This window comes from Streptomyces sp. GESEQ-35, from assembly GCF_017948485.1.
GTDB lineage: Bacteria > Actinomycetota > Actinomycetes > Streptomycetales > Streptomycetaceae > Streptomyces.
Genome location: NZ_JAFFSX010000005.1, coordinates 56196 through 110723, shown reverse-complemented (window position 1 = coordinate 110723; position 54528 = coordinate 56196). Strand labels below are relative to the sequence as shown.

Sequence of the window (54528 nt, the reverse complement as noted above, 5' to 3'; positions counted from 1 at the left end):
CCCAGGCGGTACGGAGTCGTCCGCGCGCCTCGTCGGGGATGGGCCGCGACGGCCGGTGGGCCCAGGCGGCGACGGCGCGCCGCCATCGCATGAGCGTCTCGTTCGCCTCGGCGAGGGCGGCCTCGTCGAGCCGCACCGACGCGGCGCGCGGACGGGAGAGCAGCGCCAGCCGCAGCACAGCGGGGTCGCCGGCTTCGGGTGCCGACGGGTGGACGGGAGCGACGGCGACGCGCACCCCGTCGGGTGCACTGCCGCCCTCGGGCACCACATGGATGACCTGTGCCTCGCCCAGCCCCGGGCCGGCGTCCCGGCTGTCCTCGAAGGGCCGGATGCCGAGCGCCGCGGCGCCCGCACGCAGGTCAGCCGTCTCCCGCTCACAGGTCAGCAGCGCCCAGACCGGTGTACCCCCGAGTTCCAGGGCGCGGACGAGCAGATCCGCGACGAGCAGCACCCGCAGGGCGGTCAGATCGAAGCCCGGTGGATGCGCCTCGACACGGGTCAGCCCCCGCCGGACGGGAGCGGCGTCGACAAAGTCGCCGGTACGGGTGTCGGTGATGCGCAGCACGGGCTGAGCGTAGGCGGACGGACGCCCGTACGCAGGGATCCGGCGCGACATCCGGACACAGTGGCGGGAATCAGCCGTGCGCGCACCGGATCCCCTGACACCGGCACATGGGTTCGACCGACCTCGACCCAGAAGGTCGCGCCGCTCAGCGCCTTGGTGCGAAAGCAGTGCTTTGGCTTGCCTGCCTCGGAAAGCACTTGCCGCACAAAGAATAGGCAGGCTGCCTGCTATAGTTTGTCAGGCAACCTGCGCAAAATATCGACGCGCCTCCCGAGCGCGCCCCCCAGGACAGCGGAAACGGGAAGCGAGGAGCAGCGCCTTGGGAAGCACCGCAAGCGCCACCGTGCGGCCGGACAAGGCTCCGTCGGGAAAGCCCTTCGGGCCGACGTTCGTCACCCCGCTGTACATGGGCGCCATGCTCAACCCGATCAACAGCTCGGTGATCGCGCCCGCCCTGGTGACCATCGCGGCCGCGATGCACACCTCCGTCGGCGGTACCGCGATCCTGATCTCGAGCCTGTATCTGACCAGCGCGATCGCACAGCCGGCGGCCGGGCGGCTCGCGGAGGAGTTCGGGCCCAGGCGGGTCTTCTTCGTCGGCATCCTCCTCGTCCTCGCGGGAGGCGTCCTCGGCGCGGTCGCCCGTGACATGCCGTCCCTGGTCACGGCCCGCGTCCTCATCGGAGCGGGCACCTCCGCGGGATATCCGTCCGCGATGCTGCTGATCCGGCGACGGGCCCGGGCAACCGGCCTGCACGGACCGCCCGGCAGTGTCCTGGGCGGCCTGGCGATCGCGGGAGCCGCCACCGTGGCCGTCGGCCCCGCCATCGGTGGCCTGCTCGTCGGATGGCTCGGCTGGCAGGCGGCCTTCTGGATCAACATTCCCTTCGCGGGCGCCGCCTTCGCCATGGCGTCGGCCTGGCTCCCCAAGGACCCCGACCGCGTGCGCGGCCGCTCGGTGCGCGCCCTCGTCTCCCGCGTCGACGTGGCCGGCATCGTGGGCTTCGGCGCGGCGCTCACCGCGTTGCTGGTGTTCCTGTCCTCACTGCCGGACCCCGACTGGACGCCCCTGTGCATATCCACCGCGGCCGCGGCCGCCCTCGTCAGCTGGGAACTGCGCGCCGCCAACCCCTTCCTGAACGTCCGTCTGCTCGTCTCGAACCTCGCACTCACCCGCACCTACGTGCGCAACGGCCTTACGCTCCTTGGCACTTATGTGATCCTTTACGGGCTCACCCAGTGGCTCGAAGCAGCCCGCGGACTGTCCGCCTACCAGGCAGGCCTGGTCCTGATCCCGATGGGTGCCCTGTCGGCGGTCTCCGCCCGTGTCGCATCGCGGCGCACCGGCGTCCGGGCACCGCTGATCGTCTCGGCGCTGCTCCTGCTCGTGGGGGCCGTCGCCACCCTGTTCCTGGACAGCGGCAGCCCCGTGATCGCGGTGATCGCGGTCACGGCGGTGTTCGGCCTCACCTCCGGGGCGAGCAACGTGGCGAACCAGACGGTCCTGTACAAGGAAGCGCCCCCCGAAAGCGTCGGCACCGCCTCAGGACTGCTGCGCACCTTCGGCTACATCGGCTCCATCGCCTCGGCGGCCATCACCGGCACCGCCTTCCGCACCCACGTCGACGACACCGGCCTCCAGCACATCTCCTGGGCTCTGGTCGGTATCGCCGCCCTCGTACTCGTCATGACGGTCTGCGACCGGCACCTGGCGAGAACAGACCGACAGCCCGCTCGCTGACACGCCAACCCGCAACAACCAAGAAAGACCAGGTCATGACCACCACCGCCCCTCACCTCGACCTCTCCCGCAGCGCCCTGCTCCTGATGGACTTCCAGCCGGCCGTCCTCGCCGCGGTCCCCGATGCGGACCAGGTGCTCTCCCGCGCGCACACGGCCCTGTCCTGGGCCCGGTCCAACGACGTCCAGGTCGCCCATGTCCGTGTCGCCTTCACCGCCGAGGACTTCGCCGCCGTTCCCGCCCGGAACAAGACCTTCGCCCCCGTCGCCCAGAACGGCTTCCTCGCCGACGGCAGCCCCGAGGCCGCGTTCCACGCATCGTTCGACGTGGCGGAGCAGGACATCACCGTGCGCAAGATCCGCATCAGCGCCTTCGCCGGCACCCCCGACCTGCGCACCGCCCTTCGCGACCGGGGCATCGACACACTGGTCCTCGCCGGACTGTCCACCGGCGGAGTGGTGCTGACGACCCTCCGGCAGGCCGCCGACGACGACTTCCGGCTCTACGTCCTCAAGGACGCGACCGGCGACCACGACCCCGAGGTCCACCGCGTCCTGACCGAGAAGGTCTTCCCCAGCCAGGCGTACGTCATCGACACCGACGAACTCGGCACGCTGAGCAAGACGGTCTGAGGTCTCCGGTCCGGGCGTGCCCGCGCCGCCCGGACCGGCGCCGGTCCCGCATGCCCGGGAGGACCTTCTCGTCATCCGTCCCTGTCCGCGATCCGGTTCATGATCGCCGCGGCCGCCAGCAGGGTCTCTCGCTCGTCCGCGCGCAGGTGCGCCTCAATCGCTCCGCCGAGCCAGCTCACGCGGGCTGCCGGGATCGTTTCGATCAGTGTCCGCCCCTCGGACGTGGCGTGGATGAGTGTCTTGCGGCCGTCGCCGGGATCTTTGCTGGTGGTGATCAGACCTCCGGTGCGCAGGGCCGTGAGCGTCTCGGCCATCGACTGACGGCGCACATGCTCGGCCTGCGCCAGATCGCTCGCCGTGACCGGGCCCTCTTCGACGATCCGGTGCAGCGTGGTCAGCTGCGACCAGGTCCACCGCAGGTCGCCCAGCGCCGACTCGGTCCGCAGCCGTGCCCGCAGCCGCGTCATCGCCTTCATCAACTCGACAGCGGCCTCGGCTTCGGGCTTCGGGTCACTGGTCATCGCCCAACCCTACCCAGTACGCAGGCTACCTGCCGTTACCTGCCCCGTTGCGACTTTTGACAACGATTTGCGTCTGCTAAAGGATCACCCGTTCTTCTGCTGGACGGCTCCTTCAGCCCACCGGCGGGGCGCATGCTGGAGGGCATGAAGCTCGTACGCCGCCTTGCGAGCACCCCGCCCTTCGCCAAAGCGGTGGCCGCCGAACTCGTTCCGGGTGACGCGGCACGGAGCGATGTGGAGCTGGGCGCGGCGATCACGACTGGAATCGCCACCTACGGGCACCCGCCCTCGACCGTGCCCATGGGAGGGCCTGAAGACGAGTGGCCGTCGTCGACGAGTCGGGGGCCGTGAGACCACCATCATGATCGCGGAGCACATCGCCCGTCGGGTGTACGGGAGTTGACAGGACTCGGCGCCGGCTCCTACGGACGATCGGACGTGTCCGTGGAGTCGGCGTCGACCGCCCACCAGGCGGGAGCGCTCGCCACGGAGGCGTCGACCAGGTCGTCCTTCGTGACCGACGGGTCGTTCAGCCATGCTCTGATGGCACCGGCGAAGCCGTGGGCCATGAACTGCGCGATCACCTCACGATTGGCATCGGGCAGCCCCGGGTGGTGACCACGGGCCATGAAACCCAGGGCGTAGTCGCTGAAGTGGCGTACGAGCGCCGCGTACACCCCGCTGTCCGCCGGATCCTCGATGGCGTGCCGGTACACCGCCATGAACCGCTCGACGTGGTCGGCCACCTCCGTCGTGGCCAGGCGCAGCAGTGCGCGGGCCGAGTAGCCGCCCTGTGCGCGCCGCTCCTCCTCCAGCCGGTGGCCTCGCTCCAGGTCGGCGTAGAGCACCTGGATGAGCAGGTCCAGCGGGGTGCTGTAGCGGTTGTAGAACGTCGCGCGGGTGACCCCGGCGCGGTCGGCCAGTTCGGCGATGGTGATCTGCGAGACGGGCCGCTGCGCGGCGAGGTCCACGATGGCCTGCTCGAAGGCCTGAGTCGTACGGGTGATGCGCGGATCGATCCGATGGTTCAGTGTTCTGCCCTCCCTGCGTTCACGTTGCACTCTGCCATGAGCAGTGATTTTATACATCTGTAAAATAGTGTGCCGAAAGGAACCGTCATGGCTTCGCACGCCTCGATCCCGCCCCAGGAAGCCGCGGACCGGTTGGCCATCCGCGAGCTGGTCGACGCCTACGCGCACTGCGCGGACCGGCGGGACGCCAAGGGCCAGATGGCCCTGTTCACCGAGGACACCCGATTCCTGGTGTTCATGGACGCCACCGCGGCGGAGCCTACGCAGGAACTGCACGGCCGTGACTCCCTCGCCCCGGTGTTCGACAACCTGAACGTCTACCAGGCCACCACGCACTTCAACGGCCAGAGCACGATCACCCTGGACGGGGGCCGCGCTACCGGCGAGAGCTACTGCCTGGCCCACCATGTCTCGGTCGACGAGTCCGGACAGCGCAGTCTCATGATCGCCTCGATTCGCTATCTCGACGAATTCACCAAGCAGGACGGCGACTGGTACTTCGCCGAGCGCCGCCTGATGGTCGACTGGACCGAGACCCGTCCCTCCTCGCCCTGAGGGGTCACAGGTCGGCCGCCGTCTCGTCCCGCGGCAGCCGCAGGGCCACGGCAAGCCCCCACGGGATGCCGAGGAGGACGACGAGCGCGAGTCCGAGAAGCAGGGGCGCGGGACGTGCGGCGCCGAGGGCCACGGCCGCGAGTGCCACGGCGACACAGGTGCGGGCCAGCGGCCGGTACAGGTCCCGGTCCGGGCGCCAGACGCGCAGGGAGGTCGCAAGGACCGTCGTGGTGCAGAGCACGACGGCCACGCCCCCGCAGAGCACCCATGCCGTGGCGGCGGGGGTCCGGCTGTCGTGGGCGTGCTCGACGAGGCCGACCATCGCGGCGCCCATGGCGGCCACCGCGGCCGTGAGCGGCAAGTGCACCAGCATCCACTGGACGGTGCTCGCGCGGGCGGGCTTCGGCTGCCGGTGTCCGACGAAGTCGAAGTACGTCCACCAGGCGCCGAAGCCGACGACGACGGCGACGAGCCCGACGGCAAGGGTGAGCGTGTCGGTCGGCTCGTGGGCCAGTCCGTTGACCACTCCGGTCACGGTCTCGCCGAGCACGATGATGATGAACAGCCCGAACCGTTCGGTCAGGGCGTCGGTCACGCTGAGCGCGACCGTCTGTACCGGGGTGGCCGTACCGATCATGACCGCGAACCCCACCAGGTAGGCGACGGCCAGAAGGCCCCAGGTCAGCACGCGGACGCCGGCGGGCAGGGCGGCGCTCGCGGCGAGCACGGCCGCGCAGAGGGCCGTCCCGGTCACGAACAGCGTGCTGGGACGGCGGAATTCGGGGCTGTCACCCCGCGCGGCAAGCAGCCACAGCACCGCCAGCACCGCGAACACCACCCCCGCGTCCACGGCGAACGCGACTCCGCGTGCGCCGCCGGCCTCGGGGATGAAGGCACCCAGCGGGACGAGCACCAGGATCTGTAGCAGGAACATGCTCCGGCCACGGGCATCCTCGTAGCCGTGCAGTTCGTGGTGCAGGCTGCCGTTGAACCAGGCGATCCACACCAGCGCGAACACCGCGGCGAACTCACCCAGACCCCGCCAGGTGAGGTGCTCGGCGAAGTGGTGGGCGGCCTGGGCAACCAGCACGACCACGACGAGGTCGTAGAAGAGTTCAAGTGGGCCGACCGTCCGCTCGCGGGGCTGCTCGCCGTGGGCGCGCGGGGGCCGCCACAGCTGACGGCGCAGCCGGGCCCACTGCTCGTGTCGCGAAGTCATGCCGCGCAGAGATCGCTAGCGGACGAGAGCTTCGGACACGGCCCACAGCCGGGCCGCGTTCTCCGGATCCTGGGCGTACGGCGCGACACCGGCGACGGCACCGGCCCGCCCGGCGACCGGTTCGGCCTGCGCACAGTCCTCGAAGTAGCGGCCGGTGATGCCCTCCACCGTCGGTGAGGCGGCCAGCAGCACCGAGGTCGCGGCGCCCTGCTCCACCGTCTTCTGCGGGGGCAGTGCGAGTTCACCGGAGGCGATGAAGGCGGCGACCTGGTCCATGTCCATGTGCCGGGCCAGGGACGTGTCCCCGACATTGCCCGGCATCAGCGCGTTGGCGGTGATCCCGTCGTCGGCCCACCGCTCGGCGGCGCCGACGGCGAACAGGGCGTTGGCGGTCTTCGACTGCCCGTAGGAGGTCCAGGGGTCGTAGGGGCGGTAGCGGTAGTCCAGGTCGTCGAAGACGACCGGTGAGAAGAGGTGGCCGATGGAACTCACCGAGACGATCCGTGCGCCGTCCGCCGCCGCGAGGGCCGGGTGGAGGCCGGTGGCGAGGGCGAAGTGACCCAGGTGGTTGACACCGAACTGCCATTCCCGGCCGTCAGGTGTGCGGGTGAGTTCCGGCGTGGCCATCACTCCGGCGTTGTTGACGAGGATGTGCAGCGGGCCCTGCCAGGCCGCCACGAACGCCGCAACCGTCGACCGGTCGGCGAGATCGAGCCGTCCCACTGTCAACTGTCCTGACCCGGCCGGCAGTTCCTTCTCCAGGCGCTCCGCCACCCGGGCACCCGCGTCGGTGTCCCGCACGGCCAGGGTGACATCGGCGCCGGCCGCGGCGAGCGCCCGGGTCGTCTCCACCCCGATGCCGGAACTGGCTCCGGTGACCACGGCCCGGCGGCCGTGCAGGTCTACGCCGTCGATGACCTCGGCGGCGGTGGTGCTTGCCCCGAACGTGTGGGGCGCGTGGGGTACGGACATGAGGTGGGTCTCCTGAGGTGAATCGCTTGAGTGACGTAAGGAGAGCGAGGTCCGCGGGTGACGCCGGGCGGCGCTCAGCCGTTGAGCGTCCCCATGAACTCCGGTGCGTAGCGCTCGCCCGTGACCGCGCCGTGCGGGGCGACCGCCTCGATCGCGGCGATGTCCTCGGCGGTCAGGGCCACCCCGGTCGCGGCGGCGTTCTCCTCCAGGTAGCGGCGGCGCTTGGTGCCGGGGATGGCGACCGCGCCCTGGTGCTGGACCCAGGCGAGCGCCAGCTGGGACGGTGTGACGTCCTTGGCGGAGGCGATCCGGCGGACCTCGCGGACGACGTCGAGGTTGCGGTCGAAGTTCTCGCCCTGGAACCGGGGGTCGGTCCGGCGCCAGTCGTCCTCGGCGAAGTCGTCGGGGCTGGTGATGGCGCCGGACAGGAAGCCGCGCCCCAGCGGGGAGTAGGCGACCAGGCCGATCCCCAACTCCCGCAGAGTGTCCAGGACTCCGTCGTGCTCGATGCCCCGCTCGAAGAGGGAGTACTCCGTTTGTACGGCGGTGACCGGGTGGACCGCATGCGCGCGACGGACGGTACCGGCCGCTGCCTCGCACAGTCCGACGTAGCCCGCCTTGCCCTCGGCGACCAGTTCGCCCATCGCGCCGACGGTCTCCTCGATCGGCGTCCCGGGGTCGACGCGGTGCAGGTAGTAGAGGTCGACGTGATCGGTGCCCAGGTGGCGCAGCGATCGTTCCAGCGACCGGCGTACGTACTCCGGCCTGCCATTGAGGCCGAGGATCTCGCCGTCGTCGGTGATCTCCATGCCGGTCTTCGTGGCGATCACGGCCGCCTCCCGGCGCCCGGCGAGCGCCTTGCCCAGCAGGAGTTCGTTGCGGAAGGGGCCGTAGCTCTCGGCGGTGTCCAGCAGGGTGACGCCGAGTTCCAGGGCACGGTCGATGGTGGCCAGTGACTCGGCCTCGTCGGCGGCGCCGTAGAAGGCACTCATTCCCATGCATCCAAGGCCTTGGACGCTGACAGTCAGGCCCTGGCCGCCCAGTGGTCGCTGTTCCATGGCTTCTCCCCACGCAATGAGCTGGAGCTGCCGCTCGGACAACTATTTGACACTTGTATATTAGCATTGCGTGAAGCATTACCCCGACACGAGAAGGTCCCGGACGAGGGGCGTGTCCGGGACCTTGCGCGTTGTGCACGGCGGTATGAGCCGACCGGCTGAAGCCGCGACGCGTACGCAGATGTGGTCCCGCAGGGTCGTTGCGGCCGAGTCCCACACGCCGGAGTCTGGGTGAAGGTGCTGCATGGGGAGGGCGCGCGATGACTGACATCGGTGGCGGGGCGGATGCCGAGCGACTGCGGCTGGCGGATGCCGATGCCGGGCGTGCGGCGTGGCGGCGCTGGGGGCCGTATCTGAGCGAGCGGCAGTGGGGCACGGTGCGCGAGGACTACAGCCCGGGCGGTGACGCCTGGTCCTACTTCACCCACGACCAGGCGCGGTCCCGCGCCTACCGCTGGGGCGAAGACGGCATCGCGGGCGTCAGCGACGACAAACAGCGGCTGTGCTTCGCGCTCGCGCTGTGGAACGGCCGGGATCCGATCCTCAAGGAGCGGATGTTCGGCCTGACCAACGCCGAGGGCAATCACGGGGAGGACGTCAAGGAGTACTACTTCCACCTCGACTCGACGCCCACCCACTCGTACATGAAGTACCTCTACAAGTACCCGCAGGAGCCGTTCCCCTACGACCAGCTGGTGGCCGCCAACGGAGCCAGGGGCCGCCAGGACCGGGAGTACGAGCTGCTGGACACGGGTGTCTTCGACGAGGACCGCTACTTCGACGTGTTCATCGAGTACGCCAAGGCCGGCCCGGAAGACCTGCTCATCGAGATCACCGCTCACAACCGGGGCCCCGACGAGGCCACCCTCCACCTGCTGCCGACGCTGTGGTTCCGGCACACGTGGTCGTGGGCGGGAGGCACGGCCGTGCCCGGTCTGCGGCCGGCCGACGGCGCGATCAGGGCCGACCACGAGGAACTCGGCCCGCACTGGCTGTACTTCGGGGGCGAACCGCGGGCCTTGTTCACCGAGAACGACACCAACAACGAACGGATCTTCGGCAGTCCGAACACCACCCCGTACGTCAAGGACGGCATCGACCGGTACGTCGTCCACGGTGAGACCGACGCCGTCAACCCGCGGCAGACCGGCACCAAGGCCTCCGTCCACCACGTCCTCACCGTGCCCGCCGGTGACAGCAGCACCGTACGGCTGCGCCTGACCGGCACCGAACTCGCGGCCCCCTGGGCCGAGTTCGACCAGGTACTCGACGCGCGACGGACAGAGGCCGACGTGTTCTTCGAGGGCGTCGTCCCCGACGGACTGGCCGAGGACGAACGGCGTGTGGTGCGGCAGGCGCTCGCCGGAATGCTGTGGAGCAAGCAGTACTACTACCTCGACGTGGAGCGCTGGCTCACCGAGCACGGTGTCGATCCACTCGCGGCCGACCCACGGATCCGCAACAGCGCCTGGTACCACATGATCAACGACGAGATCATCTCGATGCCGGACACCTGGGAGTACCCCTGGTTCGCGGCCTGGGACCTCGCCTTCCACACCATCGCCCTGGCCATGGTCGACATCGGCTTCGCCAAGTCACAGCTGGAGCTGCTGCTGCGGCGCCTGTATCTCCATCCCAACGGCCAGATCCCGGCGTACGAATGGAACTTCGGCGACGTCAACCCGCCGGTGCACGCCTGGGCCGTCCTCTTCGTCTACGAGCTGGAGAAGCACCGCACGGGCCACGGCGACCGCATCTTCCTGGAGAACGCCTTCCAGAAGCTGACGAAGAACTTCACCTGGTGGCTCAACCGCAAGGACATCGACGGCAACAACGTCTTCCAGGGCGGCTTCCTCGGTCTCGACAACATCGGCGTCTTCGACCGCAGCGCCCCGCTCCCCACCGGCGGGCATCTCGACCAGGCCGACGGCACCGCGTGGATGGCCCTGTCCTGCCAGAACCTCCTGGAGATCGCCATCGAACTGGCCGCCGACAACCCGGTGTACGTCGAGCACGCGCAGACCCTGTTCGAGCACTTCGCCTGGATCGCGGTCGCGATGAACCGCATCGGCAACGACAACCAGAGCCTGTGGGACGAGGAGGACGGCTTCTTCTACGACGTTCTGCGCCTGCCCGACGGCGGCGCGACCCGGCTGAAGGTCCGCTCCCTGGTCGGGCTGATCCCGCTCGCCGCGACCAGCGTGATCGGCGGCTGGACGGATCAGCGTTTCCCGGAACTGGTCGAGGGAGCACGGGAGTTCGTGCGCAGGCACCCGGCCGTCGAATCCCTGGTCTCCTCCCACCACGCCCTCGGGTCGAGCGCGGCGGGGCATCATCTGTTCGCCCTGTTCGACGAGGACCGGCTGCGGCGCATCCTGGCGCGCATGCTCGACGAGGACGAGTTCCTCGGCCCGCACGGTATCCGCTCGCTGTCGCGGTATCACGCCGAACACCCGTACAGCTTCGAGGTGCACGGCGAGCCGTATGGGGTGGGCTATCTGCCCGCCGAGTCGGACTCGGGCATGTTCGGCGGCAACTCCAACTGGCGCGGCCCGGTGTGGTTCCCGGTCAACGTCCTGCTCATCCGCGCCCTGCTGAACCTGCACGCCTACCACGGCGACGAGTTCACCGTGGAATGCCCGACCGGCTCCGGCCGGCGGATGAACCTCTACGAGGTCGCGCGCGAGCTCTCGGACCGGCTCACCGCCACCTTCCTGCGCGATGCTCAGGGCCACCGCCCGGTGCACGGTGCCCAGCCGAAGTTCGCCAAGGACCCGCACTGGCGTGATCTGATCCTTTTCTACGAGTACTTCCACGGAGACAACGGCGCCGGCCTCGGCGCCTCCCACCAGACCGGCTGGTCCGGCCTGGCCGCGGTCACCGCCACCCTGTTCCATCTCGTCGGCGCCGGTGACTGGGGCCCCTTGAGGGAGGAACCCCTGTCATGACGGTGATCTACGAGATCAACACCCTTGTCTGGCTGGGTGAGTTGGGTCAACGCCACGGACGTCGCGTCACCTTGGGCGACGTGCCCGGCGAGGTCTGGGACGAGGTCGCCCGGCCGGGTGTGGACACCGTTTGGCTGATGGGCGTGTGGGAGCGCAGCCCGGCGGGGCTGGGCATCGCCCTGCGGGACGACCGTCTGCTCGCCTCCTTCCGCGACGCTCTGCCCGACCTCACCCCGGCGGACATCGCCGGGTCCCCGTACTGCGTACGGAACTACGTCGTCGACGAGAGCCTGGGCGGCCCCGAGGGACTGGCCGCGGCACGGGCCGAACTCGCCGCGCGGGGCGTACGCCTGATCCTGGACTTCGTCCCCAATCACGTGGCCCCCGACCATCCTTGGCTCACCGACCGCCCGGACTGCCTGGTCCGGGGCACACCGGACGACCTGGCCCGCGCGCCCGAGGCCTTCCTGGAGGCGGGCGGGCAGGTGTACGCGCGCGGCCGCGACCCGTACTTCCCGCCGTGGCCGGACGTCGTCCAGCTGAACGCCTTCAGCGACGACCTGCGGGCGGCAACGGTGGCCACACTGGCCGCGATCGGCGACCAGGCGGACGGTGTGCGCTGCGACATGGCGATGCTGCTGATGAACGACATCTTCGCGAAGACCTGGGGAGACCGGGCGGGACCGGCACCCGCCGAGGAGTTCTGGCCGTACGTCATTCCGCGCGTCCGCGCCAGCCACCCCGGCCTCCTCTTCGTCGCGGAGGCGTACTGGGACCTCGAATGGGCCCTCCAGCAGCAGGGCTTCGACCACTGCTACGACAAACGGCTCTACGACCGGCTGGCCCACGAGGGCGCCGAATCCGTCCGCGCCCACGTCGGTGCCGACCTCGCCTACCAGCGCCGGCTCGTGCGTTTCCTGGAGAACCACGACGAACCCCGGGCCGCCGCCACCCTGCCCGGCGGACGGGACCGCGCGGCAGCCGTGGCCGTCGCCACCCTGCCGGGCGCGACCCTGTGGCACGAGGGCCAGTTCGAAGGACGCCGCGTGCGCCCGCCCGTGTTCCTCTCGCGTCGGCCCCAGGAACCGGCCGACGAGTCACTGCGCGACTTCTACGGCCGTCTGGTGAACGCCGTGGCGCCCGCCCGCGAGGGCGACTGGCAGCTGCTGACCTGCATGGGCTGGCCGGACAACGACACCCACCACAACCTGCTCGCGTGGTCCTGGACCACGGGCCAGGAACGGTACCTCGTCGTGATCAACTACTCCGGCCTGCCTGCCCAGGGGCGGGTTCCGCTGCCCTGGACCGACCTTCACGGGCAGTCGTGCGAACTGACCGAACTCCTCACCGGGAACGCCTACCGACGGGAGGGCGACGAGCTGGTCGACCCTGGCCTGTTCGTCGCCCTCGACGCCTGGCACTGGCACCTGCTCTCGCTCCGCCGGTAGGCGAACGTGCCCCTGTGTCAGGAGATCGTCCTGGCCTTCCAACGCGGCGAGAAGGCCGGCGGGCGGAGTCGCACCTCGACGACAAGGGGAATCACCGTGCTGAGCCCACTGTTGTCCGGCAGAGCAGCCCTTGCACGAATCCCAAGGAGGCCGAGCGTGTACGGCGACTCAGCAACGGTCCGCAAGATCCTCACCGAGCTCGGCGACACCTGGGCGGTCGTGGGCCTGTCGACGAACCAGCGGCGTGCGGCATACGGCGTCGCCGACGTCCTCCAGCGCTTCGGCAAGCGCATTGTGCCCGTGCACCCGAAGGCCGAGACGGTCCTCGGGGAGGAGGGATACCCCTCGCTGGAAGCGATCCCCTTCCCCGTGGACGTGGTCGACGTGTTCGTCAACAGCGACCTTGCCGGTGCGATCGCCGACGAGGCGGTGACGAAGGGCGCCCAGGCGGTCTGGTTCCAGCTCGACGTCATCGACGAGGCGGCCTACGACCGTACGCGGGCGGCGGGCCTGGACATGGTGATGGACCGGTGCCCGGCGATCGAACTCAGGTCCCTGCGCTAGTGTCCGCTCCTCGCGCTCGGCAGAATCGCGCTCGCGACAACATCGAAGAGACGATCGGAGCGTGGCGCGAGCGAGGGTTGGTCGCCGAGCCAGGCGAGCATGGCCACCAGCGCGAACAGATCGGCGCCGTCGATGTCGCTCCGCGCCGTGCCCGCGGCCTGGGCACGGGCGAGGAGCCGCGCACCGGCCGCTCGCAGGGTGACGCACGAAGCGTGGAGTGCGGATTCGGTGTCGTCGATGGCGGCCGCCATCAGCACGGTCACGCCGCGATACTCGGTTGTCCACGCGACGCAGTCACGTAGCCACGACACGAGAGCGTCCTCGGGCGAGTTCGACGTCTCCAGCTCGCCCGCCTTCTCTGTCATTTCGTCGAAGCTCGTGCGGAGCAGGGCGTCGAGCAGCGCCTCGCGCATGCATCGTTCCTGAGCGGGCTCGGCGCCGACCAGTTCATCGACTACACGAAGAGTCGTCCCGAGGAACTCGTCCACGACGTCGACCTCGTTCTCGACACCGTCGGCGGCCCCGACAGCAACCGCCTCCTGCGGCACGCTCAAGCGCGGCGGCGCCCTCTTCCCGGTGTTTCCTGGCGAGTTCGACGAAGAAGAGACCTCGAAGCTGGGCATCACGGTCTCGATCGCGCAGGTCCGCTCGAACGGCACGCAACTCGCCGAACTGGCCCGCCTGCTCGACGCGGGCGCGGTTCGCGTCGCGATCGACAGCACGTTTCCGCTCGCCGACGCCCGAGCGGCGCACGAACGCGCGGCCCGAGGGCATATCCAGGGCAAGATCGTGCTCACGGTCGCTCAGTGACATCTGGACGTTGTCGACGTACTCGGCGGACATGGCGCACAGGGCACAGGCCTGGAGGTCACAGCGGGCCGGAATCCCGGGGAGTGCAGGTGTCGGGATCGTAGAAGCGCGTCACGGCCGGTGCGATGGCCGCGGCGAATTCGTCGGCGCCGGGGGCCCGTGTCGCCAGGCCCCTTTCCCGCTGGGAGATGTCCTGCCAGAGGGTGGTCAGCGGGCGGTGCGCGGGGACCTCGATGAACCAGGTGAAGCCACGAGGACGGGGAGGGATTGCGGCCTCCGCGAGATAGCTGTTCGCGGCTTCCTCGATGATGTCCTGGTCGTCCGTGGTGCGGGGTACGGCGTGGGTGCGATTGCCGGCGTCGGGACCGGCGAAGCGGGTGCGGACGGTGTGCCAGTCCGGTTCGTCCCGTACGCGCACCGCGTGATCGGGGCCCGCGTACCAACAGACGACCATGTGCCAGCCGGAGTCCCCGATTCTTTCGTAGCGGCGGCCGGAGTGGTCGAGGGTGACGGGCGCCGGGGCGACGGCCGGCGCGCGCGGATCCGGAGGCGCTGCGAGCGGGAAGTCCGGCCAGGTGTAGGGCGGTTGGTGCACTGTGGTCCGTTCCGTACTCGCGATCGCACGCCCGTTGACGGCGGGCGACCGACCGGGGGCCGGCCACCCGTCATGCGTCACTGCTCACTCGTCGGGAAAATAGCAGTTGTCGTCCGAGCTTCCGTAGCAGTTGAAGTACGGAGTCTCGAAGAGCGTGCCGCTCAGCGGCGGACGCCCCGTGGGCACCCAGCTCGCGGCGAGCTCGTGGTAGTACTCGTTGGAATTCTCAAGCCAGGCGCCGCGCTTCTCTCCGCTGGACCACCGTGCTCCCGGTGTCGAGAGGAACGCTCCGCCCATCACTACCAGATGTTCGCCTTGGTCTCCCGGATGTAGTCACTCACCAACCGGGAGCACAGACCGACGGGTTCGCACCAGCTGTCATCGTCGGCGTCCGGAGCGACGGTGAGGGTCGGCTTCTGGGGCTCAGTCCTTTGTCGCCCCCTTGGCTACGGAAGTGAGCCGTGTGTCGGAGCTGGGGACGCGATCAGTGCCGTCGTCGGAGACGGGCGACGCCTGAGCCGTGGCCATCGAGGTGACGGCAAGCAGGAGCGCCCCCAGAATCGATGCGGCCGCTGTGGCGGGTTTACGCATGTTCCTCCCTTCATCATTGCGACGTCAGCGTGTTGAGGTGGCTGGTCTGAGCCATGGGGCATCAGGGCACGAAGGACTCGGGGTACGCCTCAGGACGCTGGTGGGGCGCCACAAGTCGGCGTCCAGGGTGGCGAGTTCATCGACGACGCCATTTGGCACCAAGGAGACGGGGCTCCCTCAAAGCCTCCTACGCGCGCGTGCGGGACCACTGGCCCGCCGACAGGTGGCTTGATCTCATCAAAGAAGGCAAGCCGGGCTGCAAGCGCCGTAGTTGGCGGAGATGCGCACCAAACGTGAAGTTGCCCAGGCACTGCGCACCCGCGACATCTCTGCGCCGAGGCGCCGGCCTGCGGGGATGACGGCCTGCCGCAGAACGCACTGATCCCGGACCTCGCCCCGTCGTCACCGAACGGCCAGATCCGTTGCTGTTCGCCAGCATCTCCGGGGCGCCCTCGGTGAGTCCATCGCTCGATTCCTCGACTGAGTTAGGGTCCGGACGCATAACAACGCGCCCTTCACCCCGAGGAACACAGATGCACGACTCCCCCTGCTGCTCGCTGTCGGGACGCGGGCCGGCCCAGCCGGTGCCGCTGTCCGCACCGCTGCCCACGGCGGCTTCGGGTGGCTCCACGGAGGGCATGGTGCTGCTGCCCGGCGGTGAGTTCCTGATGGGCGCGGAGGACAGCGAGGGGTTCCCGGCGGACGGTGAGGGTCCGGTGCGGGCGGTACGGCTCGACGCGTTCCGCATGGACGCCTGTGCGGTGACCAACGCCGAGTTCGCGGCCTTCGTCGTCGACACCGGACACCTCACCGACGCCGAGCGTTTCGGCTGGTCGTACGTCTTCGCGGGCTTCCTGCCCGGCGCCCTGCGGCGCGGAGCCCCGCGTCCCGAGCACACGCCCTGGTGGTGCGGGGTCGAGGGCGCGTCCTGGCAGTTTCCGGAGGGCCCCGGCAGCACGGTGGAGGAGCGTGGCGACCACCCGGTGGTACATGTGTCGTGGCAGGACGCTGCGGCATACGCGGCCTGGGCGGGCAAGCGGCTGCCCACGGAGGCCGAGTGGGAGTACGCGGCCCGCGGTGGCCTGGAGCAGAAGCGTTACCCCTGGGGCGACGAGCTGAACCCGGGCGGCGAGTACCGCTGCAACATCTGGCGCGGCACCTTCCCCGCCAAGAACACCGCCGACGACGGCCATCGCGGCACCGCACCCGTGGACGCCTTCGAACCCAACGGCTTCGGCCTGTACAACGTGTCCGGGAACGTCTGGGAGTGGTGCGCCGACTGGTGGGCCACCGATCAGGCCACCGCTGAGCGCATCAACCCCACCGGTCCCGGCTCCGGCACCGCCAAGGTCATCCGTGGCGGCTCGCACATGTGCCACAAGTCGTACTGCAACCGGTACCGCGTCGCCGCCCGCAGCGCCAACACCGCCGACAGTTCCAGCGGCCACACGGGGTTCCGCTGCGTCCAGGACATGCGTCCGTGAATCGAATCGGCACTCCCCGCGGCGTCCCCGCGCCCCATAATGCACGGGTGACCTTCGCCACCCCCCACGCCAACTCCCCCGCCCCGCAGCGCTTTCCGGTCGTCATCGTGGGCGCGGGGCCCGCCGGGCTGACCATCGGCAACATCCTGCGGGCCGCCTCCGTCGACTGTGTGGTCCTGGAGACCGAGACACGGGAGTTCATCGAGCGGCGGCCGCGGGCCGGAGTCATCGAGGAGTGGGCCGTACGCGGCCTCGAACGGCGCGGCCTCGCCGCGAACCTGCTGGAGCGGGCCCAGCTGCACACCGAGTGCGAGTTCCGCTTCGCCGGCGAGCGATTCCGGTTCTCGTACGGCGAGCTGACGGGGCAGCACCACTTCGTCTATCCACAGCCGTTGCTCGTGACGGACCTGGTGCGCGAGTACGCGGACGTGCGGGGCGGCGCCATCCGCTTCGGCGTGCGGGACGTCGCGCTGCACGACCTCGACTCGGACCGGCCGTCGGTGTCGTACCTCTGCCCCGAATCCGGTCAACGGCAGGTCCTGCACTGCGACTTCGTAGCGGGCTGCGACGGAGCGCGCGGCGTGACCCGGACCGTGCTGCCGCCGGACAGAGCCCGGATCGCGCGCCACGACTACGGCATCGGGTGGCTGGCGCTCCTCGCCGAGGCGCCGCAGTCCGCCGACTGTGTCCTGTTCGGCATGCACCCCAACGGCTTCGCCGGACACATGCCACGCAGCCCCGAGGTCACCCGCTACTACCTGGAGTGCCCGCCCGGCGACGACCCGGAGAACTGGTCGCACGACAGGGTCTGGTCCGAGCTCCAGGCACGGCTCGGCGCGTCCGGCGCCCCGCCGCTCACCGAGGGGCGGCTGATCGAGAAGCGCGTCCTCGACATGCACAACTACGTAGTCGAACCGATGGTGTTCGGGCGGCTGTTCCTGGCGGGCGACGCGGCCCACCTCACCGCGCCGATCGCCGCCAAGGGCATGAATCTCGCCCTGCACGACGCCTTCCTGCTCGGCGACGCGCTCGTCGCCCATCTCACCAAGGGCGACGGCAGCGGGCTGGACGGCTATTCGGCGGCCTGTGTGAACCGGGCCTGGGACTACCAGGAGTTCTCGGAGTGGCTCTCCGAGGTCTACCACGGCACCTCGTCGGGCAACCCGTACCGCGCGGGCACCACCCGCGCCCGCCTGCTCCGCCTCTTCGAGTCACCCGTCGCGGCTGCCGCGTTCGCCGAGGGGTACCTGGGCCTGAACACCGGCGGCTGACGGCTCCCGACCTCAGTCGTGCACGGGCCGGTCGCTGAGCCGGTGGTCGGCCACGTTCAGCGCCTCGTCCACGAGCCGGCGCAGGTGCCCGTCCCGCAGTGAGTAGATCACCCGGCGCCCGTCCTTCCGCGTGTTCACCAACCCCGCGAGCCGCAGCCGGGCCAGATGCTGACTCACCGCCGGCCGCGCCGCCCCGCACACCTCCGTCAGCGTTGTGACGTCGGCCTCCCCTGTAGCCAGGGCGTGCAGCAGCGTGAGGCGGGTGCGGTCGCCGAGCAGCGCCAGCACCTCGGCGGCGAGTGCGAACTGTTCCTCGCCGGGGGTGCGCGGGTGCGCATGGTGCGCAGATGACAGGTGCATGCGTGCGCTCATACGCACATAATGGCGTCGTGGGCGGGAACATGTCCACCAGCACGCACCGGAAGAGGACCCACGTGAGCGACGGGCACGACCATGGACACGGGCACGGACACCACCACGCGCGCCCTCCCCACAAGCACTCCCTCCGCCACCGCCTGAGTCACCTCCTCACCCCCCACTCCCACGAGACCGCCGACAAGCTCGACTCCGCCCTGGAGTCCTCCGCACGCGGTATGCGGGCGCTGTGGGTCTCGCTGGCGGTGCTGGGGACGACGGCGCTGGCGCAGGCGGTCGTGGTGGCCATGTCCGGTTCGGTCGCGCTGCTCGGCGACACGGTGCACAACACCGCGGACGCGCTGACCGCCGTACCGCTGGGGATCGCCTTCGTGCTGGGCCGGCGCGCGGCCACTCGGCGCTTCACCTACGGCTATGGACGCGCCGAGGACCTGGCGGGCATCGCGATCGTGCTGACGATCGCCGCGTCCGCGGCCTTCGCGGGCTGGACGGCGATCGGGCGGTTGATCGACCCGCGGCCCGTCGAGCACATTCCGGCGGTCGCCGTGGCCGCCCTCGTCGGCTTCGCGGGCAACGAATGGGTGGCCCGCTACCGGATCAGGGTCGGACGGGAGATCGGCTCGGCCGCACTGGTCGCGGACGGACTGCACGCCCGTACGGACGGATTCACGTCACTGGCCGTCCTGTTGGGCGCCGGTGGGGCGGCGCTGGGCTGGCAACTCGCCGACCCGATCGTGGGGCTGGCGATCACGGCCGCGATCACGCTGGTGCTGCGCGACGCGGCACGCGAGGTGTTCCGGAGGGTGATGGACGCCGTCGACCCGGCCCTGGTGGACCGGGCCGAGCGGGCGCTGCGGGACGTGCCGGGCGTGTGTGAAGTGGGTGAGCTGCGGCTGCGCTGGATCGGGCACCGGCTGCGCGCCGAGGTGGCGGTCGTCGTGGACGGCGAGGCCACCGTACGCCAGGCTCACGGCATCGCCGTCGACGCCGAACACGCCCTGCTGCACGCGGTTCCGCGTCTCACCGCGGCCCTGGTCCACGCCGACCCGGCGCCGGTCCCGGGCGAGGCCGATCCTCATCTGGCGCTGGCCCACCACACCTGACCGTCACACGGGAACGCCCAGCCCCTCCAGGACCACGGCCCCCGGCAGCTCCGCGAACACTTTCCCCGGTACCAGCAGCTTGCCGCGCCGACGGCCGCTGCCGACCAGGACGTACGGCAGGTCGACGACGGCCGAGTCCACCAACACCGGCCAGTCGGCGGGCAGTCCGATCGGGGTGATGCCGCCGTACTCCATGCCGGTCTCACCGGTGGCGGTGTCCATCGAAGCGAACGAGGCCTTGCGCGCGCCGAGTTGGCGGCGGACGACACCGTTGACGTCGACCCGGGCGGTGGACAGGACCACGCATGCGGCGAGCGTGCTCTCGCCACCGCGCTTGCCCGCCACCACCACGCAGTTCGCGGACTGCTCCAGCAGCTCCCGGCCGTAGTGCTCCACGAAAACGGCGGTGTCTGCCCACTCTGGATCGGTGTCGACGTAGACGATCTGGTCGGCGGGGACGCTGCCGCTCCAGTGGCGCACGGCGTCGGCGACCGGGCGGGTCAGCTCGTCGAGGGCGTCGGGGGCCGGGGCGGCGGTGTCGAAGTGTCCGATGGGTGCGTCCATGACCGCACGGTAACAGGGCCGCCTCAGTGCACGGGCGGGACGGAGACGGCCATGACCATGCGCATCGGGGCGTCGCTCGTATTGCCGTACGTGTGGGGGGTGTTGGCCTCGAAGGAGGCGCTGGAGCCGGCCGGGACGCGGTACTCGACGCCGTCGACCGTGAGCGTCAGCTCGCCTTCCGTGACGTGCAGCAGCTCGACCGTGCCGGTGGGGTGCGGATCCGAGGGACTGCTCTCGCCCGGCATCAGATGCCACTCCCACATCTCCAGCGGGCCGGGGGCCTCCGTGCCGGCGAGGAGGAGGTTGTAGCTGCCGGCGTCGGTGTGCCACAGGCGCACGGCCTGCTCGGCGGGGACGATGCGGACCTTCGGGCCCTGTTCGTAGTCGAGCAGGGTGGTGATGCTGATCCCGAGGGCGTCGCCGATCTTGACGACCGTGCCGAGGCTGGGGTTGGTGCGGGCCTGCTCGATCTGGATGAGCATGCCGCGGCTGACGCCGGACCGGGCGGCGAGCACGTCCAGGGTGTAGCCGCGCACCGAGCGCCAGTGCTTGACGTTGCGCGCCAGGGACTGGGTCAGCAGGTCGAGGTCCGACACGTTCCGTCCAACATCTAGGCCAATATTCTGCATGACATCGTTCACTTCATTGAACTACGGTGGGGTGCAACCGAAGCACCTGATGTGTTCACCGAACTGTACTGCGAGGCTACCCGTGACAGCACTCTTCGCCCTGGCCACCAGCCTGCTGTGGGGGCTGGCCGACTTCGGCGGCGGGCTGCTGACCCGACGCACCCCGGCGCTCACGGTGGTCGTCGTCTCGCAGACGATCGCGACGGCCGTGCTCGGCGTGATCGTGGTGGCCACGGGCGCCTGGAGCGAGGCGGGTCCGCGGCTGTGGTTCGCGGTCGCGGCCGGACTGGCCGGGACCGTCGCCCTCCTCTGCTTCTACAAGGCGCTCGCACTCGGCCCGATGGGCGTCGTCTCCCCGCTCGGCACCCTTGGCGTCGCCGTCCCGGTCGGTGTGGGGCTCTTCCTCGGTGAGCGGCCCGGCCTGATGCAGGTCGCGGGGATCGCGGTTGCCGTCCTCGGTGTCGCCCTCGCCGGCGGACCGCAGCTGCGGGGCGCGCCGGTGCAGCGGCAGGCCATCCTGCTCACACTGGTCGCGGCGGCGGGCTTCGGCACGGTGTTCGCGCTGATCGCGGAGGCGTCGACGACCGTCACGGGCCTGTTCCTCGCACTGTTCGTGCAGCGCGTGACCAACGTGGCGGCGGGCGGCCTCGCGCTGTACGCCTCCGTCAAGCGGGGCGCGAACGCCCTGCCGGAGGGCGGCTTCCCATGGGACTCGCTGCCCGCGCTGGCCTTCGTCGGCCTGGCGGACGTCGCGGCGAACGGCACGTACTCGGTCGCCGCCCAGCACGGCCCGGTCACGGTGGCCGCGGTACTCGCCTCGCTCTACCCGGTGGTGACCGCACTCGCCGCCCGTGGCTTCCTCAGCGAACGGCTGCGCGCGATCCAGGCGACCGGCGCGGGCCTCGCTCTGATCGGCACACTACTGCTGGCGACGGGCTGAACGGCACCGGTGAGATGCGGGGCGTTCCCGCGCCCGCCGCGGCAGCGGCTGATGTCTTGGCCGGTGCGTGCTCTGGGGGTCCCCCCGGCCGAAGGCCGGTGCGGCGAGAGTGCGTGCCGCGCGGCGCGGGCGTGCCTGCACCTCACCGGGGCCGCTCAGGCCTCGGCGTCGAGTTCGGCGAGCCGGGCCGCCGTCGCCTCGTCCAGGTCGGCGAGCGCGAGCAGCTGGTCGGGGGTGATCCCGTCCGGTATCGGCACCGGCGCCGGGGTCCTCAGCGGCGGCTGCCAGCCCTCGCCGGGAGTCCAGCGTCGTACGACCCGGGCGGGCGCGCCCGCCACCACGGCGTGGTCGGGCACCACCCCTCGTACGACGGCCCCTGCCGCCACCACGACATTCCGCCCGATCCGCGCGCCGGGCAGAATCACCGCGCCGGTGCCGATCCAGCAGCCCGAGCCGATCTCCACCGGCTCCATCCGGGGCCACTGCTTGCCGATGGGCTGGTGCGGATCGTCGTACGAGTGGTTCGTGGACGTGACATAGACGTACGGCCCGAAGTAGCAGTCACTGCCGATGGTGACCGTCGTGTCGGCGATGACATGGCTGCCGCGGCCCAGGACGACGCCGTCGCCCATGCGCAGGATCGGCTCCGGGCCGAGGTCCAGGTCGGGCATCAGGCCCGCGGTCAGCGTGACCTGTTCGCCGACGATGCAGTGGGCGCCCAGGTGGATCCAGGGCTCGCCGAAGACCGTGCCGAGCGGGAAGGCCAGCCGGGTGGCTTCGCCGATCGCGCCGAAGTGGAATCGGCCGGGGTTGTCGGCCGTCACCGAACCCGTGCGCTGCACCCAGGCCCAGCCCGCGTGGACGGCACGCTGCGCCAGTCGACGCCGCCAGGATGAGAACGTGTTCTTGCGCTTCGGCACGGGCTCACCGTACTCAGCGTGCGGCTCCCTTTAGGCGTGGAGGGCCTGTGATCTTCGCCCCACCGGATGGCGATACCGTGCGGATGTCTACGACGTGGAGGCCGGGATGGAACAGCGGGCGTTGATCGCGGGTGTTGGTGGCAGGAAGCCGAAAGTGGATCCTGGGGCGTTTGTGGCGCCCACGGCATCGGTGATCGGGGATGTGACCCTGGCGGCGGGGGCGAGTGCTTGGTACGGGGCTGTGTTGCGGGGGGACGTCGAGAGCATCGCTGTGGGTGCGAGCAGCAATGTGCAGGACAACTGCACGCTGCATGCGGATCCGGGGTTTCCGGTGTCCGTCGGGGAACGGGTGTCCATTGGGCACAACGCCGTGGTGCACGGGGCGACGGTCGAGGACGACTGTTTGATCGGGATGGGGGCGACGGTTCTCAACGGGGCGGTGATCGGCGCCGGTTCGCTGGTTGCCGCACAAGCTCTGGTGCCGCAGGGGATGCGGGTGCCGCCGGGGTCGCTGGTTGCGGGTGTGCCCGCGAAGGTCAGGCGCGAGCTGACGGACGAAGAGCGCGAGGGCATCACCCTCAACGGCACCATGTATGCGGAGCTGGGGAAGGTGCATCGGGAAGAGCACGGGGGCTGAGGTCGAACGCGGTCTGCGGGCTCGTTGTGGCTTGTCGCGCAGTTCCCCGCGCCCCTAAAGGGGCGCTTCAGTCACCGGCGGGGACCGGTTCCGGCTCCTGGTGTGCTGTCTGCGCCTTGTTCGCCTTGCGCTTGAGGATCAGCATCGAGGTAAGGCCGATGAGTACCGCCAGGACCAGGCCCAGCCATGAGAAGCGCTTCAGCCAGGACTCGGCGACTACGCCTACGTAGTAGATGACCGCCGTCGTGCCGCCCGCCCAGACGATGCCGCCGAGGACGTTGGCGATCAGGAACTTCCAGTACGGCATGCGCAGTACGCCGGCGAGGGGGCCGGCGAAGATGCGGAGGAGGGCGACGAAGCGGCCGAAGAAGACGGCCCACATGCCCCACTTCTCGAAGGAGCGCTCGGCGGTGGCGATGTGGCCCTCGCTGAAGTGCTTGGGGAACTTCTTGCCGAGCCAGGCCAGCAGAGGTCGACCGCCCTTGCGGCCGATGGCGTAGCCGATGGAGTCGCCGATGATGGCGCCGGCGCTGGCGCATGCGCCGAGGATGACGGGGTCGATGTCGCCGTGCTGGGAGGCGAGCAGCGCGGAGGAGACCAGGATGATCTCGCCCGGCAGCGGGATGCCCAGGCTCTCCAGGCCGATGACCACGCCCACCAGTGCGTAGATGGCGACCGCGGGTACCGTCTCGAGCCATTCCTGGACGTGCAACGCCGGTTCCTCCCGATTTGCGTCCTGCGTGTCTTCCCGGCGTGCGCCCGGCTCCGGGCGCACGCCGGGAAGCCTACCGGGTCACTCCGACACCACGGCGCCCCACAGGCAGCAGGGGCGTCACCGCGCGCTCGTCCGGGTGCCGCGCAGAAACACGGCGCTGGTCAGAACACCGAGGAGCGCGATGGCCGCGTTCACGGCGACGGCGACCTTCAGGCCGCCGAGGATCGCCGCGGCGCCGGTCCCGGTCATGGCCGCGGTGGTGATGGCGCTCATGATGGGCGTGCCCATGGTGATGCCGACCTGCTGGGTCATGGTGGCGAGGCCGGTGGCCAGGCCCTGTTCGTGGTCGGCGAGACCGGAGGTGGCGGTGACCATGAAACCGACGATCACGAGCATGTTGCCGACGCCGCCGGCGAAGGTGGCGACCAACAGCAGCCACATCCAGGTCCGGTCGTCGCCTAGTCCGAGCAGCGCGGCCGTGAACACCGTCTGAAGGATGCCGCCCACGATCAGCGTCGATCTGCTGCCCGTCCTCCCGATGACCCTCGGGGCGATGGAGCCGCCCACGACCGTGCCGATGCCGAGCACGCCGAAGGACAGGCCGGCCGCCAGCGGGGAGAAGCCCAGCACTTCCTGGAGGTAGAGGGTCATCAGGAACACGAGGGAGGTCTCGGTGAGGAACGCGATCAGACCGGCGACATTGCCCCAGGCCACCGACCTCTTGCCGAGCACACCGAGCGGCACCAGCGGCGCGGGCACCCTGGCCTCGACGGCGTAGAACACCAGCAGCAGGATCGCCCCGGCCGCCAGCGACAGCAGCGCCTGCGCCGAGCCCCAGCCGTGCTCACCGGCCTGGGTGAAGCCGAAGACGACGGCCAGCAGACCGAGCGTCACGCTGACGGCACCGGGCACGTCCAGCTTCGGGCGCTTCTCGGGCCGGGACTCCTGGATGACCGTGGGGGCGATGACCAGGACGGCCAGGGCCACGGGCACGTTGATGAAGAACGCCCAGCGCCACGACAGCAGGTCTGTGAGCAGACCGCCGAGGACGGCTCCGGTGGTGAAGCCGGCTGACATCAGCGCCCCGTTGAGGCCGAGCGCCTTCTCGCGCAGCGGCCCTTCCGGGAACGAGGTCGTCAGCAGCGAGAGCCCGGCGGGGGTCACCGCGGCCGTGGCCAGGCCCTGGCAGACGCGCGCCGCGATCAGGACCTCCGGGGTCTGCGCCAGTCCGCCCACCAGCGAGGCGGCGCCGAGCACCACAAGACCGCCGAGGAACAGCCGCCGTCGGCCGAACAGGTCGGCGACTCGGCCGAAGAGCAGCGTGAAGCCGGCCGCGCACAGGGCGAAGGCGGTGGCGATCCACTGGAGGTGTGCCAGCGAGAAGCCCAGCCCCGCACCGATCACCGGCAGCGCGACGTTCAGGATGGAGAAGTCCACGGCGAGCATGAACTGGGCCGCGAGCAGCAGCACCAGCACCAGCTTCAGCCGGGGGGTGAGTACGGCGGCCGGAGCCACGGTGACGGACATCGTGTCGAGTCCCTTTCTCTCACTGGGCGTTGTGAGGCTTGTGAGAAAGAGGCTCGTCGGCGTTCGGCGGCCCAGCCAGAACCCTCTGCCGAGCAGCAAGCGCGAGGGTAGTCATCACATGACCACCCTCATGGCCCCCGGACGCCGGGAACCGTGGGCATCATGGGAAGGAAGCGGCCCACCATCCGGGAGGCATCGATGGACGCCCCGTCCGAGCTGGGGGACTTTCTCAGGTCCCGCCGTGGCGCACTGCGCCCCGAGGACGTCGGCATCACCCCGCAGCCGTCCCGTCGACGCGTGCCGGGACTGCGCCGCGAGGAGCTGGCCACGCTGGCGGGCGTCAGCATCACCCACTACACCCGGCTCGAACAGGGCCGCGCCCTGAGCGCCTCCGACTCGGTGCTGCACGCCATCGCGCGCACCCTGCGTCTCACCGAGGACGAGACCGCCCACCTCAGGGATCTCGCCCGGCCCACGTCCGCACGCCGCCCCGCCACCCCACGGACGCAGCAAGCCGGGCGCTCGGCACGGCAGTTGCTCGCGGCCATGACGGACGTACCCGCCCTGGTCCTGGACCGGCGCAACGACGTCCTCGCCTGGAACCGTCCGGGCCACGCACTGCTCGCCGGACACCTGGCGCCCGACAGCCCGGACAGTCCGGCCACCCGACCCAACCTGACCCGGATGCTCTTCCTGGACGAGCAGTACCGCGGGCTGTTCACGAACGGGGAGGAGGAGGCCCAGCTCGGCGTCGCGTCCCTGCGCCTGGTCGCCGGACGGCACCCGGACGATCGCGCCCTGGCCGGGTTGATCGGCCATCTCACCATGAACTCCGGTGAGTTCGCCTCCCTGTGGGCCCGGCATCCGGTGCGCACCTGCACCTCGGGCGTGAAGCACCTGCACCATCCGCTGGTCGGCTCGATGGACCTCAGCTTCGAGAACCTGGTGATCCCGGGCAGTTCCGGTCAGCGTCTGATCGCCTACACCGCGGAGCCCGGCACACCGTCCGAGGCGGCGCTGCGCCTGCTGGCAGGTGCCGCGGCGACCGAGAGCGCCGCCGCAGCCGTACGGTCCTGAACCTACCCGCGCACGTCCCCGCGCCCCCGCAGCCGCAGATCCCGCGACGACGCCCCGACCCAGACCGTGCGCGGCCCCGTGCCGAGCACCCAGCCGTGGAGAGTCGGGTCCCACGAGGAGAGAGTGCGCGCGGCGACGTGCACGGTGACGTGCCGCTGCTCGCCGGCGCGCAGGGAGAGCCGCCGGTATCCGCCCAACACCCGTACGACCTGGTCGAGTTGGAGGTCGGGGGACTTCCCGACGTACACCTGCGGCACGGCGACACCCGCGCGCCGGCCCGTGTTGCGGACGGTGAAGGCGACGTCGAGCCCGCTGCCGGCGGCTCGCACGGAGAGGTCCTCGTAGGAGAAGGAGGTGTACGACAGCCCGTGCCCGAAGGGGAACAGCGGCGGCACACCCTCGGCGTCGTACCAGCGGTAGCCGAGGTGGATGCCCTCCGAGTACTCCTCGCGGCCGCCGACACCGGGGTAGCGGGCGGCGTCCCCGGCGACCGGGTGACCGTCGTCGTCGACGGGGAAGGACTGGGTGAGCCGGCCGCCGGGGTCGCAGTCGCCGAACAGGACGGCGGCGGTGGCGGCGGCGCCCTCCTGGCCGGGGTAGTACATCTGGAGCACGGCGCCGGTGCGCGCCAGCCACGGCATCGATGTGGCGGACGAGGTGTTGAGGACGACGGTGGTGCGCGGGTTCGCAGCGGTCACCGCCTCGATGAGCTCCTCCTGATGGCCGGGGAGCGCGATGGAGGTGCGGTCCTGGCCTTCGGTTGCGTCCTCGTAGGCGAACAGGACGACATGGCGGGCGGCGCGCGCGGCCCGTACCGCCTCGGCGACGTCCTTGGCGCGGCTCGCGCCCGTGGTGTGCCGCAGCCGGAACAGCTGGCCGGTGTCCCCGCCCTTCGCGGTGATCTTCAGCGTGTGGGTGCCCTTGGCGAGTTGCACGGTCGTGCGGCGTACGTTCAGACCGTCGGGCGCGGCGTAGATGAGGCCTCCGCTGAACCACTCCCCGTAGCCGGGCTTGACCGGGAACAGTTCCTTGCCGTCGACCAGGATCTTCGGGCGGAGGGCGGCGGCCGCGCCCGAGTAGTGGATGACGAAGGTCCATTCGTCGGCCTCGGAGAGGGTCAGCTTCCCGTCGTACGTCCATGTCTTCCCGGCGCCGACCCCTTGGCCCTCGCTCGTGAAGTCGGGGGAGACCGCGGATGCCGGGAGCGGTTTGCCGTAGAGGTCCTCGCCGAGCGCGGACGTCACCTTCGCGGCCCGTCCCGCGCGCACCCTGATCGCGTCGAGGGGGCTGTCGGCACGGTCGGGGACGACATGGGCGCTGCCGCCGCCGCTGACGAAGGGCAGGTCGCCGGTCGGGCCGATCACCGCGATGTTCCCGGCGGTCAGGGGGAGGGTGCCGTGCTCGTTGCGCAGCAGGGTCGCGCCCGCCTTGGCGACCTCCAGCGCGACGGCCGCGCCCGCCTCGGCGTCCCGGACCGGGCGCGGCGGGGCGCTGCCGTCGAGCAGGCCGAAGCGGTCCAGCACCGCGAGGACGCGCCCCACCGCCCGGTCGATGTGCTGCTCCAGGACGCTGCGGTTCTGGGCGGCGGTCTTGAGAGCCGCGCCGAAATAGACGCCGTCGGGCATCTCCATGTCGAGGCCCGCGGTGAGCGCGTCGACGGTGCTGTGCGCGGCACGCCAGTCCGTCATCACCCAACCGTCGAAGCCCCACCGGGTGCGCAGGATGTCGGTGAGGAGGGCCTTGCTCTCGCAGGCGTAGGTGCCGTTGACCTTGTTGTAGGCGCCCATCACCGCGCCGGTGCCGGCCCGCACGGCCGCTTCGAAGGCACGCAGCTCGGTCTCGTGCATGGTCTGCTCGTCGATCCGCACGTCGACGGTCGTGCGGTCCTTCTCCTGGTTGTTCATCGCGTAGTGCTTGACGGTCGCGATGAGCCCCTCGCCCTGGATGCCCTCGATCTCGGCGGCGACCAGGTCGGAGGAGAGCAGCGGGTCCTCGCTGAAGGTCTCGAAGTTGCGGCCCGCGTAGGGGGTGCGGATGAGGTTGACCATCGGGGACAGCAGGACGTCCTGGCCGAGGGCGCGGCCCTCGCGACCGATGACCTGGCCGTAGCGGCGGGCCAGGGCGGGGTCGAAGGCGGAGGCCAGCAGGACGGGGGCGGGCAGGGCGGTGGCGTGCTTGGTGACGCGGACTCCGGCCGGGCCGTCGGCGAGACGCAGCGGTGGGATGCCGAGGCGTTTCACTCCGGGGACATAGCCTGCCTGGCCGAGTGTGGCGGGGTCGGTGGCACCGTGCAGCAGGGAGATCTTCTCGTCGAGGGTGAGCTTGGCGACGAGTGCCGCGACGCGTGGACCGGGCCCCGCGTCCGGCCTGCCCTGCGCATGGGCGCGGGATGGCGGGGTGAGTCCGCCGGTGGCCGCCGCGGCGACGGCGATCGCGGCGCCCAGCAGACGCAGGGTGGATCGCCGGGAGACAGTGTCGGTCATGGGCCGTCACTCCTTCGGTGTGCGGGCACGCCGATGTGCACCGCGGATGCGCCGGGCGCCCTTGGCTGCGTTCGCCCTCTGAACGCACTATGCGACAGAACCGACTTGACACTCCGTTAGGCACCCCGGGCGCGGCGGGAAAACTATGCCCGCGGGTGACTCGTGTCAATGGACTGAGCAAGACCCGAAGACGGGGTCACCCCGGGCGGAGCGACCCCGTGATCACTGGAGTGCGGCTTCAAGAGTTGTGACAGCGGACGCGGCGGTTGCCGCCACTGCGTCCACGACGTGGACCTCGTCGGCCGGCGCCTTCGGCGCCTCGGGTTCGGCCGCGGCCTGAACCGATCGCGTCTGGTACTGCTGGGTCGGACCGTCGGGGTCCTGCTGCGAGGGCTGGTCCGGAGCCTTGCGTACGTCCGGATCGGCGGAGCCGGACTCGCCCGGCTCCTCGTCCCCCGGTTCGAGCACCCACCTCTGGTCCCGGGATCCGTCCCGGTCGGTGACGACCACGTCGTCCCCCGCGCTGGGCGCGACGGCCTGTCCCTCACGCCAGCGGAGCAGGAGTTCGCCGTGCACGGTGAGGTCGTACTGCACCTGCCCCGCGTGCACCACACACCCGGCCAGGGCGACCGATCCCCGGTCGGCGTCGGAGCCGAGGCAGAGGGCCGGATCGGCGAGGCTGCGCAACAGGCCGTCGTTCTCGTACGACCACTGCTGCGACCCCGCGGACGAACAGGCCGCCAGTACGGCTGCCGTACCGGACTCGACCCGGCCGTCGCTCACATCGAGGCAGGCGTCGGCGGCCGGGTTGCGGAACCTGCCGCGTCCGACCTCCGACGGCCGCTGCGCGGAGGCGGACGACGGCTCGGACGCCGCGCTCGGCCGACTGGAACTGCCGCTGGGCACGCCCCAGGTGGCCTGCGCGCTCGGGACACCGTTGTCATCGGACCAGCCCTTGGCGGTGAGGACGGTGGCCAGCAGTGCGAGGGAGATCAGGCCGACTCCTACGACGACGGCCTTGGTGTGCCGTCTGGCCGGGGCGAAGGCGCCGGCGGGCACGGGCCGGTGGCGTCCGCCGCTTCTCGGACGGCCGAGCACGTGCGCGGCGGGCGCATTCCGGGGGCCGCCGCGGCCCGGCCGTGAGTCGAGATAGCGGACCGCGCCCCAGCCGAGCACCGTTTCGGCGAGCAGCACTTCCAGGCCGCCCTCGAAATGACTGAGCTGCTCGGCGGCGTGACGGCAGTACCGACACTCCATCAGATGACGTTGGACATCGGGCAGCAGAGCCCCGCCGCGGCGAATCGGAACGTCGAGGAGACGGTTGTAGAAGCGGCATTCGGCAGAGGGCGCGAGTTCCCGGTGGGCACGCACACAGCCCGCCCGGAATTGCTCGCGAACCTGCTCCAGAGCAGCTGTCGCGGTGCCCGAATCCACCCCCAACAGACCAGCTGGTACGGATATGGGTTCGGCCTCGACCTCGGTGTGCCAGAGCAGACATTGCGAAGCCCCCGGAAGACCCCGGAAAGCGCGTTCTGCGAGCCGTCGCCTTTCCGGCGTCACGGAGCGCGCCGCAAGCAGCCCGCGACCGCCGGTCGGTTTGCGGAGTTCGGGCAGTACAGCGGAAATGGTCTCCTCGGCGGCCCACTCCTTGACCGTGTCCCGTACGGCCGCGAGGAGACGGGGGCGCAGGGCACCGCCGGTCGGCCGCACGAGCACCCGATGGAACGCGGCGGTGGCCACCATCGACGCGGAACTCTCCGCGGAGGCCAGACAGATGACAGCGTAGTCATAGGTCGCCCGCCAGTGCCGGGCGAGCAGCAGCGCGACGGCACGGCCACCGCCGTCGGGTCCGTTCAACTGGGCGACGAGATTGCGGTCGGACTCCCCCGGGCTCGTTCCGGGGCGGGGCGGGTAAGGGGGCCGTGGGGGGTTAGGAGATTGCACTGAACCATTTCCTTCCAAGCCGCTGGACGGCAAAGCGAATGCCCGCCCGTCGGAAAAGCAGGTGCGTGATTGGTGCAGACCACAGAAAAGGACGCTGACCTTTACCTTCTCGCGGGGAGGCTCACCTTCGCACAAACGACTCACAGGGAACAAGGAGTTCGAGTGACCGATGTTCAAAACGAGAGAAATTCAGAACTGTTACCAAGGGTATCCGCACCCGCATTCGAAAAAGTGCCGGAGCGCGACCGTCAAGTTGTGTGCAGCCAAAGCCGATTGGCACACGAAATCTCCAACTTTCGTTGGACCGACGGGAGTCGGCACAGCCGGTCAGCCGCTTTCCGGAACCGGTTCCACAGCGACCTCCCAAGATTTTCTCGGGGTGTTCTCATCCGCGTCCGCCAGCATGGGCCGCATGGTCTCCCCCCACCCCACCCCCACCTCTGACACCCCCCGCACGATCCGCAAGGCGGTCGTCCCGGCCGCCGGGCTCGGCACTCGGTTCCTGCCCGCGACGAAGGCCACGCCGAAGGAGATGCTCCCGGTCGTCGACAAGCCCGCCATCCAGTACGTCGTCGAGGAAGCCGCCGCGGCCGGACTCGACGACGTCCTGATGGTCACCGGCCGCCACAAGCGGGCCATCGAGGACCACTTCGACAACGCCCTCGAACTGGAACAGGTCCTCGCGGCCAAGGGCGACACCGTGCGCCTCGACGCCGTGCGCGACCCGGCACGCCTGGCCAACATCCACCACATCCGCCAGGGCGAACCACTCGGCCTCGGACACGCGGTGCTCTGCGCCCAGAAGCACGTCGGCGACGAGCCGTTCGCCGTCCTCCTCGGCGACGACCTGATCGACCCGCGCGAGACCCTGCTCAGCCGGATGCTCGACGTCCGCGACCGGTACGAGGGCAGCGTCGTCGCCCTCATGGAGGTCCCGCCGGAGCAGGTGCACCTCTACGGCTGCGCGGCCGTCGAGCCGACCGGCGAGGACGGCGTCGTACGCGTCACGGGTCTGGTCGAGAAGCCGGCACACGAGGACGCGCCCAGCAATCTCGCCGTCATCGGCCGCTACGTCCTCGACCCCGGCGTCTTCGACACACTGGAGCGCACCGCGCCGGGTCGCGGCGGCGAGATCCAACTCACCGACGCCCTCCAGGAACTCGCCGCGGGAGGCACGGTCCACGGGGTCGTCTTCGACGGGCTGCGGTACGACACCGGCGACAAGGCCGACTATCTGCGCACGGTGGTCCGACTGGCGTGCGACCGGCCCGACCTGGGGCCCGAATTCGTGGCCTGGCTCAGGGAGTTCGTCACCGGGCTCGAGGGCGCCGGCGAGGCGCGGCCCGGGGAGCGGTTCGCCGCCTGACCGGGGCGCCCTCCCGCTGCCGTACGACGGCCCGGGGCGCTCATGTTGCCGTACGAAGGCCCGGGGCACACCCGTTGCCGTAGAAAGGCCCCGGGGTACGCCCCGGGGCCTTCGTCTTCACGGCAGGTGCTCAGCCATTGGGCCGGAGTGTCCACACCACGGTCATCTCTCCGGTGACGGCGCCGTCCTCACGCTGGATGGCGACGGTCACCGGGAACTCCGGGCGCTTGCCCTCGTCGAGTTCGGCGACGACGTCGGCGACGGGGCGGCCGAGGGTGGCGGTGGCCGTGACCGGGCCCAGGGCGATCTTCTTGAAGGCGATCTCGGCAGTGACCGGGAGTGGCACGGCCCGTGAGAGCTGGTCCCCGAAGGCGGCCAGAACGATCGCGCCGCTGGCCGACTCTCCGAGGGTGAACATCGCCCCGGCGTGCGGACCGCCGACGTGATTGCGGTACTCGCTCTGGTCCGGGAGGGCCAGCACGGCCTTCTCCGGAGTGGTCTCCAGGTACTCCAGGTTCAGGGTGCGAACCATCGGCACCGTGGCGGCGAGCAGTTCGCCGATCGACATCTGGTCTGCGCTCATGACCGGCATGTTACCCACGAGTAGCCAGGCCTGGCCAGATCTATGCGTTGCCGATGTCGTCGTAGCGACCACACCCGCCGGTGATCGGATTGAGAAAATTAAGATTTTTGCGTTGCATGCTTAAAAAAATCAATGTACAAATGAATGGCAGGTACGTAGCCACAGCAAGGGAGTCGAGGGTGGACTGGCAGGAACTGACTGACCTGACGCGTGGACAGCCGTTCGTGGTCGAGCGGGTCCGCCTCGCTGGCAGCGGTGTCGCGATCGAGGGGCAGTTCGAGCCGCCGCAGCTGGCTCAGCTCAGCGTCGACGACCAGGTGTTCGTCGCCGCGTTCGTACGGTCGCACGGGTCGATCAAGGAGATGGAGCGGACCTTCGGGGTGAGCTACCCGACGGTCAAGTCCCGGCTGAACCGGATCGCCGAGCAGCTCGAGTTCGTCGACACCGACCCGGCGCCCAGCGGCGCGGACGTCGTCGACCGCCTGCGGCGGGGGGAGATCAGTGCCGAGGAGGCGCTGGCCGAGCTGGAGAAGTCTCGGTGATCCCGCAGCTGGTGACGGTGCGCTATCGCCGTTCCGACGGACGCCGACGGCGGCTGTACGTCCCCGTCCTGCCCGTGCTGCTGGTGCTCTCGCCGCTGCTGCTGCTCGCCGTGGTGGGCGGAGTGGTCGCCTGCCTCATCACCGAGGTGAGCCCGGCGGGTGCGCTGCGCGGCGTCGGCCGACTGCTGTGGGCGCTGCCCGGCACCCGTTTCGAGATCGAGGAGGGCCGAACGGCCTTCCTGGTCAGCATCAGATGAGCCAGAGAGCAAGGAGTACCGATGAACGAGCAGCGCCGCCAGATCCTGGAGATGCTGGCCGAGGGCAAGGTCACCGCGGACGAGGCCGAGCGGCTGATCGAGGCCCTCGAACGACAACAGCCCGAGGCGCCACCGGGTGCGGCGTCCCGCCCGAAGGCCCGGCCCAAGTACCTGCGCGTGGTGATGGAGGACGACTCCGGTGACGGGTCGAGCCGGATCAACATCCGGGTCCCGCTACAGCTGCTGCGCGCCGGGGTCCGGCTCACCAGCCTGATCCCTCCGCAGGCGGTCACCAAGGTCAACGCGCAGCTGAACAAGCAAGGGGTGCCGATCGATCTCGGCGAGCTCAAGCCACAGCACCTGGAGGAGCTCATCGACCAGCTCGACGACGTCACCATCGACCTCGACGACCCCGACTCCAAGATGCAGATCTACTGCGAGTGACACCACCACGGCGCCCGGCACCCACCGGAATTACGGGGTCAGGCGGCCGTCCGGCCGACCGGTGGCCGCGGGGGCTCAACCGGTCGCGTCGGGTTCCGGGGAATCCGCAGACGACCTAGCGCGGTTTGCGGCCTACGGCCACGCCAGGGGCGGCCAGTTACCCGATCAGGCCGAACGGCGCCAGCAAGACCACCGCCGTGAAGATCCTCTCTACCCTCCGATGCCGAACGCGCCGTCGGGGGGCTCGGGGGACGGGACGGCGTTCTCGTCCCGGACCGGACGCGCGCCGCCGGTGAAGTGCCGCAGGGCGGGCCCGTGTTCGACGCGGGCCGGGAAGGCGTCGGACGCGGTGAGCCGGGCCAGCGCGCCGACGTCGACGGGGTGGTGCGCGGCGACGAGCACCGCGTTGCCGAACCGCCGGCCGCGCAGGACCGCCGGTTCGGCGATCAGCGCCAGGTCCTCGAACACCGTGGCGAAGGTGGCGAGCTGGGAACGCAGGAAGGCGAAGGGCGCGGCGTCGGCGAGGTTGGCGAGGTAGACGCCGCCGGCCCGTAGCACCCGGTCGGCCTCCCCGGCGTAGGCGACCGACGTCAGGTGCGCCGGGACACGGGAGCCGCCGAACACGTCCGCGACGATGACGTCGGCCGAGTCGCCGGGCGCCGCCCCCAGCCAGGCGCGTGCGTCCGCCGCGTGCAGGGCGATACCGGCCCCGTCCGGGAGCGGAAGGTGTTTGCCGACCAGCTCCAGCAGCCCACGGTCGGCCTCCACCACGTCCTGCCGGGAGCCGGGCCGGGTCGCGGCCACATACCGGGGCAGGGTGAGCGCTCCCCCACCGAGGTGCAGGACATCCAGCGGACGCCCTGCTTCCCCGACGATGTCGAGCACGTGCCCGAGCCGCCGCGCGTACTCGAACTCCAGATGCACCGGATCGTCCAGGTCGACATACGACTGCGGCGCCCCGTCGACCGTCAGCAGCCAGGCCCGCTTCCGATCGATGTCGGGCATGAGCTTGGCTGTGCCGTGGTCGACGGGGCGGGTGACGGGTACGGGCTCGTCGTTCACCATGCCATTGTGCCCGGGCTGAGCGCCCCGTCAGGGGCGCGGGGAACTGCGCGACCAGCCACATACGGCCCGCAGTCCCCCACTCACAGCACCCCCTCACACGACGGCAGTCACGGTCCCCGCCCCGACGGTCCGCCCGCCCTCACGGATGGCGAATCCCAGCCCGGGCTCCAGAGGAACCTCGCGCCCCAACTCGACAGTCATCGTGACCGTCTCCCCGGGCCGGGCGACCCCCACCTCACCGAGGTCGACGTCACCCACCACATCCGCGGTCCGGATGTAGAACTGCGGCCGATACCCGGTCGAGACGAGCGTCGTACGCCCACCCTCACGCGCCGACAACACATAGACCTGCGCCGAAAACCGACGACTGGGCACCACACTGCCGGGCGCGGCCACGACGTGCCCGCGTCGGACCACATCGCGGGCAACCCCACGCAGCAGCAGCGCCACGCTGTCCCCGGCCTGCGCCTCCTCCATCGGCTTGCCGAAGGTCTCCAGGCCGGTGACCACGGTGTCGACGGAGGCGCCGAGCACTTCGACACGGTCGCCCACGCGGACCGTGCCGCGCTCGACCGCGCCCGTCACCACCGTCCCCCGGCCGGTGATCGTGAGCACGTTCTCGACGGACAGCAGGAACGGCGCGTCCAAGTACCGCTCGGGCGTGGGCACATACGTGTCCACCGCGTCGAGCAGCGCCTCGATCGACGCCGCCCAACGGGGGTCCCCCTCCAGCGCCTTGAGCCCGGAGACCCGTACGACCGGTACGGCGTCGCCCCCGTAGCCGTGCGCGGTGAGCAGGTCGCGGACCTCCAACTCGACCAGGTCGATGAGCTCCTCGTCTCCGGCGTCAGCCTTGTTGAGGGCGACGACGATGTGGTCCACGCCCACCTGCCGGGCGAGCAGCACGTGTTCGGAGGTCTGCGGCATGATCCCGTCGAGCGCGGAGACGACGAGGATCGCCCCGTCGAGCTGCGCGGCCCCGGTGACCATGTTCTTGACGTAGTCGGCGTGGCCCGGCATGTCCACGTGCGCGTAATGCCGGGTGTCGGTCTCGTACTCGACGTGCGCGATGTTGATGGTGATGCCGCGCGCGGCCTCCTCCGGCGCCCGGTCGATCCGGTCGAACGGAACGAAGGACGCGGCCCCGCGCTCGGCGAGGACCTTGGTGATGGCGGCGGTCAGAGTGGTCTTGCCGTGGTCGACGTGGCCCATGGTGCCGATGTTCAGGTGCGGTTTCGTGCGGACGTATGCCGTTTTCGACATGGCGGTACCTCGAAGTCTCTTTGTGGAGAGCGGGGACCCCATGGACTTGCCGACCCTCCCCCTGCGGGGTCCGCCGGACGATCCGGAGAGGGTCAGCTTCGGGCGCCGTCGGCAGCGGCCAGGAAGATCGCGACGGCAGCCTTCGGAGCATCCGCGACTGCGGATGCTGCAACGACGAAGGCGTACCGGAACATGGCTCCGATCATTGCCGACGCTTTGCCCGACGTCGAACGATTTATCGGGGCATCGGAGTTCACGCTCCGATGTTCTTCAGCGCCTCCCGCACCGACAGCGGCGCGAACCGGCCTTGTTCGCGCGCGACGAAGGCGCGTACGGCGTCCGGGTCGGTCTTGGCGTACTCGCGCAGGCACCAGCCGATCGCCTTGCGGATGAAGAAGTCCGGGTGGCCCGACTGCTCCAGGCAGTAGGCGAAGAGACGTCGGCCGTCCGTGCGTTCCTTGTAACGCAGCTGGTGGAGCAGGGCCGTGCGGGCGATCCACAGGTCGTCGTCGACGATCCAGGCGTCCATCTCGGTCTTCAGCTTCGGGTCGGCGGCGACCAGTCCTCCCACTACGTGGGAGGCGAGTGCGTCGACGGTGTCCCACCAGGGGACGGTGCTCACCAGGTGCCGGGCCACCGGCAGGAAGCCCGAGGAGCAGCGGCCCACATGGCGGCGCAGATAGTCGACGGCGAAGTAGTGGTACTCGCGCTCGGGCAGCTGCCAGCAGCGCAGGGCGATCGCGGTGCAGTCCGCCTCGCCGGGGCGGGGTACGCCCTCCAGGACGGCGCGGGACAGGGTGCGTCGGGCCGGCGTCGTGAGGCCGAGGAAGGGAGCCACGTCCTTCATGTACGCCCGCATGGCCACGGCACGCTCCGGGTCCGCCGCGGCGGCGTAGGTGACGGTGAGCCGCGCGATGACGGTGTCGGCAATGTCACTGCGGGGTACGTTCTTTGTTCCCCCTCCTGTGACGCTCATGAGACGAACCATACGGCGATCACACACCTGCGTCGGTTAGTGTCGCCGAATGCTCGATGCCACCACCCGCTCTGGGGGCACCGCAACCACGGCCCCTCCCGCGGCCGCCGCCACGGAGCTCACCGCCGCCGCACCCACTCCGACGGGCTTCGCCACGCGTTGCACGAGAGCCCTGGTGTCGCCGTGGTCACGGCTGTCCCTGCTCCTCGCACTGCTTGCGGCGGGCGGGGCGTCGGTGCTGCTCTTCGAGCCCCAGAAGCTCATGGCGCAGGGCTGGCCGCCACAGGTCGGCGGTCCCACGGCGCTGGTGGTCTTCACCGTGGCGTACGGACTGGTCACCGTGGCGTTCGTGCCGCGGCCGCTGCTGAACCTCGCGGCCGGCGCGCTCTTCGGCTCCGCGCTGGGAATGGGTGCCGCGATGGCCGGCACCGTGCTCGGGGCCGGGATCTCCTTCGCGCTCGGCCGGATGCTCGGCCAGGACGCCCTGCGCCCGCTGCTGCGCGGCCGGTTGCTCAAGGCGGCGGACAACCAGTTCAGCAAGCACGGTTTCCGTTCGATGCTGGCGGTGCGGCTGTTCCCGGGAGTGCCGTTCTGGGCCGCGAACTACGCCGCTTCCGTCTCCCGCATGGGCTACTTCCCGTTCCTGCTGGCCACTGCGCTCGGTTCGATCCCCAACGTCGCCGCGTACGTCGTCGCCGGCGCCCGGGCCGGGGCGCCGACGTCTCCGGTGTTCCTGATCGCGGTGGCGGCCATCGCGCTGCCGGCTCTCGCCGGTGCGGTGCTGGCCTGGCGCAAGCGCCACCACCTGCGCCGCCGCTGAGCCGGGCGGATCAGACCGACTCGATGACCATCGCGTTGGCGAGCCCGCCCGCCTCGCACATCGTCTGTAGGGCGTAGCGGGCGCCGCGCTCCCGCATCGCATGCACCAGCGTCGTCGTCAGGCGGGTTCCGCTCGCGCCGAGCGGGTGACCGATGGCGATCGCACCGCCGTGCACATTGACCTTGGCGAGGTCGGCGCCGGTCTCCTGCTGCCAGGCCAGCACCACGCTGGAGAACGCCTCGTTGACCTCGAACAGGTCGATGTCGTCGAGGGACAGGTTCGCCCGGCGCAGCACCTTCTCGGTCGCCGGGATCACGCCGGTGAGCATGAGGATCGGGTCGGAGCCGGTGACGGCGAAGCTGTGCAGCCGGGCCAGCGGGCACAGGCCCAGGCGGGCGGCGGTCTCGCTCGAGGTGATGAGCACGGCCGAGGCGCCGTCGTTGACGGGACTGGCGTTGCCCGCGGTGACGTTCCACTCGATCTGCGGGAAGCGCTCGGAGAACGCCGGGTCGTGGTAGGCGGGCTTGAGGCCGGCCAGGATCTCCGGGGTGCTGGACGGCCGTACGCACTCGTCGCGAGTGATGTCGTCCAGGGGCGCGACCTCGGCGTCGAACAGCCCGGCGTCCCAGGCCGCGGCGGCCTTGCGGTGCGAGGCGACCGCGAAGGAGTCCATCTGCTCGCGGGTGATCGACCACTTGGCGGCGATCAGCTCGGCACTGATGCCCTGCGGGACGAGTCCTTCGGGGTAGCGCTCGGCGACGCCGGGGCCGAAGGGGTCCTTGCCGGGCGGGACGTTCGACCACATCGGCACCCGGCTCATCGACTCGACGCCGCAGGCGACGACGAGGTCGTACGCGCCCGAGATGACGCCCTGGGCCGCGAAGTGCACGGCCTGCTGGGAGGAGCCGCACTGGCGGTCCACGGTGGTCGCCGGGACGGTCTCCGGGAAGCCGGCCGACAGAGCGGCGTACCGGGTGGTGTTCATGGCCTGCTCGCCGACCTGGTCGACGGTGCCGCCGATCACGTCGTCGATCAGCGCCGGGTCGACGCCGGAGCGGGCGACGAGGGTGCGCAGGGTGTGGGCGAGGAGCTCGACGGGGTGGATGTGCGCGAGGGAGCCGGTCGGCTTGCCCTTGCCTATCGGGGTGCGTACGGCTTCGACGATGACTGCGTCACGCATGGTGCGGGCCTCCGCGACTGGACAACTGCACGACTACCGGTCAGTAGGAAATTCAAACTCACAATAGCCCTGTGGGTTGGGAAATCAAACCCTCCCCTAGACTGGCGTCATGGCCGCCACGAAAGACGCCCGCCCCTGCTCCATCGCCGACTCCCTGGCGCTCGTCGGTGAGAAGTACTCCCTGCTCGTCCTGCGGGAGGTGTGCCTCGGCAACGGCCGTTTCGACCAGCTCGTGCGCAACATCGGCGCCCCGCGCGACATCCTGGCCACCCGGCTGCGCCGCCTCGTGGACGCGGGGCTCCTCACGAAGCGCGCCTACAGCGAGCGCCCGCAGCGCTTCGAGTACCGGCCCACACAGGCGGGGCTCGAACTGGAGCCGGTCCTGGTGACCCTCATGGCATGGGGCGACCGCCATCTCCGTAAGGACGACGATCGCCCCATGGTGATCGAGCACGGCTGCGGCAACGAACTGGTCCCCGTCGTCACCTGCTCCGCCTGCGGCGACCCAGTGCGCCACGAGGACCTCACGGCCCATCCGCAGGCACCGGGCTGGACGGTGTCGGGACCGACAGCGGCGTAAGCCTTCAACGCCGCTGTCTTCACCAGGGGTGCGCCTCCAGGTACTTGGCGACCTCCGCCCGCTCCCAGGCTCCGTCGGCCACGACGACCCGGTAGCGGCGGGTGAGCGTGTCGCCGGGAGCGAGCTCCAGTTCTTCGAAGAAGGCCCATGAGGGGGCGACGCCGGCGAAGGGCTCATTGCGGACGAACCAGTGGGCGGGATGGGCCTCTTGGGCACCGAGGTGGTCGTTCTCGGGGGCGTGCGCGAAGACGAGGGTCGCGTGGCCGTCGGAGCCGTCGTGCTCGCCGGAGAGGGCGAGCCAGGGCGCCTGGGTGCCCATCAGCTCCGGGCCCTCGGCGTCCGGCCCGATGATCCGCCCGTCCCGGAAGGCACGAGGGCCGCGCCAGAACAGGCCCGTGTAGCCGGCCATCTCACGCCCCGCGGTGGTCGGACTGCCGAACCGCAGCGGCTCGTCGCGCCGGTTGGTGACGGCGGTCGTCCAGGTCAGCGCCCAGGAACCGGCCCCCGGATCGACGTCGTGCACCTCGATCCGGCGCTCCTCCTGGGCCCACAGCTCGCCGCCGTACGGGTGCCAGGTCAGCCGCTCGGCGATGACGGCGCGGTCCCCGTCCGAGGAGATCTCGTCGAAGCCGACGTGCGCCATCGATCCGACGCGATCGGGGAGTTCGAGATATCCCTGTCCGTGCACATAGGTGTTGCCGCCCCACAGATTCGCCCCGGACAGATGCGAGGCCGTGAGCGACAGGCCCTTGTGCCAGCGGTGGTCGTTGGGCCGGTAGTCGGTGACGACGTCGCCCGCGAGGGTCCGGATCGGATGGACGTACGGCCTCGGCGCCTCCCAGGCGGCCTCCGGCCGGTAGACGTAGGCGAGGAGCTCCACACCGGTGCCCGGCTCGGTCACGGTGATGTGGTCACCGTGGGTGTGTGTGATGCGCAGCCTGGTCACGCGGACACCTCCGCGGGCGCCCAGCCTGCCACGCCCCCGTGCATCGCCACGTAGAACGGGTCACCCGGGCCGATCTCGCCCGCCTTCACCGTCGTGTCCGTGAAGGCCGACTTGTAGAGCGCGGCGATCAGTTCCAGGCTCGTCCGCCCGTCCGCGCCGCTGCTGCGCGGTCGCTCCCCGGCCCGCATGCTCGCGACCAGCTCGCGCAGCTGCGCGAGATGCGAACTGGGCACGTCCTGACCGAAGTCCTGCCAGTCCGCGGCCAGTTCGGCGGGCACGCCGGGCGCCGGAGTGATGCGCCAGTCGGCATTGCGGTGGCCGTAGAGGTGGGTGAGCTCGACGGTGGCGCGGGCGCAGTCGATGCGGATGCGGCTGACCTCGTCGGGCGACAGGACGCTGTTGACGACGGTCGCCAGCGCACCGTTCTCGAAGCGGACCAGGGCGGTGGAGACGTCCTCCGTCTCCACGTCGTGCACCAGCCGGCCGGCCATCGCCCGGACCTCGCTCCACGGGCCGAGCAGATCGAGCAGCAGATCCATCTGGTGGATCCCGTGGCCCATGGCCGGGCCACCGCCCTCGGTCTGCCAGCGGCCGCGCCAGGGCGCGGCGTAATAGGCGGTGTCGCGGTACCAGGTGGTCTGGCAGTGCGCGACCAGCGGGCGCCCCATGGCCTGTTCGGCGAGCAGCCGTCGTACGTGCCTGGAGCCCGAGCCGAAGCGGTGCTGGAAGACGATGGCGGCATACGGCCCGCCGTTCTCGCCCTCCGCAGCCTCGACCGCGTCGAAGTCGGCCGGCGTCGGCACGGGCGGCTTCTCGCACCACACCCAGGCACCGGCCCGCAGCGCGGCAATGGTCTGGTCGCGGTGGAGCGTGGGCGGAGTGCAGATGGTGACGAGGTCGGGCCGATGCTCCCGGAGCATCAGCTCCAGGTCGGTGCAGGCGTGCGGAATGCCGCTCTCCGCGCAGAAGGTCTCCACCGAAGCGGCGTCGATGTCGACGGCGGCGACGACCTCGACCTCCCCCTCCTCGGCGAGCCGGGCCAGCGCGGGGAGATGCGAGTCACGTGCGATCGCACCGGTGCCGACGACGGCGACCTTGATACGGCGGCCGTCGAGCGGGGCGGAGTGCGGACCGGCGGAGTGGTGACCAAGCGGGCCCGGTGATGTCGGCTGCGGTTCGGCAGCGCCCTGAAGGGGCGCGGGGCTGGGTCGATTTGCGGCTCCGCCGCGGGGCGCGACCGGCCGCGACGGGCCCGTCTCGGCTGCGGACATGGACGTGATCAGCACTCCTCCGGGGAACGAGCAGGGCTCCCCAGGGAGCCAGCAAGCGCTTTCTCGACCGCTGCAACGTAAGCGCCGCCCCCGCCGCAGGTCAACACCGGGAACCCGGGGTGAGTGCCCGGCTTCGAAACCCCTGTGCCAGGCCTGTCATCCCGGGACGCTACGCTGCCCCTCGACACCTGCGATCACCACACCCGCGGCTCGGCGTACCCGTCACTCCGGCCCGATCAGCACTTGGACCCCGAAACTTCATGTCTTGGTTTGAATCCCTCATCCTCGGGCTCGTCCAGGGGCTGACCGAGTTTCTGCCCGTCTCTTCCAGCGCGCATCTGCGGCTGACGGCGGCCTTCTCGGGCTGGGAGGACCCGGGCGCGGCCTTCACGGCGATCACCCAGATCGGCACGGAGGCCGCGGTGCTGATCTACTTCCGCAAGGACATCGGGCGGATCATCTCGGCGTGGTCGCGGTCGCTCACCAACAAGGCCCTGCGCAAGGACCACGACGCGCAGATGGGCTGGCTGGTGATCGTCGGCTCGATCCCGATCGGTGTGCTCGGCGTGACGCTCAAGGACCAGATCGAGGGGCCGTTCCGCGATCTGCGGATCACGGCGACCATGCTGATCGTGATCGGCATCGTCATCGGCGTCGCCGACCGGCTGGCGGCTCGCGACGAGAGCGGCGGCCGGCACCGCGCGGCCAAGCAGCGCAAGCAGCTCACGGACCTGAACGTGAAGGACGGCCTGATATACGGCGTCTGCCAGGCCGCGGCCCTCATCCCCGGCGTCTCCCGCTCCGGCGCGACGATCAGCGGCGGCCTCTTCATGGGCTACCAGCGTGAGGCCGCGGCCCGCTACTCGTTCCTCCTCGCCATCCCCGCCGTACTCGCCTCCGGCCTCTTCGAGCTCAAGGACGCGATGGAGAACGACCATGTCTCCTGGGGGCCGACGATCTTCGCGACGGTGATCGCGTTCGTCTGCGGGTATGTCGTCATTTCCTGGTTCATGAAGTTCATCTCGACCAAGAGCTTCATGCCGTTCGTCTGGTATCGCATAGCGCTCGGCATACTGATCGTCGTGCTGGTGACGATGGGCGTCCTGAGCCCGCACGCGGCGGAGTCGGCGGGCTGACCTACCCCGTCGGCAGGGCGAGCGCCCAGGGCTCCGGCTCGATGTCCAGCCCGTTGGCCACGTAGGCGATCGTGCGGTACCACCCGGCGAGGACGAGGAACTCCAGCGCCTCGGCCTCGCCGAGGTGTTTCCGCAGCCCCTCCCATGTGGCATCGCCCAGCCGCGAGCCGGCGTGGAGTTCGTCGACGGCGCGGAGCAGTGCCGTCTGACGGGGGGACCAGGCCGGGTCGTCCGGGGTGCCGGTCGCGGTCCGGGCGACCTGCCGCGGAGTGAGACCGGCCGTCTCGGCGTACGACGCCATGTGGACGCCCCACTCGTACGCACAACCGCACCGGGCGCAGACACGGGCGATCACGATTTCGCGGTCGGCGTCGCTCAGCCTGCCGTGGGCAAGGAGTCCGGAACCCAACGCCCGCATACGGGAGGCGAGTTCCGGATGCCGCTCCAGGACCTTGAAGAGCATCAAGGGCTCCTGAGTGACGCCCGGCGGCATCCAGCGGCGCAGGGAGCGGTCCGTCTCGGGGGCGTAGGGCGGTACGACACCTTCGATGCGCTGCTTCATACACCCCACTGTTGCGCTTCTGAAATCGAAGCGCAAGAGTGGGAAGCGAGAACGGCGACTGCGGAGAGGACGCGACGTGGGAGAGACCCCCGTCCCCGGACGCCCGGTGCGCGGATCCACCACCGGCCGCCCGGTCATGGCCGCGCTGGACCTGCTGGGCAGACGCTGGATCCTGCGGGTGATCTGGGAACTCCACCAGCACGGCGGACCGATCGGCTTCCGCGACCTACAGCGCCGCTGCGACGGCATGTCCTCCAGCGTGCTGTCCACCCGCCTGACCGACCTGCGCGAGGCGGGTCTCGCCACCCCCACCCCCGAGTCCACCTGGCACCTCACCCCACTCGGCACGGATCTCGTCACCGCGATGGGCCCGCTCCTGGACTGGTCGCGGGTGTGGGCCGAGCGGCAGGGCTCACTCGACCCGCACACGACGGACCCCAACCCCTCCTAGCGTTGCGGGACTTGCCTCACACAGTTGCCGCCGGCACCCGTGACCAACCACATACGGAATGAGTAGCGGTCCGGTAGCGCACTGTCAGTGCTTGCCCCTAGGCTTGTCCGCATGTTCCCCGATTCCGTGGCCTCTGGTTCCATGCGGTCTGCTGCCGAGGTGAACGAGCAGATCCGCGCGCTGTGGATGCGCGCGGGCGGCTCACTGTCGGCCCAGGAGCGTGTGGAGTACGAGCTGTTGGTGGTCGAATGGGCGGCCGCGATCCGCGGTGATGTCATCGAAGCGGCCTGAGCGTTCGCCCAGTGGCACGACGCCGTTCCGCGAGCCCGTGGGTCAGCGCCCGCCCGACACCCGTAGCACCGCCCCCGTCGCGTAGGACGCGTCCGGGGACATCAGCCACGCCACCGCCGCGGCGATCTCCTCGGCCTGCCCCGGACGCCGCAGCGGGATCGTGGCGGCCGCCCGCCGGGCCCGGTCCGGGTCGCCCATGGCCGCGTGCATCCCGGTGTCGATGATGCCGGGGGCGACGGCGTTGACGCGGATGCCGTCCGGGCCGAGTTCCTTGGCCAGGCCCAGGGTCAGCGCGTCGACAGCCGCCTTGGTCGCCGCATAGTGGACATAGTCGCCGGGGCTGCCGAGGGTCGCGGCGGCCGAGGAGATGTTCACGATCACGCCACTGCGCCGCGCCGCCATCAGCTGTGCCGCACGCCGCGAACACAGCAGCGTGCCCAGCAGGTTGACGTCGACGACCCGGCGCAGGTCCGCGGGGTCCGTGTCCGCGAGCCGCCCCAGCGGACCGGTCACCCCGGCGTTGTTCACCAGCCCCGTCACCGGCCCGAGTTGCTCCTCCGCCGCCTCGAAGAGCCGCGCCACATCCACCTCGACCGATGTGTCCGCCCGCACCGTCGCCGACCGACCGCCGGTCTTCCGCACCCCGTCGGCGACCGTCTCGGCGGCCTCGGCGTCCCGCGCGTACCCCACCACGACGTCGTGCCCCTCCGCCGCGAGCCGCAGACAGGTCGCGGCGCCGATGCCCCGGCTACCGCCGGTGACCACGGTGACGGGGCGGCTCATCGGTACCTCCTGGCTGGCATACGGCGTGAAGATCGCCCCAGAATCGCAGATACGGGGACGTCTGCCGGAACGAGCAGGGTGAACGGCGCTCGAATATCGCCGCGTACCCCTTGGCTCGGCCCGTCACATGCCCAAAACTGAGCCGATGACGCAGCGTGTGGAGCTAGCCACCGTGATGGACCGGATGGCAGTCGACGAAGTGATCACCGACTATGCGGTGGCCGTGGACGACGGCAACTGGGAGGCGTACCGGGAATTGTTCACGGCGGACGGCCGGGCGGACTACCGTTCGGCCGGCGGAATCGAGGGGGACGCCGGGAAAATCGCCGCCTGGCTCGCGGAGAGTATGCAACTGTTCCCCATGCGGCAGCATCTGATCGTCAACCGCCGGGTGCGGTTCGGGATCCGGGAGCAGGACACCGGCGACACGGCCCGTGTACAGGCCGACTACGTGAATCCGATGCGGTTCGCCGGCGACGACGGCGGCTCGGCCGCCCCGGACTTCCTCTGCGGCGGCCGATACGCCTTCTCGCTGCTGCGGACGTACGACGGCTGGCGACTGCACGAGGTCTTGGTGCAGGAGAAATGGCGCCGCGTGCCCGACCGGCAGCCGACGCCCTGACCGACCCGGGGTGATCAAGTCGGCCGATGCCGTCTGTCCCGAGATCATCCGGGCGCGCACACTGGAGGGACACCGGTCTGGGAGGCGCCGTATGAAGTTGTTCGGGCAGTGGCTCACCTCCCCCTGGCGTCGGTCCACGCTCGCTGCCCTGGCCGGCGCGCTGCCCGTGCTCGCGTTCCCCGCGCCGTCCCTGTGGTGGTTCGCGTACATCGCCCTCGTCCCCTGGATCGTGCTGATCCGCTCCGCACCGACCGGCAAACGGACGCTGTACGACGGCTGGTCCGGCGGGTTCGGGTTCGTGCTGGCGATGCACCACTGGCTGCTGCCGAACCTGCACGTGTTCACGTTCGTCATAGCGTCCCTGCTCGGCGCGCTGTGGGCCCCCTGGGGCTGGCTGGTACGGCGTTTCCTGGCCGGGGTGCCGTCCCCGGGCCGTGTCGCCGGCGCGCTGGCGGTGCTGCCCGCGGGCTGGCTGATGGCCGAGCTGGTCCGGTCCTGGCAGGGACTCGGCGGGCCGTGGGGCATGATCGGTTCCAGCCAGTGGCAGGTGGAGCCCGCGCTGCGGCTGGCCTCGGTCGGCGGCGTGTGGCTGCTGAGCTTCCTGGTGGTGGCCGTGAATGTCGCGGTCGCCGTGCTCGTCTCGGTCCGCGAGTCCCGGATGCCCGCCGTGGCCGGAATCGTCGCGACGGCCGCCGCCACCTCGGCGGCCTGGGTGTGGTCGCCGCGGCCCGAGGTGGACGGACAGGCGCGGATAGCCGTCGTACAGCCGGGCGTCATCACCGGTCCCGCCGACCGGTTCACCCGCGAGGAGCAGCTCACCCGCGAGCTCGTGGGCCAGGACCTCGACCTGATCGTCTGGGGTGAGAGCAGTGTCGGCTACGACCTGAACGACCGGCCCGACCTCACCCGGAGGATCGCCGCGCTCTCACGCGAGACCGGAACGAACATCCTGGTGAATGTGGACGCACGGCGCTCCGACCGCCCCGGCATCTACAAGAGCTCGGTCCTCGTCGGCCCGGACGGCCTTACCGGCGCCCGCTACGACAAGATGCGGCTCGTCCCCTTCGGCGAGTACGTCCCGTTCCGCTCGGCGCTCGGCTGGGCGACCTCCGTCGGCGAGGCTGCCGGGGAGGACCGCAGGCGCGGCACCGAGCAGGTCGTCATGGACGCCGGGCAGGGACTGCGGATCGGGCCGATGGTCTGTTTCGAGTCCGCGTTTCCCGACATGAGCCGCCATCTCGCCGACGACGGCGCCGACGTACTGATAGCCCAGTCCTCGACCTCGACGTTCCAGCAGAGCTGGGCCCCCGAGCAACACGCCTCGCTCGCCGCGCTGCGCGCCGCCGAGACCGGCCGCCCGATGGTGCACGCGACACTGACCGGCGTCTCGGCCGTCTATGGGCCCAGCGGCGAGCGCGTCGGCCACTGGCTCGGCACGAGCGCGAGCGCCTCACAGGTGTACGACGTGCCGCTCGCCCGGGGTGTCACCCCGTACGTCCGCTTCGGCGACTGGCCGGTACAGGCCGCGCTGCTGATCATGGTCGCGTGGTGCGCCGTCGAGGGCGTACGGACGCTCCGGTTCAGGCGGCCCGCTCCTGAACCGCGTGAACGACCCGCTCGCACAGTTCGTGAGTGGCCAGCGCGTCACGAGCACTGAGCACCTTGCCCGCGCGCACCGCGTCGAGGAAAGCACCCGCCGCCTGCTCGATGCCGCGCTGCCGGGCCACCGGCACCCAGTCCCCGCGCCGCCGCACCGTCGGCTGCCCCTTGTGGTCGATCACCTCGGCGAGGTTGACCACCTGACGCTTGGTGTCCTGCCCGGACACCTCCAGGATCTCCTCCGCCGAGCCGCTGAGCCGGTTCATCACACCGAGTGCGGTGAACCCGTCCCCGGCGAGCTGGAGCACCACGTGGTGCAGCAGTCCGCCCTCGGTCCGGGCGCGGACGGTCACGTCGTCGACCGGGCCGGGCGCCAGGAAGCGCAACGTGTCCACGACGTGGATGAAGTCGTCGAGGATCATCGCGCGCGGCTCCTCCGGCAGCCCGATCCGGTTCTTCTGCATCAGGATCAGCTCGCGCGGATGATCGGCGCACTGCACGTAGCCCGGGGCATGGCGCCGGTTGAACCCGACGGCAAGACTCACATTCCGCGACTCCGCCAGCGCCACCAGCCGCTCGGAGTCGGCGAGTTCGTACGCCAGCGGCTTGTCGACGTACGTCGGGACGCCCGCCTCCAGCAGCCTGGCGACGATCTCGGGGTGCACGACGGTGGGCGCGTGCACGAAGGCGGCGTCGAGGTCCTGGGCGAGCAGCGCGTCCAGGTCCCGGTGCCGCCGGGCGTCGGGCAGGTGGAGGCCGTCGGCGACCCGGGCGAGCGTCGCGGGCGTGCGGGTCTGGAGGTGCAGCTCGATGTCCGGCTGCGCTCCCAGCACCGGCAGGTAGGCCTTCTGCGCGATGTCACCGAGTCCGATGCAGCCGACCTTCACGGGGTGCGCTCCTCTGACGGTTGTTTGCCGGGGTTTCCCCGGAAGCATACGGCGACCGCGGTGGCCGCCGGTCGGCGATCCGGTCGTTTGACGGGATGCTCGGCGAACAGTCGTAAATGCCTGGTGGGACGGGGCGGGTTGGGTCAGGATGCGGGCATGACGACAGAGCGCCGCGAACCCGCCAACACCGCTGACGAACGCACGATGCTGGAAGGCTGGCTGGACTACCACCGGCAGACCCTCGCCTGGAAGTGTGAGGGTCTCAGCGATGCCCAGCTCAGGACCGCTTCCGTGGAGCCGTCCGAGCTGACCTTGATGGGGCTGGTGCGGCACATGGCCGACGTGGAGCGGAGCTGGTTCCGCAGGGTGCTCGCGGACGAGGACGCGGGGCCGATCCACTACAGCGACGAGGACCCGGACGGCGAGTTCCACCTCACCGTGGCGGACACCTGGGACGAGGCCAGCGCCACGTGGGAGGCCGAGATCGAGGCCGCCCGGCGCATCGCCGCCCGCTTCGGATTGGACGACATCACCGAGGGCAAGCACCGGCGCACGGGCGAGCGGTACAACCTGCGCTGGATCTACACCCACATGATCGAGGAGTACGCACGGCACAACGGCCACGCCGACCTGATCCGTGAGCGGGTCGACGGCGCCATCGGCGACTGACGTCAGAGATCACCCGTGCGGGGCATCCTGGGCTTGTCCGGTGTCCCAAAGAGCGACGGACCCAGCAGAGTTGCGCGGGTGCATCGAACCACGACCACCGCAACGCTTCTGGTCACCGTGGCCGCCTCGGCCCTCTCCGGCTGTGTGACGGTCCCGCGCCCGGCGTCGGGTCCTCCGGCTCCGCCGTCCCGGTCGGTTCCGGCCCGGCCCGACGGCACCGCGGAGCCGCAGATCGTGCAGGCGCCGGCGCGGGAGGCGCTGGAGCTGGTCGGGCCGCGGCGGGACCCGACGCCGACGGCATCGGTGTCGCGGCCACCGGCGACCGCGGCTCCGCCGCCGGTCCGGGAAGCGCCGGCCTCACGACCCGGGCAACGCCGGCAGGAGGCCCGGCGTCCGAAGGTCGCGCCATCGCAGGGGCCGCGCGTCGAGCTGCCCAAGATGACCGAGCCGATTCCCACGGATGCCGGCGATGTCTGCGCGCTGGGCAGAAAGTACGGCGGTTGGCAGCAGGACAGCCCGGAGTCGAGGATCTGTAGTCAGGCGTACGGGCGTTGAGGGCGCGACTGCCCGCAGCCGGCCGAGACGCTCTACAACCGCTGCCGCGGCGGCCCCCATCCCCCGTCCCCCGCAGAACCCCCCTCCCCCAACCGCATTTCCAGCCGGCTGATGGCCGCCCGCACCCCATCCCCATACGGGTCGTCTCCCAGCGCATCCACCGCACCTCGCGCCTGCCGGATATGCGCACGCGCGGCCACGGAGCGGCCCAGCTTCACATAGTCGGCGGCCAGATTCAGATGCAGCGACGGATACAGAGCCCGTGCGGCGGGCGCCCCTTCGTGCTGGGCGAGCCGCTCGTCGGTCAACTCCTCCGCTGCCGTCAACGCCCGTAGATCCCAGTCGAGTTCATCCATGGGATCGTCCTGCACGTCGGCCATGTAGTGCGCCAGCGTGCAGCGGTGCAGCGGATCCCCCGTCTCGCCGATCTCCGCCCACAGGTCGAGGAAGCGGTGGCGGGCCTCCTCGCGGTCGCCCGCGTGGTGCAGGATGACGACCTGGCCGATCCGCGTCATCACCGCATCCGCCGCCACCTGCTCCGGTCGCTCCGCCACCGCACCCTCCCACCACTCACCGACGTCGCTCTCTGACGACGCTAACGGCAGCCACTGACAATCCCGGCGAGGCGGGGCCGACCCATGAGGCCGGCCCGCTCCAGGTCAGCGCAGGTTCGGGATACGCCAGTCGATCGGCTCATGGCCCTGCCCGGCGACGGCCCCGTTGATCTGCGTGAAGGGCTGGGAGCCGAAGAACTTCTTCGCCGACAGCGGGGAGGGGTGCGCGCCCTTCACGACCACGTGGCGCTCCTCGTCGATCAGCGGGAGCTTCTTCTGCGCGTAGTTGCCCCACAGGACGAAGACCGCCGGGTCGGGACGGCCGGCCACGGCCCGGATCACCGCGTCGGTGAACTTCTCCCAGCCCTTGCCCTTGTGCGAGTTGGCCTCGCCGGCCCGGACCGTGAGCACCGCGTTGAGCAGCAGGACGCCCTGCTCGGCCCACGGCATGAGATAGCCGTTGTCCGGCACGGGCGTGCCCAGCTCGGCCTGCATCTCCTTGTAGATGTTGCGCAGGGAGGGCGGGGTCCTCACTCCCGGGCGGACCGAGAAGCACAGGCCGTGCCCCTGGCCCTCGCCGTGGTACGGGTCCTGACCGAGGATCAGGACCTTCACCCGGTCGTACGGCGTCGCCGCCAGCGCGGCGAAGACCTCCTCGCGCGGAGGGTAGACGGGACCCCTCGCTCGCTCCTCCTCGACGAACTCCGTCAGCTCCTTGAAGTAGGGCTGCTGAAGTTCGTCGCCCAGGACCCCGCGCCAGGACTCGGGCAGCATGGCGATGTCGGTCACGTCGACTTCCTTACGATGTGCGGTCGCTTCGATGCCCCAGAACCTACCGGCGACCACTGACAATCGACGCGGCCGACCGCGCTACCAGCTGGTCTTGCGGTACAGCTCCCACATCATCATGATCGTCGACGGGTCCAGCGCCCGCTCCGCGCCCGCGACCTCCTCGCTCGCGGCCACGTACTGCCTGCCCTGCCACAGCGGGATCAGCCGAGCGTCGTCGACCAGGATCTGCTGGGCCTCCTCGAACTCCCGCACCACGTTGGCACGGTCGCTCTCCTGGCGGGAGCGGGGCAGCAGGTCCCCGGTGATCTCGGGCGCCGGGTAGGGCGTACCGAGCGCGTTCTGCTCACCGACGAACGGGGCGATGAAGTTGTCGGCGTCCGGGAAGTCGGCGAACCAGCCGCGCCCGAACACCGGGTACTCGCCCTTCTGGTAGCCCGCCACATAGGTCTTCCACGGGCGGCTCTTGAGGGTGACCTTGAAGAGCCCCGACTCGTCGAGCTGGCGCTTGAGCTCCTCGAACTCCGCCTTGGTCGCGGAACCGTAGCGGTCGCTGGTGTACCAGAGCGTGAGCGGAACAGGGTCGGTGATGCCCGCGTCGGAGAGCATCTGGCGGGCCTTGGAGGTGCTGGGGTCGCCGAAGTCGTCGAAGAAGCCGGTGGTGTGGCCGGTCAGTCCCTTCGGGACCATGGAGTACAGCGGCTCGACGGTGTCCTTGTAGACGTGGTGCGCGATCGCCGCACGGTCGACGACCTGGGCGACGGCCTTGCGTACGGCGGCCTTCGCGGCCCAGGGGTCCTTCGGGTTGAACACCAGGTAGTTGATCTCGGTGCCGGAGCCCTCGACGAGCTGGATCTCGCCCTTGGAGTCCTTGCCCTGGAGGTCGACGATGTCATCGGCGGCGAGCCCGCGGAAGGCGACGTCGAGGTCCTTGTCCTGGAGCGCGCCGGTCAGGGTGGGCGAGTCCTGGAAGTAACGGATGGTCACCGCATCGTTTCTGCGGTCCGCATATCCCTTGTACGAGCCGTTTCCGACGAGCTCGGCCTGCTTGCCGTCGTCGTAGGACTCAAGGGTGTACGGCCCCGACCCGACGACCCCGTCGTCCTCGCGCAGCGCGTCGGCCGGGTAGGCGTCGGGGGCGACGATCGACATGGCGGGTGTGGCGAGCACGAAGGGGAAGGTGGCGTCCGGCTGGTTCAGGTGGAAGACGACCTCGCGGTCGCCGAGGGCCTGGACCCGGTCGAGGCTGCCGAGCAGACCGGCGGGTCCGCCGTTGACGTTGATCTCTTTGATCCGGTCGATCGAGTGCTTGACGGCCTTCGCGTCGAGCGCGCTGCCGTCGGAGAACGTCAGGCCCCCGCGCAGCTCGCAGCGGTACGTCGTGTTCGTCGCGTCGGTGAAGTCGCAGCTCTGAGCCGCGTCGGGCTGCGGGGCCGTAGCACCGAAGGGATAGCTGAGCAACGTCTGGTAAATGTTGCGGAACAGCTCCCAGGAGCTGTCCCAGGACGCGGCGGGGTCCAGGGTGCTGGGGGCGCTGGTCGTCCCGACGACGATCGCCCCGTCCTCGTCGGAGGCGTCCGACGACAGCACCCCGCACCCGGCCACCAGGGACGATATGGCCGCGATGGCCGCCACGTTCCGCAGGCCTCGGTTCCGGTTGAACACGCGCATGCTCCTCGATCTGCCGTACCAAGGGTCGGCAGACCATATCGCAGCCGTGCGGCGGCGGAACCATCCGTGCGCATGGCACTTGATCAGCGGATCTTTGACGACGTTGTCATGGGTCTCTGCACGCCGGACATGTCGACACGGGCGCCGTTTCCGTCAACCGGCGCCCGTGTCGATTCCGCGTGGGTCAGGCGCCGACGCCGGCGTTCAGGAAGATGCCGCCGTCGATGACGAGGGTCTGGCCGGTGATCCAGTCGGACTGTGCCGAGGTGAGGAACGCGGCGGCGCCGCCGATGTCGGAGGGTACGCCGAGCCGGCCCAGTGGGTAGGACGCCGCGGCCTCCGCCTCCCGCCCCTCGTACAGTGCCTGCGCGAACTTGGTCTTGACGACGGCCGGGGCGATCGCGTTGACCCGCACCTTGGGCGCGAACTCGTGGGCGAGCTGTGCGGTCAGGTTGATCAGTGCGGCCTTGCTGACGCCGTATGCGGCGATGAAGGGCGAGGGCGCGATGCCCGCGACGGAGGCGATGTTGACGATCGCGCCGCCGTTGTCCTTCTGCCAGGCGTACCAGGTCTTCTGCGCGAAGCCGAGTGCCGAGATCACATTGGTCTCGTACACCTTGCGCGCCACGTTCAGGTCGAGGTCGGCGAGCGGGCCGAACACCGGGTTCGTACCGGCGTTGTTGACCAGGAAGTCGACCCGGCCGAAGGCCTCCATGGTGCGCTCGACGGCGACGGCCTGGTGGGCCTCGTCGTGCGCCTTGCCTGCCACGCCGATGACACGGTCGGCGCCGAGTGCCTCGACGGCCTCCTTGAGGGCGTCCTCGTTGCGGCCGGTGATGCACACGCGGTCACCGCGCGCGACGAGCGCCTCGGCGACGCCGTAGCCGATACCGCGGCTGGCGCCGGTGACGAGCGCGACCTTGCCCGAAAGCTCCGGGAGTTCCATGAAAGTGATCCCCTTAGTCGAGCGGTCCGCCGGCGATGTACAGCACCTGGCCGGAGACGAATCCGGCGGCCTCGCCGGTGAAGAAGGCGATCGCGTTCGCGATGTCGGCCGGCTCGCCGACGCGCTGCACGGGGATCTGGGTGGCGGCCGCGGCCTTGAAGTCGTCGAAGCCCATGCCGACCCGGTCGGCGGTGGCCTTGGTCATCTCGGTGGCGATGAACCCGGGGGCGACCGCGTTGGCGGTGACGCCGAACTTGCCCAGCTCGATGGCGAGGGTCTTGGTGAAGCCCTGCATGCCGGCCTTGGCGGCGGAGTAGTTCACCTGGCCGCGGTTGCCGAGCGCGGAGGACGAGGAGAGGTTGACGATCCGGCCGAACTTGGCGTCCACCATGTGCTTCTGGCAGGCCTTCGACATCAGGAAGGCGCCGCGCAGGTGCACGTTCAGGACGGTGTCCCAGTCGGTGACGCTCATCTTGAACAGCAGGTTGTCGCGGAGCACGCCCGCGTTGTTGACGAGGATCGTCGGCGCGCCGAGCTCCGCCGCGATCCGGGCGACGGCCGCTTCGACCTGCGCCTCGTCCGAGACGTCGCAGCCGACCGCGATCGCCTTGCCGCCCGCCGCGGTGATCTGCTCCACGGTGTCCTTGCACGCGGCCTCGTCGAGGTCGATCACGGCGACCGCACGGCCCTCGGCGGCCAGTCGTACGGCGGTGGCGGCACCGATACCGCGCGCGGCACCGGTGACCACGGCTACCCGCTGCTCAGTGGTGGACATTGCTGCTTCTCCTCGCCCTCGAGAAC

60 protein-coding genes (1 of these 60 cut by a window edge) are annotated in these 54528 nt (G+C 70.4%); 27 read left to right on the top strand and 33 right to left on the bottom strand.

Features of this window, described 5'->3' with window-relative positions; genetic code table 11:
* On the bottom strand, positions 1–565 hold the 5' portion of the coding sequence (locus tag KCH87_RS12085) for a hypothetical protein (protein WP_308298815.1). Its footprint begins 152 nt before the window's first position; 565 of the gene's 717 nt are visible here — the first part of the coding sequence; its start codon is at positions 563–565; its stop codon lies beyond the left edge, outside the window.
* A 319-nt stretch (positions 566–884) separates the two neighbouring features.
* Here KCH87_RS12085 and KCH87_RS12080 point away from each other — a divergent pair, with 319 nt between their 5' ends.
* Both KCH87_RS12080 and KCH87_RS12075 read left to right on the top strand, forming a co-directional pair.
* Positions 885–2306: an MFS transporter gene (locus tag KCH87_RS12080; RefSeq protein WP_247196111.1), complete on the top strand. Its 1422-nt coding sequence runs from the start codon at positions 885–887 to the stop codon at positions 2304–2306.
* A 35-nt stretch (positions 2307–2341) separates the two neighbouring features.
* Complete coding sequence (locus KCH87_RS12075; protein WP_210586005.1) at positions 2342–2938, top strand: cysteine hydrolase family protein; 597 nt, start codon at positions 2342–2344, stop codon at positions 2936–2938.
* A gap of 71 nt (positions 2939–3009) precedes the next feature.
* Here the strand turns inward: KCH87_RS12075 and KCH87_RS12070 are convergent, their stop codons facing one another.
* The gene (locus KCH87_RS12070) at positions 3010–3459 is read right to left on the bottom strand and encodes a MarR family winged helix-turn-helix transcriptional regulator (RefSeq protein WP_210586004.1); all 450 of its coding nucleotides are present in this window, start codon (positions 3457–3459) and stop codon (positions 3010–3012) included.
* Between the two features lie 144 nt (positions 3460–3603).
* Between KCH87_RS12070 and KCH87_RS12065 the strand changes: the two genes are divergently transcribed.
* Positions 3604–3810: a hypothetical protein gene (locus KCH87_RS12065; protein WP_210586003.1), complete on the top strand. Its 207-nt coding sequence runs from the start codon at positions 3604–3606 to the stop codon at positions 3808–3810.
* A gap of 71 nt (positions 3811–3881) precedes the next feature.
* On the opposite strand, the gene KCH87_RS12060 is transcribed toward KCH87_RS12065, so the two are convergent.
* The gene (locus KCH87_RS12060) at positions 3882–4520 is read right to left on the bottom strand and encodes a TetR/AcrR family transcriptional regulator (RefSeq protein ID WP_210586002.1); all 639 of its coding nucleotides are present in this window, start codon (positions 4518–4520) and stop codon (positions 3882–3884) included.
* A gap of 57 nt (positions 4521–4577) precedes the next feature.
* On the opposite strand from KCH87_RS12060, the gene KCH87_RS12055 reads away from it, so the two are divergent.
* The gene (locus tag KCH87_RS12055) at positions 4578–5045 is read left to right on the top strand and encodes a nuclear transport factor 2 family protein (protein WP_210586001.1); all 468 of its coding nucleotides are present in this window, start codon (positions 4578–4580) and stop codon (positions 5043–5045) included.
* Between the two features lie 4 nt (positions 5046–5049).
* Here the strand turns inward: KCH87_RS12055 and KCH87_RS12050 are convergent, their stop codons facing one another.
* The 3 genes from KCH87_RS12050 to KCH87_RS12040 all read right to left on the bottom strand — a co-directional run bounded on the left by KCH87_RS12050 (position 5050) and on the right by KCH87_RS12040 (position 8294).
* Positions 5050–6264 carry a low temperature requirement protein A gene (locus tag KCH87_RS12050; RefSeq protein ID WP_210586000.1) on the bottom strand — a complete coding sequence of 405 codons (1215 nt, stop codon included), beginning with the start codon at positions 6262–6264 and terminating at the stop codon, positions 5050–5052.
* A gap of 15 nt (positions 6265–6279) precedes the next feature.
* Positions 6280–7236, bottom strand: coding sequence for an SDR family NAD(P)-dependent oxidoreductase (locus tag KCH87_RS12045; protein WP_210585999.1), 957 nt, complete (start codon positions 7234–7236; stop codon positions 6280–6282).
* A gap of 74 nt (positions 7237–7310) precedes the next feature.
* Entirely contained in the window at positions 7311–8294 is a 984-nt protein-coding gene (locus KCH87_RS12040; protein ID WP_210585998.1) for an aldo/keto reductase, read from the bottom strand.
* Positions 8295–8554: 260 nt separating this feature from the next.
* Between KCH87_RS12040 and KCH87_RS12035 the strand changes: the two genes are divergently transcribed.
* From KCH87_RS12035 to KCH87_RS12025, 3 genes are all read left to right on the top strand, one after another.
* Positions 8555–11242 carry a glucosidase gene (locus KCH87_RS12035; protein ID WP_210585997.1) on the top strand — a complete coding sequence of 896 codons (2688 nt, stop codon included), beginning with the start codon at positions 8555–8557 and terminating at the stop codon, positions 11240–11242.
* Positions 11239–12690, top strand: a complete 1452-nt coding sequence (locus KCH87_RS12030) for an alpha-amylase family glycosyl hydrolase (protein WP_210585996.1) — start codon at positions 11239–11241, stop codon at positions 12688–12690. The genes KCH87_RS12035 and KCH87_RS12030 overlap by 4 nt, the downstream gene beginning before the upstream one ends.
* 156 nt (positions 12691–12846) lie before the next feature.
* Complete coding sequence (locus tag KCH87_RS12025; protein WP_210585995.1) at positions 12847–13254, top strand: CoA-binding protein; 408 nt, start codon at positions 12847–12849, stop codon at positions 13252–13254.
* On the opposite strand, the gene KCH87_RS12020 is transcribed toward KCH87_RS12025, so the two are convergent.
* Entirely contained in the window at positions 13251–13808 is a 558-nt protein-coding gene (locus tag KCH87_RS12020) for a TetR family transcriptional regulator (protein WP_247196110.1), read from the bottom strand. The genes KCH87_RS12025 and KCH87_RS12020 overlap by 4 nt on opposite strands.
* Before the next feature lie 22 nt (positions 13809–13830).
* On the opposite strand from KCH87_RS12020, the gene KCH87_RS49010 reads away from it, so the two are divergent.
* Positions 13831–14064, top strand: a complete 234-nt coding sequence (locus KCH87_RS49010) for a zinc-binding dehydrogenase (protein ID WP_308298814.1) — start codon at positions 13831–13833, stop codon at positions 14062–14064.
* A gap of 58 nt (positions 14065–14122) precedes the next feature.
* Here KCH87_RS49010 and KCH87_RS12010 read toward each other — a convergent pair whose 3' ends face one another.
* Both KCH87_RS12010 and KCH87_RS12005 read right to left on the bottom strand, forming a co-directional pair.
* Positions 14123–14659 carry a DUF5956 family protein gene (locus KCH87_RS12010; protein WP_210585994.1) on the bottom strand — a complete coding sequence of 179 codons (537 nt, stop codon included), beginning with the start codon at positions 14657–14659 and terminating at the stop codon, positions 14123–14125.
* A gap of 84 nt (positions 14660–14743) precedes the next feature.
* On the bottom strand, positions 14744–14956 hold the full coding sequence (locus KCH87_RS12005) for a hypothetical protein (protein WP_210585993.1): 213 nt from the start codon (positions 14954–14956) through the stop codon (positions 14744–14746).
* An 827-nt stretch (positions 14957–15783) separates the two neighbouring features.
* Between KCH87_RS12005 and KCH87_RS12000 the strand changes: the two genes are divergently transcribed.
* Positions 15784–16734, top strand: coding sequence for a formylglycine-generating enzyme family protein (locus KCH87_RS12000; protein ID WP_210585992.1), 951 nt, complete (start codon positions 15784–15786; stop codon positions 16732–16734).
* Between the two features lie 47 nt (positions 16735–16781).
* Positions 16782–18005: a 4-hydroxybenzoate 3-monooxygenase gene (locus tag KCH87_RS11995; RefSeq protein ID WP_210585991.1), complete on the top strand. Its 1224-nt coding sequence runs from the start codon at positions 16782–16784 to the stop codon at positions 18003–18005.
* 12 nt (positions 18006–18017) lie between these two features.
* On the opposite strand, the gene KCH87_RS11990 is transcribed toward KCH87_RS11995, so the two are convergent.
* Complete coding sequence (locus KCH87_RS11990; protein ID WP_210585990.1) at positions 18018–18377, bottom strand: metalloregulator ArsR/SmtB family transcription factor; 360 nt, start codon at positions 18375–18377, stop codon at positions 18018–18020.
* Between the two features lie 62 nt (positions 18378–18439).
* On the opposite strand from KCH87_RS11990, the gene KCH87_RS11985 reads away from it, so the two are divergent.
* On the top strand, positions 18440–19483 hold the full coding sequence (locus KCH87_RS11985) for a cation diffusion facilitator family transporter (RefSeq protein WP_210585989.1): 1044 nt from the start codon (positions 18440–18442) through the stop codon (positions 19481–19483).
* A gap of 3 nt (positions 19484–19486) precedes the next feature.
* Here KCH87_RS11985 and KCH87_RS11980 read toward each other — a convergent pair whose 3' ends face one another.
* Together KCH87_RS11980 and KCH87_RS11975 are read right to left on the bottom strand one after the other, a co-directional pair.
* Positions 19487–20047, bottom strand: a complete 561-nt coding sequence (locus tag KCH87_RS11980; protein ID WP_210585988.1) for a YbaK/EbsC family protein — start codon at positions 20045–20047, stop codon at positions 19487–19489.
* 23 nt (positions 20048–20070) lie between these two features.
* Complete coding sequence (locus KCH87_RS11975) at positions 20071–20643, bottom strand: helix-turn-helix domain-containing protein (RefSeq protein WP_210585987.1); 573 nt, start codon at positions 20641–20643, stop codon at positions 20071–20073.
* Between the two features lie 115 nt (positions 20644–20758).
* On the opposite strand from KCH87_RS11975, the gene KCH87_RS11970 reads away from it, so the two are divergent.
* Entirely contained in the window at positions 20759–21616 is an 858-nt protein-coding gene (locus KCH87_RS11970; RefSeq protein ID WP_210585986.1) for an EamA family transporter, read from the top strand.
* Positions 21617–21771: 155 nt separating this feature from the next.
* Here KCH87_RS11970 and KCH87_RS11965 read toward each other — a convergent pair whose 3' ends face one another.
* On the bottom strand, positions 21772–22536 hold the full coding sequence (locus tag KCH87_RS11965) for an acyltransferase (protein WP_210585985.1): 765 nt from the start codon (positions 22534–22536) through the stop codon (positions 21772–21774).
* 106 nt (positions 22537–22642) lie between these two features.
* Between KCH87_RS11965 and KCH87_RS11960 the strand changes: the two genes are divergently transcribed.
* A complete protein-coding gene (locus KCH87_RS11960) occupies positions 22643–23173 on the top strand; it encodes a gamma carbonic anhydrase family protein (protein ID WP_210585984.1) in 531 nt (176 codons plus the stop codon).
* 67 nt (positions 23174–23240) lie between these two features.
* On the opposite strand, the gene KCH87_RS11955 is transcribed toward KCH87_RS11960, so the two are convergent.
* On the bottom strand, positions 23241–23885 hold the full coding sequence (locus tag KCH87_RS11955) for a DedA family protein (RefSeq protein ID WP_210585983.1): 645 nt from the start codon (positions 23883–23885) through the stop codon (positions 23241–23243).
* 120 nt (positions 23886–24005) lie between these two features.
* Complete coding sequence (locus KCH87_RS11950) at positions 24006–25415, bottom strand: MFS transporter (protein ID WP_210585982.1); 1410 nt, start codon at positions 25413–25415, stop codon at positions 24006–24008.
* Between the two features lie 198 nt (positions 25416–25613).
* Here KCH87_RS11950 and KCH87_RS11945 point away from each other — a divergent pair, with 198 nt between their 5' ends.
* On the top strand, positions 25614–26492 hold the full coding sequence (locus KCH87_RS11945; protein WP_210586304.1) for a helix-turn-helix transcriptional regulator: 879 nt from the start codon (positions 25614–25616) through the stop codon (positions 26490–26492).
* A 2-nt stretch (positions 26493–26494) separates the two neighbouring features.
* On the opposite strand, the gene KCH87_RS11940 is transcribed toward KCH87_RS11945, so the two are convergent.
* Positions 26495–28975 carry a beta-glucosidase gene (locus KCH87_RS11940; RefSeq protein WP_210585981.1) on the bottom strand — a complete coding sequence of 827 codons (2481 nt, stop codon included), beginning with the start codon at positions 28973–28975 and terminating at the stop codon, positions 26495–26497.
* Between the two features lie 222 nt (positions 28976–29197).
* Positions 29198–30919 carry an RICIN domain-containing protein gene (locus KCH87_RS11935; RefSeq protein ID WP_210585980.1) on the bottom strand — a complete coding sequence of 574 codons (1722 nt, stop codon included), beginning with the start codon at positions 30917–30919 and terminating at the stop codon, positions 29198–29200.
* Between the two features lie 412 nt (positions 30920–31331).
* Between KCH87_RS11935 and galU the strand changes: the two genes are divergently transcribed.
* Positions 31332–32285, top strand: a complete 954-nt coding sequence (galU, locus tag KCH87_RS11930) for a UTP--glucose-1-phosphate uridylyltransferase GalU (RefSeq protein ID WP_210585979.1) — start codon at positions 31332–31334, stop codon at positions 32283–32285.
* Positions 32286–32415: 130 nt separating this feature from the next.
* Here the strand turns inward: galU and KCH87_RS11925 are convergent, their stop codons facing one another.
* The gene (locus KCH87_RS11925; RefSeq protein WP_210586303.1) at positions 32416–32853 is read right to left on the bottom strand and encodes a DUF4442 domain-containing protein; all 438 of its coding nucleotides are present in this window, start codon (positions 32851–32853) and stop codon (positions 32416–32418) included.
* A 194-nt stretch (positions 32854–33047) separates the two neighbouring features.
* Between KCH87_RS11925 and KCH87_RS11920 the strand changes: the two genes are divergently transcribed.
* Genes KCH87_RS11920 through KCH87_RS11910 form a run of 3 tightly spaced genes read left to right on the top strand, consistent with a single transcriptional unit; the run spans position 33048 to position 34111 of the window.
* On the top strand, positions 33048–33410 hold the full coding sequence (locus KCH87_RS11920) for a DUF2089 domain-containing protein (protein WP_210585978.1): 363 nt from the start codon (positions 33048–33050) through the stop codon (positions 33408–33410).
* Positions 33407–33667 (top strand): hypothetical protein, encoded by a 261-nt coding sequence (locus tag KCH87_RS11915; protein WP_210585977.1) that lies wholly within the window; start codon positions 33407–33409, stop codon positions 33665–33667. The genes KCH87_RS11920 and KCH87_RS11915 overlap by 4 nt, the downstream gene beginning before the upstream one ends.
* 21 nt (positions 33668–33688) lie before the next feature.
* Complete coding sequence (locus tag KCH87_RS11910) at positions 33689–34111, top strand: hypothetical protein (protein ID WP_210585976.1); 423 nt, start codon at positions 33689–33691, stop codon at positions 34109–34111.
* A gap of 210 nt (positions 34112–34321) precedes the next feature.
* Here the strand turns inward: KCH87_RS11910 and KCH87_RS11905 are convergent, their stop codons facing one another.
* The 4 genes from KCH87_RS11905 to KCH87_RS11890 all read right to left on the bottom strand — a co-directional run bounded on the left by KCH87_RS11905 (position 34322) and on the right by KCH87_RS11890 (position 37415).
* Positions 34322–35176: a spermidine synthase gene (locus tag KCH87_RS11905; protein WP_210585975.1), complete on the bottom strand. Its 855-nt coding sequence runs from the start codon at positions 35174–35176 to the stop codon at positions 34322–34324.
* Positions 35177–35269: 93 nt separating this feature from the next.
* Positions 35270–36439, bottom strand: a complete 1170-nt coding sequence (gene tuf, locus KCH87_RS11900; RefSeq protein ID WP_210585974.1) for an elongation factor Tu — start codon at positions 36437–36439, stop codon at positions 35270–35272.
* A 92-nt stretch (positions 36440–36531) separates the two neighbouring features.
* Positions 36532–36696, bottom strand: coding sequence for a hypothetical protein (locus KCH87_RS11895; protein ID WP_210586327.1), 165 nt, complete (start codon positions 36694–36696; stop codon positions 36532–36534).
* On the bottom strand, positions 36693–37415 hold the full coding sequence (locus tag KCH87_RS11890) for a DNA alkylation repair protein (RefSeq protein ID WP_210585973.1): 723 nt from the start codon (positions 37413–37415) through the stop codon (positions 36693–36695). Before KCH87_RS11890 ends, KCH87_RS11895 begins: the two co-directional genes overlap by 4 nt.
* Before the next feature lie 49 nt (positions 37416–37464).
* On the opposite strand from KCH87_RS11890, the gene KCH87_RS11885 reads away from it, so the two are divergent.
* The gene (locus KCH87_RS11885) at positions 37465–38235 is read left to right on the top strand and encodes a TVP38/TMEM64 family protein (RefSeq protein WP_210585972.1); all 771 of its coding nucleotides are present in this window, start codon (positions 37465–37467) and stop codon (positions 38233–38235) included.
* Positions 38236–38245: 10 nt separating this feature from the next.
* On the opposite strand, the gene KCH87_RS11880 is transcribed toward KCH87_RS11885, so the two are convergent.
* On the bottom strand, positions 38246–39415 hold the full coding sequence (locus KCH87_RS11880) for a thiolase family protein (RefSeq protein WP_210585971.1): 1170 nt from the start codon (positions 39413–39415) through the stop codon (positions 38246–38248).
* Between the two features lie 109 nt (positions 39416–39524).
* Between KCH87_RS11880 and KCH87_RS11875 the strand changes: the two genes are divergently transcribed.
* Entirely contained in the window at positions 39525–39995 is a 471-nt protein-coding gene (locus KCH87_RS11875; RefSeq protein ID WP_210585970.1) for a helix-turn-helix domain-containing protein, read from the top strand.
* A 19-nt stretch (positions 39996–40014) separates the two neighbouring features.
* On the opposite strand, the gene KCH87_RS11870 is transcribed toward KCH87_RS11875, so the two are convergent.
* Positions 40015–40941 carry a PmoA family protein gene (locus KCH87_RS11870; RefSeq protein WP_210585969.1) on the bottom strand — a complete coding sequence of 309 codons (927 nt, stop codon included), beginning with the start codon at positions 40939–40941 and terminating at the stop codon, positions 40015–40017.
* Complete coding sequence (locus KCH87_RS11865; RefSeq protein ID WP_210585968.1) at positions 40938–42212, bottom strand: Gfo/Idh/MocA family protein; 1275 nt, start codon at positions 42210–42212, stop codon at positions 40938–40940. The genes KCH87_RS11870 and KCH87_RS11865 overlap by 4 nt, the downstream gene beginning before the upstream one ends.
* A gap of 260 nt (positions 42213–42472) precedes the next feature.
* Here KCH87_RS11865 and KCH87_RS11860 point away from each other — a divergent pair, with 260 nt between their 5' ends.
* Positions 42473–43348, top strand: a complete 876-nt coding sequence (locus KCH87_RS11860; RefSeq protein ID WP_210585967.1) for an undecaprenyl-diphosphate phosphatase — start codon at positions 42473–42475, stop codon at positions 43346–43348.
* A 1-nt stretch (position 43349) separates the two neighbouring features.
* Here KCH87_RS11860 and KCH87_RS11855 read toward each other — a convergent pair whose 3' ends face one another.
* Positions 43350–43910, bottom strand: coding sequence for a carboxymuconolactone decarboxylase family protein (locus tag KCH87_RS11855; RefSeq protein WP_210585966.1), 561 nt, complete (start codon positions 43908–43910; stop codon positions 43350–43352).
* A 136-nt stretch (positions 43911–44046) separates the two neighbouring features.
* On the opposite strand from KCH87_RS11855, the gene KCH87_RS11850 reads away from it, so the two are divergent.
* Positions 44047–44361 carry a helix-turn-helix domain-containing protein gene (locus KCH87_RS11850; protein WP_210586302.1) on the top strand — a complete coding sequence of 105 codons (315 nt, stop codon included), beginning with the start codon at positions 44047–44049 and terminating at the stop codon, positions 44359–44361.
* 111 nt (positions 44362–44472) lie between these two features.
* A complete protein-coding gene (locus tag KCH87_RS11845) occupies positions 44473–44652 on the top strand; it encodes a hypothetical protein (protein WP_210585965.1) in 180 nt (59 codons plus the stop codon).
* A gap of 42 nt (positions 44653–44694) precedes the next feature.
* Here KCH87_RS11845 and KCH87_RS11840 read toward each other — a convergent pair whose 3' ends face one another.
* Positions 44695–45435: an SDR family NAD(P)-dependent oxidoreductase gene (locus tag KCH87_RS11840; protein ID WP_210585964.1), complete on the bottom strand. Its 741-nt coding sequence runs from the start codon at positions 45433–45435 to the stop codon at positions 44695–44697.
* A gap of 145 nt (positions 45436–45580) precedes the next feature.
* Here KCH87_RS11840 and KCH87_RS11835 point away from each other — a divergent pair, with 145 nt between their 5' ends.
* Both KCH87_RS11835 and lnt read left to right on the top strand, forming a co-directional pair.
* The gene (locus KCH87_RS11835; RefSeq protein WP_210585963.1) at positions 45581–46057 is read left to right on the top strand and encodes a nuclear transport factor 2 family protein; all 477 of its coding nucleotides are present in this window, start codon (positions 45581–45583) and stop codon (positions 46055–46057) included.
* Between the two features lie 91 nt (positions 46058–46148).
* Complete coding sequence (lnt, locus tag KCH87_RS11830) at positions 46149–47714, top strand: apolipoprotein N-acyltransferase (protein ID WP_210585962.1); 1566 nt, start codon at positions 46149–46151, stop codon at positions 47712–47714.
* Here lnt and KCH87_RS11825 read toward each other — a convergent pair.
* Positions 47638–48543, bottom strand: a complete 906-nt coding sequence (locus tag KCH87_RS11825; protein ID WP_210585961.1) for a Gfo/Idh/MocA family protein — start codon at positions 48541–48543, stop codon at positions 47638–47640. The two genes, lnt and KCH87_RS11825, sit on opposite strands and share 77 nt — an antisense overlap.
* A gap of 156 nt (positions 48544–48699) precedes the next feature.
* Here KCH87_RS11825 and KCH87_RS11820 point away from each other — a divergent pair, with 156 nt between their 5' ends.
* Positions 48700–49212: a DinB family protein gene (locus KCH87_RS11820; protein WP_210585960.1), complete on the top strand. Its 513-nt coding sequence runs from the start codon at positions 48700–48702 to the stop codon at positions 49210–49212.
* A 78-nt stretch (positions 49213–49290) separates the two neighbouring features.
* The gene (locus KCH87_RS11815; protein WP_210585959.1) at positions 49291–49767 is read left to right on the top strand and encodes a hypothetical protein; all 477 of its coding nucleotides are present in this window, start codon (positions 49291–49293) and stop codon (positions 49765–49767) included.
* 32 nt (positions 49768–49799) lie between these two features.
* Here the strand turns inward: KCH87_RS11815 and KCH87_RS11810 are convergent, their stop codons facing one another.
* From KCH87_RS11810 to fabG, 5 genes are all read right to left on the bottom strand, one after another.
* Complete coding sequence (locus KCH87_RS11810; protein WP_210585958.1) at positions 49800–50321, bottom strand: tetratricopeptide repeat protein; 522 nt, start codon at positions 50319–50321, stop codon at positions 49800–49802.
* Between the two features lie 105 nt (positions 50322–50426).
* Complete coding sequence (gene ung, locus KCH87_RS11805) at positions 50427–51110, bottom strand: uracil-DNA glycosylase (protein WP_210585957.1); 684 nt, start codon at positions 51108–51110, stop codon at positions 50427–50429.
* An 81-nt stretch (positions 51111–51191) separates the two neighbouring features.
* Complete coding sequence (locus KCH87_RS11800; RefSeq protein ID WP_210585956.1) at positions 51192–52781, bottom strand: ABC transporter substrate-binding protein; 1590 nt, start codon at positions 52779–52781, stop codon at positions 51192–51194.
* A gap of 184 nt (positions 52782–52965) precedes the next feature.
* On the bottom strand, positions 52966–53727 hold the full coding sequence (locus tag KCH87_RS11795; protein WP_210585955.1) for an SDR family oxidoreductase: 762 nt from the start codon (positions 53725–53727) through the stop codon (positions 52966–52968).
* Positions 53728–53740: 13 nt separating this feature from the next.
* A complete protein-coding gene (gene fabG, locus KCH87_RS11790) occupies positions 53741–54502 on the bottom strand; it encodes a 3-oxoacyl-ACP reductase FabG (protein WP_210585954.1) in 762 nt (253 codons plus the stop codon).
* Positions 54503–54528 lie beyond the last annotated feature (26 nt).

Coding starts and splice junctions, on each gene's coding strand:
- KCH87_RS12075 (WP_210586005.1), top strand. CDS start 2,342: ATGACCACCACCGCCCCTCACCTCGACCTCTCCCGCAGCGCCCTGCTC.
- KCH87_RS12070 (WP_210586004.1), bottom strand. CDS start 3,459: ATGACCAGTGACCCGAAGCCCGAAGCCGAGGCCGCTGTCGAGTTGATG.
- KCH87_RS12065 (WP_210586003.1), top strand. CDS start 3,604: ATGAAGCTCGTACGCCGCCTTGCGAGCACCCCGCCCTTCGCCAAAGCG.
- KCH87_RS12055 (WP_210586001.1), top strand. CDS start 4,578: ATGGCTTCGCACGCCTCGATCCCGCCCCAGGAAGCCGCGGACCGGTTG.
- KCH87_RS12050 (WP_210586000.1), bottom strand. CDS start 6,264: ATGACTTCGCGACACGAGCAGTGGGCCCGGCTGCGCCGTCAGCTGTGG.
- KCH87_RS12045 (WP_210585999.1), bottom strand. CDS start 7,236: ATGTCCGTACCCCACGCGCCCCACACGTTCGGGGCAAGCACCACCGCC.
- KCH87_RS12040 (WP_210585998.1), bottom strand. CDS start 8,294: ATGGAACAGCGACCACTGGGCGGCCAGGGCCTGACTGTCAGCGTCCAA.
- KCH87_RS12035 (WP_210585997.1), top strand. CDS start 8,555: ATGACTGACATCGGTGGCGGGGCGGATGCCGAGCGACTGCGGCTGGCG.
- KCH87_RS12030 (WP_210585996.1), top strand. CDS start 11,239: ATGACGGTGATCTACGAGATCAACACCCTTGTCTGGCTGGGTGAGTTG.
- KCH87_RS12005 (WP_210585993.1), bottom strand. CDS start 14,956: ATGGGCGGAGCGTTCCTCTCGACACCGGGAGCACGGTGGTCCAGCGGA.
- KCH87_RS12000 (WP_210585992.1), top strand. CDS start 15,784: ATGCACGACTCCCCCTGCTGCTCGCTGTCGGGACGCGGGCCGGCCCAG.
- KCH87_RS11990 (WP_210585990.1), bottom strand. CDS start 18,377: ATGAGCGCACGCATGCACCTGTCATCTGCGCACCATGCGCACCCGCGC.
- KCH87_RS11980 (WP_210585988.1), bottom strand. CDS start 20,047: ATGGACGCACCCATCGGACACTTCGACACCGCCGCCCCGGCCCCCGAC.
- KCH87_RS11960 (WP_210585984.1), top strand. CDS start 22,643: ATGGAACAGCGGGCGTTGATCGCGGGTGTTGGTGGCAGGAAGCCGAAA.
- KCH87_RS11950 (WP_210585982.1), bottom strand. CDS start 25,415: ATGTCCGTCACCGTGGCTCCGGCCGCCGTACTCACCCCCCGGCTGAAG.
- KCH87_RS11945 (WP_210586304.1), top strand. CDS start 25,614: ATGGACGCCCCGTCCGAGCTGGGGGACTTTCTCAGGTCCCGCCGTGGC.
- KCH87_RS11940 (WP_210585981.1), bottom strand. CDS start 28,975: ATGACCGACACTGTCTCCCGGCGATCCACCCTGCGTCTGCTGGGCGCC.
- galU (WP_210585979.1), top strand. CDS start 31,332: ATGGTCTCCCCCCACCCCACCCCCACCTCTGACACCCCCCGCACGATC.
- KCH87_RS11925 (WP_210586303.1), bottom strand. CDS start 32,853: ATGTCGATCGGCGAACTGCTCGCCGCCACGGTGCCGATGGTTCGCACC.
- KCH87_RS11910 (WP_210585976.1), top strand. CDS start 33,689: ATGAACGAGCAGCGCCGCCAGATCCTGGAGATGCTGGCCGAGGGCAAG.
- KCH87_RS11905 (WP_210585975.1), bottom strand. CDS start 35,176: ATGGTGAACGACGAGCCCGTACCCGTCACCCGCCCCGTCGACCACGGC.
- tuf (WP_210585974.1), bottom strand. CDS start 36,439: ATGTCGAAAACGGCATACGTCCGCACGAAACCGCACCTGAACATCGGC.
- KCH87_RS11890 (WP_210585973.1), bottom strand. CDS start 37,415: ATGAGCGTCACAGGAGGGGGAACAAAGAACGTACCCCGCAGTGACATT.
- KCH87_RS11885 (WP_210585972.1), top strand. CDS start 37,465: ATGCTCGATGCCACCACCCGCTCTGGGGGCACCGCAACCACGGCCCCT.
- KCH87_RS11880 (WP_210585971.1), bottom strand. CDS start 39,415: ATGCGTGACGCAGTCATCGTCGAAGCCGTACGCACCCCGATAGGCAAG.
- KCH87_RS11875 (WP_210585970.1), top strand. CDS start 39,525: ATGGCCGCCACGAAAGACGCCCGCCCCTGCTCCATCGCCGACTCCCTG.
- KCH87_RS11865 (WP_210585968.1), bottom strand. CDS start 42,212: ATGTCCGCAGCCGAGACGGGCCCGTCGCGGCCGGTCGCGCCCCGCGGC.
- KCH87_RS11860 (WP_210585967.1), top strand. CDS start 42,473: ATGTCTTGGTTTGAATCCCTCATCCTCGGGCTCGTCCAGGGGCTGACC.
- KCH87_RS11855 (WP_210585966.1), bottom strand. CDS start 43,910: ATGAAGCAGCGCATCGAAGGTGTCGTACCGCCCTACGCCCCCGAGACG.
- KCH87_RS11850 (WP_210586302.1), top strand. CDS start 44,047: ATGGCCGCGCTGGACCTGCTGGGCAGACGCTGGATCCTGCGGGTGATC.
- KCH87_RS11845 (WP_210585965.1), top strand. CDS start 44,473: ATGTTCCCCGATTCCGTGGCCTCTGGTTCCATGCGGTCTGCTGCCGAG.
- KCH87_RS11840 (WP_210585964.1), bottom strand. CDS start 45,435: ATGAGCCGCCCCGTCACCGTGGTCACCGGCGGTAGCCGGGGCATCGGC.
- KCH87_RS11835 (WP_210585963.1), top strand. CDS start 45,581: ATGACGCAGCGTGTGGAGCTAGCCACCGTGATGGACCGGATGGCAGTC.
- lnt (WP_210585962.1), top strand. CDS start 46,149: ATGAAGTTGTTCGGGCAGTGGCTCACCTCCCCCTGGCGTCGGTCCACG.
- KCH87_RS11820 (WP_210585960.1), top strand. CDS start 48,700: ATGACGACAGAGCGCCGCGAACCCGCCAACACCGCTGACGAACGCACG.
- KCH87_RS11800 (WP_210585956.1), bottom strand. CDS start 52,781: ATGCGCGTGTTCAACCGGAACCGAGGCCTGCGGAACGTGGCGGCCATC.
- KCH87_RS11795 (WP_210585955.1), bottom strand. CDS start 53,727: ATGGAACTCCCGGAGCTTTCGGGCAAGGTCGCGCTCGTCACCGGCGCC.
- fabG (WP_210585954.1), bottom strand. CDS start 54,502: ATGTCCACCACTGAGCAGCGGGTAGCCGTGGTCACCGGTGCCGCGCGC.